This is a genomic window from Rhizobium sp. M10 (assembly GCF_002531955.1).
Classification (GTDB): Bacteria; Pseudomonadota; Alphaproteobacteria; order Rhizobiales; family Rhizobiaceae; genus Rhizobium; species Rhizobium etli_C.
Window position 1 is genome coordinate 114525 of record NZ_NWTA01000008.1, and the last position, 54844, is coordinate 169368.

Annotated in this window: 60 protein-coding genes (2 of these 60 only partly in view); 30 read left to right on the plus strand and 30 right to left on the minus strand. The window is 63.1% G+C overall.

The features are described 5' to 3' along the window. A protein-coding gene (locus tag CO671_RS15245) for an ABC transporter substrate-binding protein (protein WP_097606613.1) crosses the window boundary here: on the minus strand, window positions 1–488 show its 5' portion. It extends 1600 nt beyond the left edge of the window; 488 of the gene's 2088 nt are visible here — the first part of the coding sequence; it begins with the start codon at window positions 486–488; the stop codon falls past the left edge of the window. A 125-nt stretch (window positions 489–613) separates the two neighbouring features. Further along, window positions 614–2080: an alpha-glucosidase/alpha-galactosidase gene (locus CO671_RS15250; protein ID WP_097606614.1), complete on the minus strand. Its 1467-nt coding sequence runs from the start codon at window positions 2078–2080 to the stop codon at window positions 614–616. Between CO671_RS15250 and CO671_RS33745 the strand changes: the two genes are divergently transcribed. Together CO671_RS33745 and CO671_RS15255 are read left to right on the plus strand one after the other, a co-directional pair. Further along, window positions 2070–2288: a hypothetical protein gene (locus tag CO671_RS33745; protein WP_170964987.1), complete on the plus strand. Its 219-nt coding sequence runs from the start codon at window positions 2070–2072 to the stop codon at window positions 2286–2288. The genes CO671_RS15250 and CO671_RS33745 overlap by 11 nt on opposite strands. A 37-nt stretch (window positions 2289–2325) precedes the next feature. Next, window positions 2326–3168: an AraC family transcriptional regulator gene (locus tag CO671_RS15255; RefSeq protein ID WP_097606747.1), complete on the plus strand. Its 843-nt coding sequence runs from the start codon at window positions 2326–2328 to the stop codon at window positions 3166–3168. A gap of 22 nt (window positions 3169–3190) precedes the next feature. On the opposite strand, the gene CO671_RS15260 is transcribed toward CO671_RS15255, so the two are convergent. Continuing rightward, a complete protein-coding gene (locus tag CO671_RS15260; RefSeq protein WP_097606615.1) occupies window positions 3191–4252 on the minus strand; it encodes a methyltransferase domain-containing protein in 1062 nt (353 codons plus the stop codon). Window positions 4253–4311: 59 nt separating this feature from the next. Continuing rightward, on the minus strand, window positions 4312–4449 hold the full coding sequence (locus CO671_RS33750; protein WP_170964988.1) for a hypothetical protein: 138 nt from the start codon (window positions 4447–4449) through the stop codon (window positions 4312–4314). Here CO671_RS33750 and CO671_RS15265 point away from each other — a divergent pair. From CO671_RS15265 to CO671_RS15290, 6 genes are all read left to right on the plus strand, one after another. Beyond that, window positions 4448–4765 carry a helix-turn-helix transcriptional regulator gene (locus CO671_RS15265; RefSeq protein WP_097606616.1) on the plus strand — a complete coding sequence of 106 codons (318 nt, stop codon included), beginning with the start codon at window positions 4448–4450 and terminating at the stop codon, window positions 4763–4765. The two genes, CO671_RS33750 and CO671_RS15265, sit on opposite strands and share 2 nt — an antisense overlap. Continuing rightward, entirely contained in the window at window positions 4766–5026 is a 261-nt protein-coding gene (locus tag CO671_RS15270; RefSeq protein WP_010032482.1) for a hypothetical protein, read from the plus strand. An 11-nt stretch (window positions 5027–5037) separates the two neighbouring features. Continuing rightward, window positions 5038–5277 (plus strand): hypothetical protein, encoded by a 240-nt coding sequence (locus CO671_RS15275; protein WP_009987796.1) that lies wholly within the window; start codon window positions 5038–5040, stop codon window positions 5275–5277. A 258-nt stretch (window positions 5278–5535) separates the two neighbouring features. Beyond that, complete coding sequence (locus tag CO671_RS15280; protein ID WP_097606617.1) at window positions 5536–8097, plus strand: FAD-dependent oxidoreductase; 2562 nt, start codon at window positions 5536–5538, stop codon at window positions 8095–8097. Between the two features lie 165 nt (window positions 8098–8262). After that, window positions 8263–8646 carry a type II toxin-antitoxin system RelE/ParE family toxin gene (locus tag CO671_RS15285; RefSeq protein ID WP_097606618.1) on the plus strand — a complete coding sequence of 128 codons (384 nt, stop codon included), beginning with the start codon at window positions 8263–8265 and terminating at the stop codon, window positions 8644–8646. After that, complete coding sequence (locus CO671_RS15290) at window positions 8643–8981, plus strand: helix-turn-helix transcriptional regulator (protein WP_097606619.1); 339 nt, start codon at window positions 8643–8645, stop codon at window positions 8979–8981. Before CO671_RS15285 ends, CO671_RS15290 begins: the two co-directional genes overlap by 4 nt. A gap of 62 nt (window positions 8982–9043) precedes the next feature. Here CO671_RS15290 and CO671_RS15295 read toward each other — a convergent pair whose 3' ends face one another. Beyond that, a complete protein-coding gene (locus CO671_RS15295) occupies window positions 9044–9781 on the minus strand; it encodes a phosphatase PAP2 family protein (protein WP_097606620.1) in 738 nt (245 codons plus the stop codon). A 159-nt stretch (window positions 9782–9940) separates the two neighbouring features. Here CO671_RS15295 and CO671_RS15300 point away from each other — a divergent pair, with 159 nt between their 5' ends. Then, window positions 9941–10486, plus strand: coding sequence for a hypothetical protein (locus tag CO671_RS15300; RefSeq protein ID WP_097606621.1), 546 nt, complete (start codon window positions 9941–9943; stop codon window positions 10484–10486). Window positions 10487–10496: 10 nt separating this feature from the next. On the opposite strand, the gene hutH (CO671_RS15305) is transcribed toward CO671_RS15300, so the two are convergent. The 5 genes from hutH (CO671_RS15305) to CO671_RS15325 form a co-directional block, all read right to left on the minus strand. Beyond that, window positions 10497–11987, minus strand: coding sequence for a histidine ammonia-lyase (gene hutH / locus CO671_RS15305; RefSeq protein WP_097606622.1), 1491 nt, complete (start codon window positions 11985–11987; stop codon window positions 10497–10499). Then, complete coding sequence (locus tag CO671_RS15310) at window positions 11984–12760, minus strand: ATP-binding cassette domain-containing protein (RefSeq protein ID WP_097606623.1); 777 nt, start codon at window positions 12758–12760, stop codon at window positions 11984–11986. Before CO671_RS15310 ends, hutH (CO671_RS15305) begins: the two co-directional genes overlap by 4 nt. Window positions 12761–12785: 25 nt before the next feature. Further along, on the minus strand, window positions 12786–13490 hold the full coding sequence (locus CO671_RS15315; RefSeq protein ID WP_040111352.1) for an ABC transporter permease subunit: 705 nt from the start codon (window positions 13488–13490) through the stop codon (window positions 12786–12788). Between the two features lie 10 nt (window positions 13491–13500). Next, window positions 13501–14226: an ABC transporter permease subunit gene (locus tag CO671_RS15320; RefSeq protein WP_097606624.1), complete on the minus strand. Its 726-nt coding sequence runs from the start codon at window positions 14224–14226 to the stop codon at window positions 13501–13503. 105 nt (window positions 14227–14331) lie between these two features. Then, entirely contained in the window at window positions 14332–15174 is an 843-nt protein-coding gene (locus CO671_RS15325) for a transporter substrate-binding domain-containing protein (protein WP_097606625.1), read from the minus strand. Between the two features lie 195 nt (window positions 15175–15369). Here CO671_RS15325 and hutC (CO671_RS15330) point away from each other — a divergent pair, with 195 nt between their 5' ends. Continuing rightward, complete coding sequence (gene hutC, locus CO671_RS15330) at window positions 15370–16125, plus strand: histidine utilization repressor (protein WP_097606626.1); 756 nt, start codon at window positions 15370–15372, stop codon at window positions 16123–16125. 31 nt (window positions 16126–16156) lie between these two features. On the opposite strand, the gene hutC (CO671_RS15335) is transcribed toward hutC (CO671_RS15330), so the two are convergent. Both hutC (CO671_RS15335) and CO671_RS15340 read right to left on the minus strand, forming a co-directional pair. Beyond that, on the minus strand, window positions 16157–16879 hold the full coding sequence (hutC, locus tag CO671_RS15335) for a histidine utilization repressor (RefSeq protein ID WP_097606627.1): 723 nt from the start codon (window positions 16877–16879) through the stop codon (window positions 16157–16159). A gap of 61 nt (window positions 16880–16940) precedes the next feature. Continuing rightward, a complete protein-coding gene (locus CO671_RS15340; protein ID WP_097606628.1) occupies window positions 16941–18287 on the minus strand; it encodes a formimidoylglutamate deiminase in 1347 nt (448 codons plus the stop codon). A 122-nt stretch (window positions 18288–18409) separates the two neighbouring features. Between CO671_RS15340 and hutI the strand changes: the two genes are divergently transcribed. The 6 genes from hutI to CO671_RS15370 all read left to right on the plus strand — a co-directional run bounded on the left by hutI (window position 18410) and on the right by CO671_RS15370 (window position 25360). Next, window positions 18410–19672, plus strand: a complete 1263-nt coding sequence (gene hutI, locus CO671_RS15345; protein WP_097606629.1) for an imidazolonepropionase — start codon at window positions 18410–18412, stop codon at window positions 19670–19672. Beyond that, window positions 19669–21204 carry a histidine ammonia-lyase gene (gene hutH, locus CO671_RS15350; RefSeq protein ID WP_097606630.1) on the plus strand — a complete coding sequence of 512 codons (1536 nt, stop codon included), beginning with the start codon at window positions 19669–19671 and terminating at the stop codon, window positions 21202–21204. Before hutI ends, hutH (CO671_RS15350) begins: the two co-directional genes overlap by 4 nt. A 156-nt stretch (window positions 21205–21360) precedes the next feature. Next, complete coding sequence (gene hutG / locus CO671_RS15355; RefSeq protein ID WP_097606631.1) at window positions 21361–22188, plus strand: N-formylglutamate deformylase; 828 nt, start codon at window positions 21361–21363, stop codon at window positions 22186–22188. 113 nt (window positions 22189–22301) lie between these two features. Further along, window positions 22302–23975: a urocanate hydratase gene (gene hutU / locus CO671_RS15360; RefSeq protein ID WP_097606632.1), complete on the plus strand. Its 1674-nt coding sequence runs from the start codon at window positions 22302–22304 to the stop codon at window positions 23973–23975. Between the two features lie 5 nt (window positions 23976–23980). Continuing rightward, window positions 23981–24556: a HutD family protein gene (locus CO671_RS15365; protein ID WP_010030116.1), complete on the plus strand. Its 576-nt coding sequence runs from the start codon at window positions 23981–23983 to the stop codon at window positions 24554–24556. A gap of 174 nt (window positions 24557–24730) precedes the next feature. After that, window positions 24731–25360: a J domain-containing protein gene (locus tag CO671_RS15370; protein WP_097606633.1), complete on the plus strand. Its 630-nt coding sequence runs from the start codon at window positions 24731–24733 to the stop codon at window positions 25358–25360. 12 nt (window positions 25361–25372) lie between these two features. Here CO671_RS15370 and CO671_RS15375 read toward each other — a convergent pair whose 3' ends face one another. Both CO671_RS15375 and CO671_RS15380 read right to left on the minus strand, forming a co-directional pair. Further along, window positions 25373–26074: a DUF899 family protein gene (locus CO671_RS15375; protein WP_097606634.1), complete on the minus strand. Its 702-nt coding sequence runs from the start codon at window positions 26072–26074 to the stop codon at window positions 25373–25375. A gap of 476 nt (window positions 26075–26550) precedes the next feature. Further along, window positions 26551–26733, minus strand: a complete 183-nt coding sequence (locus CO671_RS15380; protein ID WP_010028543.1) for a hypothetical protein — start codon at window positions 26731–26733, stop codon at window positions 26551–26553. Window positions 26734–26802: 69 nt separating this feature from the next. Here CO671_RS15380 and CO671_RS15385 point away from each other — a divergent pair, with 69 nt between their 5' ends. Continuing rightward, on the plus strand, window positions 26803–27441 hold the full coding sequence (locus CO671_RS15385) for an alpha/beta family hydrolase (RefSeq protein WP_097606635.1): 639 nt from the start codon (window positions 26803–26805) through the stop codon (window positions 27439–27441). Here CO671_RS15385 and CO671_RS15390 read toward each other — a convergent pair. The 3 genes from CO671_RS15390 to pcaQ form a co-directional block, all read right to left on the minus strand. Beyond that, the gene (locus CO671_RS15390) at window positions 27438–28136 is read right to left on the minus strand and encodes an RES family NAD+ phosphorylase (protein ID WP_097606636.1); all 699 of its coding nucleotides are present in this window, start codon (window positions 28134–28136) and stop codon (window positions 27438–27440) included. The genes CO671_RS15385 and CO671_RS15390 overlap by 4 nt on opposite strands. Then, a complete protein-coding gene (locus CO671_RS15395) occupies window positions 28133–28645 on the minus strand; it encodes an MbcA/ParS/Xre antitoxin family protein (RefSeq protein ID WP_010028981.1) in 513 nt (170 codons plus the stop codon). Before CO671_RS15395 ends, CO671_RS15390 begins: the two co-directional genes overlap by 4 nt. A 71-nt stretch (window positions 28646–28716) precedes the next feature. After that, window positions 28717–29634: a pca operon transcription factor PcaQ gene (gene pcaQ, locus CO671_RS15400; protein WP_097606637.1), complete on the minus strand. Its 918-nt coding sequence runs from the start codon at window positions 29632–29634 to the stop codon at window positions 28717–28719. Between the two features lie 645 nt (window positions 29635–30279). Between pcaQ and pcaD the strand changes: the two genes are divergently transcribed. From pcaD to CO671_RS15440, 8 genes are all read left to right on the plus strand, one after another. Next, a complete protein-coding gene (pcaD, locus tag CO671_RS15405; protein ID WP_097606638.1) occupies window positions 30280–31089 on the plus strand; it encodes a 3-oxoadipate enol-lactonase in 810 nt (269 codons plus the stop codon). Continuing rightward, window positions 31086–31484 carry a 4-carboxymuconolactone decarboxylase gene (gene pcaC, locus CO671_RS15410; protein WP_016736535.1) on the plus strand — a complete coding sequence of 133 codons (399 nt, stop codon included), beginning with the start codon at window positions 31086–31088 and terminating at the stop codon, window positions 31482–31484. The genes pcaD and pcaC overlap by 4 nt, the downstream gene beginning before the upstream one ends. Window positions 31485–31493: 9 nt before the next feature. Continuing rightward, complete coding sequence (gene pcaH / locus CO671_RS15415) at window positions 31494–32243, plus strand: protocatechuate 3,4-dioxygenase subunit beta (protein WP_016736534.1); 750 nt, start codon at window positions 31494–31496, stop codon at window positions 32241–32243. Beyond that, the gene (gene pcaG / locus CO671_RS15420; protein WP_097606639.1) at window positions 32243–32854 is read left to right on the plus strand and encodes a protocatechuate 3,4-dioxygenase subunit alpha; all 612 of its coding nucleotides are present in this window, start codon (window positions 32243–32245) and stop codon (window positions 32852–32854) included. The genes pcaH and pcaG overlap by 1 nt, the downstream gene beginning before the upstream one ends. A gap of 193 nt (window positions 32855–33047) precedes the next feature. Further along, the gene (locus tag CO671_RS15425) at window positions 33048–34094 is read left to right on the plus strand and encodes a 3-carboxy-cis,cis-muconate cycloisomerase (RefSeq protein WP_097606640.1); all 1047 of its coding nucleotides are present in this window, start codon (window positions 33048–33050) and stop codon (window positions 34092–34094) included. A gap of 315 nt (window positions 34095–34409) precedes the next feature. Continuing rightward, entirely contained in the window at window positions 34410–35240 is an 831-nt protein-coding gene (locus CO671_RS15430) for an MBL fold metallo-hydrolase (protein WP_097606641.1), read from the plus strand. Window positions 35241–35389: 149 nt separating this feature from the next. Then, the gene (locus CO671_RS15435; protein WP_097606642.1) at window positions 35390–35764 is read left to right on the plus strand and encodes a GFA family protein; all 375 of its coding nucleotides are present in this window, start codon (window positions 35390–35392) and stop codon (window positions 35762–35764) included. After that, window positions 35761–36657 carry an alpha/beta hydrolase gene (locus CO671_RS15440; RefSeq protein WP_097606643.1) on the plus strand — a complete coding sequence of 299 codons (897 nt, stop codon included), beginning with the start codon at window positions 35761–35763 and terminating at the stop codon, window positions 36655–36657. Before CO671_RS15435 ends, CO671_RS15440 begins: the two co-directional genes overlap by 4 nt. Here CO671_RS15440 and CO671_RS15445 read toward each other — a convergent pair whose 3' ends face one another. Then, window positions 36658–37410 carry a polysaccharide deacetylase family protein gene (locus CO671_RS15445; RefSeq protein WP_097606644.1) on the minus strand — a complete coding sequence of 251 codons (753 nt, stop codon included), beginning with the start codon at window positions 37408–37410 and terminating at the stop codon, window positions 36658–36660. Further along, window positions 37407–38498 (minus strand): glycosyltransferase family 4 protein, encoded by a 1092-nt coding sequence (locus tag CO671_RS15450; protein ID WP_097606645.1) that lies wholly within the window; start codon window positions 38496–38498, stop codon window positions 37407–37409. The genes CO671_RS15445 and CO671_RS15450 overlap by 4 nt, the downstream gene beginning before the upstream one ends. A 183-nt stretch (window positions 38499–38681) precedes the next feature. Between CO671_RS15450 and CO671_RS15455 the strand changes: the two genes are divergently transcribed. Together CO671_RS15455 and CO671_RS15460 are read left to right on the plus strand one after the other, a co-directional pair. Then, complete coding sequence (locus tag CO671_RS15455; RefSeq protein ID WP_097606646.1) at window positions 38682–40394, plus strand: adenylate/guanylate cyclase domain-containing protein; 1713 nt, start codon at window positions 38682–38684, stop codon at window positions 40392–40394. Then, on the plus strand, window positions 40394–41272 hold the full coding sequence (locus CO671_RS15460; protein WP_097606647.1) for an FkbM family methyltransferase: 879 nt from the start codon (window positions 40394–40396) through the stop codon (window positions 41270–41272). The genes CO671_RS15455 and CO671_RS15460 overlap by 1 nt, the downstream gene beginning before the upstream one ends. 101 nt (window positions 41273–41373) lie before the next feature. Here CO671_RS15460 and gcvA read toward each other — a convergent pair whose 3' ends face one another. Beyond that, on the minus strand, window positions 41374–42291 hold the full coding sequence (gene gcvA / locus CO671_RS15465) for a transcriptional regulator GcvA (protein ID WP_097606748.1): 918 nt from the start codon (window positions 42289–42291) through the stop codon (window positions 41374–41376). Window positions 42292–42488: 197 nt separating this feature from the next. Between gcvA and CO671_RS15470 the strand changes: the two genes are divergently transcribed. Then, window positions 42489–43370: a DMT family transporter gene (locus tag CO671_RS15470; RefSeq protein ID WP_097606749.1), complete on the plus strand. Its 882-nt coding sequence runs from the start codon at window positions 42489–42491 to the stop codon at window positions 43368–43370. 140 nt (window positions 43371–43510) lie between these two features. Here the strand turns inward: CO671_RS15470 and CO671_RS15475 are convergent, their stop codons facing one another. The 9 genes from CO671_RS15475 to CO671_RS15515 form a co-directional block, all read right to left on the minus strand. Further along, complete coding sequence (locus tag CO671_RS15475; protein WP_097606648.1) at window positions 43511–43837, minus strand: hypothetical protein; 327 nt, start codon at window positions 43835–43837, stop codon at window positions 43511–43513. 96 nt (window positions 43838–43933) lie between these two features. After that, window positions 43934–44833, minus strand: a complete 900-nt coding sequence (locus tag CO671_RS15480) for an RDD family protein (RefSeq protein WP_097606649.1) — start codon at window positions 44831–44833, stop codon at window positions 43934–43936. Beyond that, window positions 44830–45906, minus strand: coding sequence for a stage II sporulation protein M (locus tag CO671_RS15485; protein WP_097606650.1), 1077 nt, complete (start codon window positions 45904–45906; stop codon window positions 44830–44832). The genes CO671_RS15480 and CO671_RS15485 overlap by 4 nt, the downstream gene beginning before the upstream one ends. Then, window positions 45903–47222 carry a DUF58 domain-containing protein gene (locus CO671_RS15490; RefSeq protein WP_097606651.1) on the minus strand — a complete coding sequence of 440 codons (1320 nt, stop codon included), beginning with the start codon at window positions 47220–47222 and terminating at the stop codon, window positions 45903–45905. The genes CO671_RS15485 and CO671_RS15490 overlap by 4 nt, the downstream gene beginning before the upstream one ends. Beyond that, on the minus strand, window positions 47222–48178 hold the full coding sequence (locus CO671_RS15495; RefSeq protein WP_097606652.1) for a MoxR family ATPase: 957 nt from the start codon (window positions 48176–48178) through the stop codon (window positions 47222–47224). The genes CO671_RS15490 and CO671_RS15495 overlap by 1 nt, the downstream gene beginning before the upstream one ends. Next, window positions 48165–49436 (minus strand): hypothetical protein, encoded by a 1272-nt coding sequence (locus CO671_RS15500; protein ID WP_097606653.1) that lies wholly within the window; start codon window positions 49434–49436, stop codon window positions 48165–48167. Before CO671_RS15500 ends, CO671_RS15495 begins: the two co-directional genes overlap by 14 nt. Then, window positions 49429–50169: a hypothetical protein gene (locus CO671_RS15505; RefSeq protein ID WP_097606654.1), complete on the minus strand. Its 741-nt coding sequence runs from the start codon at window positions 50167–50169 to the stop codon at window positions 49429–49431. The genes CO671_RS15500 and CO671_RS15505 overlap by 8 nt, the downstream gene beginning before the upstream one ends. A gap of 3 nt (window positions 50170–50172) precedes the next feature. Continuing rightward, window positions 50173–50616: a DUF805 domain-containing protein gene (locus CO671_RS15510; protein ID WP_097606750.1), complete on the minus strand. Its 444-nt coding sequence runs from the start codon at window positions 50614–50616 to the stop codon at window positions 50173–50175. A gap of 243 nt (window positions 50617–50859) precedes the next feature. Further along, a complete protein-coding gene (locus CO671_RS15515) occupies window positions 50860–51306 on the minus strand; it encodes a DUF805 domain-containing protein (protein ID WP_097606655.1) in 447 nt (148 codons plus the stop codon). A 292-nt stretch (window positions 51307–51598) separates the two neighbouring features. Here CO671_RS15515 and CO671_RS15520 point away from each other — a divergent pair, with 292 nt between their 5' ends. Then, on the plus strand, window positions 51599–53512 hold the full coding sequence (locus tag CO671_RS15520; RefSeq protein WP_097606656.1) for an adenylate/guanylate cyclase domain-containing protein: 1914 nt from the start codon (window positions 51599–51601) through the stop codon (window positions 53510–53512). An 84-nt stretch (window positions 53513–53596) separates the two neighbouring features. Here CO671_RS15520 and CO671_RS15525 read toward each other — a convergent pair whose 3' ends face one another. Next, entirely contained in the window at window positions 53597–54502 is a 906-nt protein-coding gene (locus tag CO671_RS15525; RefSeq protein ID WP_097606657.1) for an NAD(P)/FAD-dependent oxidoreductase, read from the minus strand. Window positions 54503–54635: 133 nt separating this feature from the next. On the opposite strand from CO671_RS15525, the gene CO671_RS15530 reads away from it, so the two are divergent. Continuing rightward, on the plus strand, window positions 54636–54844 hold the start of the coding sequence (locus CO671_RS15530) for an Rrf2 family transcriptional regulator (protein ID WP_097606658.1). It continues 247 nt past the right edge of the window; only the first 209 of its 456 coding nucleotides appear in the window; its start codon is at window positions 54636–54638; its stop codon lies off the right edge, out of view.

A 54844-nucleotide genomic window follows, 5' to 3' on the forward strand; every position in this document is an offset into this window, starting at 1 on the left:
CAGCTCTTGGCGAGGTTCGGCAGCGGCTCGGTGTCCTGGGCCTTCACCTGGAACAGCGGCGCGGTGCGCGTCAGGCATTCGGACAGGCCGATATCGATGCCGCCCCAGCCCTGCGTCTGGCCGGCGCCGTAGTTCCAGCCTTCCGGCCGGCCGCCGATGACGTGGCGCATCGTATCGCCGTAGACGCCGGTGCCGTCGGGCATATTGCCCGTCTTGAAGACCAGCGGCTCCTTCGGCAGGCGATCCTTGACCGGCGGCAGCTTGCCGGCGGAAACGAAATTCTTCGTCACCCAGTCGGGCTCGTGATATTCGGGCAGCGCCTTGAACTCCAGAATGGAGTCGCGCGCGACATAATTAATCTTGCCTTCGGCCGGAAATTCCGGCGGCACCGGCGGCACGGTCGGTTCGGAAGCATGGGCATGCAGCGCCAAGACCGAGACGCCGAGCGCCAGTCCGGCCAGAATGCCTGCTTTGCGGAAATTCATCATCGTTTCTCCCTCTTGTTCCGGAGCGCGGGCGTCACCGGGCTCCTTTCTCCTCGAACGGCGTGACGGCGGGTCGATGTCATGGATTTCCCTCCCGGAAACCCATGACGACCCGTCCTTCACGAAAATCAGCCGGCCTGTTTCAGCGCCGCCTTTTCCGCGCGCAGCTCCTCGATCGAGCGGACGTTGCGGCGTGCGGCGCCGGCCCAATCGCGGGTCTGCACCTTCGATTTCGACAGCCGCTCCTTGGCGGCCGGCACGGCATCGGCATATTGCGGCAGCCAGCGCGCCTGGGCAACGACCATCTCATCGACCATCTGCCAGACCTCCTCGGGCGTCGAGACGGCGCCGACCAGCGGATCGTGCAGCACGGCGAGCTTCAGAAGGTCGATGTCGCCCGAGATCGCCGCATGCACCGACATGCGCTGGACGTTGATCGAGGAAATGCAGGTGGCGGCACAGGCTTCCGGCAGGGTGACGCCGGAGACCATGTTGATGCCGAAGCGATCGACGAAGCCGGGCGATTCGATGATCGCATCGGTCGGCAGGTTGGTGATGACGCCGTTGTTCTTGACGTTGAAATGGCCGCGATAGACCCGGTTGGTCTCCAGCGCCTCGAGAATATGGCTCGCATGTTCGTTCGAACGCTTGGCCGGATCGATCGGCTTGCCGGCGGATTCCAGGAATTGCGGGAATTCGGTCTCGAACCAGTTGCGGGTCTCGGTGGAATAGCGGAGGTAACCGCCGGTCTCGCCGTGGATCCAGTCGGACATGTCGATCCAGCGGGTAATTTCCTCCGGCCGCTTGCGGTACCACGGCAGATATTCCGAAAGGTGGCCGTTGCTCTCCGTCGAATAGACGCCGAAACGCTTCAGCACGTCGATGCGCAATTTCTCCTGCTGCGAATAGACGGGATGCGCCTCGAAGGCGGCGATGAGCTCGTCCTTGCCGATCTTGCGGCCGTTGAGGCGCAGGTCGATGAACCAGGTCTGGTGGTTGATGCCGGAGCAGACATAGTCGAGTTCATCAAGCGATTTGGCGCCGAGCACCTCGGCGATCTGTTCGGCGCCGTGCTGGACGCCGTGGCAGAGGCCGACGGTATCGACCTTGCCGTATTCGATCGCCGCCCAGGTGTTCATCGCCATCGGATTGGCATAGTTGAGGAATTTCGCGCCCGGCTCGGCGACCTCCCTTATATCCTTGCAGAAATCGAGAATGACGGGGATGTTGCGCTGGCCGTAGAGAATGCCGCCGGCGCAGATCGTATCGCCGACGCACTGGTCGATGCCGTATTTCAGCGGAATTCTGATGTCGTCGGCATAGGCCTCGAGCCCGCCGACGCGCACGCAGCTGATGATGTAGCGCGCGCCGGAAAGCGCCTGGCGCCGGTCGGTCGTCGCCGTCACCTTGGTCGGCAGCCCGTTCGACTCGACGATCCGGTCGAGGATCGCCTTGATCATTTCGAGATTGTGTTCGCTGAGATCGGTCAGCGCGAATTCGACGTCGCGGAACTCCGGCACGCACAATATGTCGGTGAACAGCTTCTTGGTGAAACCGACGCTGCCCGCACCGATGATAGCGATTTTGAAACTCATGATCTTCACCTCGACCCAATGGAATGCTAGAGAAAAGATGGTTGTGGAGGATCAGGCCGCATGCCGGGCGCATGTGGTTGAAAAAGCCGTAAAACCTGCCTGTTTTCCTCCCGGCCGCCGTATCGGCCGCGTTCTCCTCTTTTTGTTGAGCGGGATTATGCCCGAATCCGGCGGGCCGACCAGAGAAGGATTATGCTTTCAGGGGTAATTTTGTGCTGCAGGATTTGATCGCCAACGGACAGTCGATGAGGACGGTTTCGCTGCCCCGCGGCCGCCAGCGTCTGCACGCCATGCCGACCAGCGCCGGCTATGAAGTGCGGGAGAACGAAACCTATGACTGGGACGGCCGTCGGCGCGGCCAGACGCCCTTCACGGTGCTGCAGCACACGATCAGCGGCAGCGGCCGGCTGCGCTACCTCAATCGCAATTATCGACTTCAGGGCGGCGATACGCTGCTGGTGCTCGTGCCGCACAATCACCGCTACTGGCTGGAGAAGGGCGAGCGCTGGGAGTATTTCTGGATCTCGATGAACGGCGAGGAAACCCTGCGCATCCACCAGCTGGTGCTGTCCACCGCCGGCCCGGTCCTGAAGCTGCAGCCTTCGACCATCGATCACCTCGCCGATTGCAGCCTGCGCCTCGTCAAGGGCGCGACCTCGCCGGGTGCGGCCTCGGCGATCGCCTATGAAGCGGCGATGGCGCTTTATGACGACGTCTTCAACTCGCCGGCCTTTGCCGCCGAACTCAGCCCGATGCAGCCGGTGATCGACCATATCAACGCCAATCTCGACAAGCCGCTGCCGGTCAACGAACTCGCCGCCATTGTCGGCCTCAGCCGCGCCCATTTCTCCCGCAGCTTCGCCGAGAGCGAAGGCGTGCCGCCGGCCGAATTCGTGCTGCAGCAGCGGCTGCAGCGCGCCGTCAAGCTGCTGACCAAGGCGGACTTCCTGCCGGTCAAGGAAGTCGCCATCATGTGCGGCTTCGAGGACGCCAACTATTTCTCGAAAGTCTTCCGCCGCGTCTACGGCACCAATCCCACCGAATTCCGCACGACCGGCATGTATGCCAGCATCGGCCGGCCGAAATAGCGCCGGCCGCCGCGCAGCCGGCTCAGGCCCGGACTTCGAATACCATGTTGAACGGCGTTTCGGTCGCCCGGCGGAAATGCTTGAAGCCGGCGTCGAGCGCCACCTTGCGCAGCTTCATTTCCCCCGCCTGGGCGCCAAGCCCAAGCCCCACCTCCTGGGAGAGCGATGCCGGCGTGCAGATCATCGTCGAGGCGCCGTAATAGACACGCCCGACCGGATTGAGGTTGTCCTTCAGATGATCATGGGCAAAGGGCTCGACGATCAGCCAGGTGCCGTTCGGCGCCAGCGTCTCCTTGACGTGCCGGCCGGCGCCGACCGGATCGCCCATGTCGTGCAGGCAGTCGAACATGGCGACCATGTCATAGTCGCGCCCCGGAAATTCCGCCGCCTTGCCCTGCTCGAAGGTGACACGGTCGGCGACGCCGGCCTCCTTGGCGGCGGCCTTCGCTCTTTCGATCGACGGGCCGTGATAGTCGAAGCCGGTAAAATGCGAGGCGGGATAGGCCTGCGCCATCAGGATGGTCGAGGCGCCGTGACCGCAGCCGACATCGGCGACATTGGCGCCGGCCTTGAGCTTTTCGTCCATGCCGGCGAGCGCCGGAATCCATTCGTTGACGAGATGGCTGTTGTAGCCCGGGCGGAAGAAGCGCTCGGTGCCACGGAAGAGGCAGGTGCTGTGTTCATGCCAGCCGAGACCCTTGCCGGTGCGGAAGGCTTCGGCGATCTTCGGTTCGTCCATCCACATGGATTGCACCACCTCGAAGGCGCCGACGAAGAAGGCCGGGCTGTTTTCCTCGGCAAAGACCATCGCCTGTTCCGCCGTCAGGCTGAAACGATCGGTCTTCTCATCGTAAACGATATAATCCGCAGCCGCCTGGGCGCTCAGCCATTCCCTGACATAGCGCTCCTTGATCCCGGTTTTGGCGGCAAGCTCTTCAACGCTCACCGGCTTCCCGTCGGCCATCGCCTTGAACAGCCCCACCTTGTCGCCAAGCACGACCAAGGCCCCTGACATGGCAGCGCCGACATCGCCGACAAGACGGCCGACAAGCGCATCGAGTTTCTGCATATCTGGCTCACGCATCGTTACCTCCCGGGCGTGATAAAGGAGCCCTAAATTAGGCTTTAATGATATTCAGTCAATCAACCCTCTCTATCGCCCAATGAGGCTAGATATCGAAGTCGCAGCAATTTCATCGGCTTGCTTTCTTCGGACGCGCTCACATCTTCATAGGGCTGCCCCAGAGCCAGATCAGAGTTCAATGCCAGGTGGATATTCATGCTGTCTCCAGCCCAGTGCCGTGCCGCGCGTGCTCTCATCGCCTGGTCCAAGCGGGATCTGTCGGCAGCCTCCGAGATCACCAAAGCAACGATTGCCGCTTTCGAGGCCGGAAAACTTTCCCCTGGCGAGCGAACGCTGCGGCATATCAAGCGCGCCCTGGAAGACGCCGGCGTGCTTTTCATCGCGGAGAATGGCGGCGGCGCCGGCGTTCGCTTGGCAAAACCGGCCTCGGCTTCTATAGACACGAACGAGACCGAGACGGTCCAATATGAAGAATATCTCAAAAACGACGCCCCTCCCGGCGCTGGCGGCTGAATGACGAAGAAGCAGAAGTTTGAGCACTCCGAACTGGCCGGAGAATTCACCGATGACGGCATCACCGTGCTCGTCGATATCTTTCGAACCGCCGGCAGCAACGAGGACTGGACGATGGAAGTCGTCACCCAGTCTGAAGACCTGATCCGCTGGGACGAGCCCTTTGCGACCGACCGGGAGGCTTTCGACGAATTCCTCGCGGTGGTGGCGCGCGACGGCATCCGGTCCCTGCTCGAAGACGAAGAGCCTTCCGTGCATTGAGGGATAGCCCCGTGAAAAGCATCAATGATCTCGTCGCTTCGGCGAAAACCGTCTGCGACCGATACCGCGCCGGGCGGATGGAGCGCGAAACCGTGCGCGAATGGGTGCTCGGACTGGGCGCCTATCCATCGCCACATGGCGACCGTGTGCGCGAAGCGGCCGAATGGTTCCGCCTGCACAATCGTGAGCCTGTGTCGGAAGACATCGTGCTCGTCGATATCGACCGGCTCAAGGCGATTTCAGCGCCGTGACGAGGAAGCGCTTTGCTTCAGCGGCGATCCGGACTAGCGCAATTGCGCCGTTACTCGGCGGCGTAGGACCAATGACGATCATGAGCCTTAGGCATAATGCCCTCATCTCAGCTTCCATGCGAAGAGGCCTGGGGGTTGCAGCTTCGGTAAACGTGACACGCTTACGAGGCTGACATGGCTCCTGGATCTCATGCGTGAAGCGCAAACCAAGCGCGGCTAGGTTATTTTAATTCGTGCCATAAGTAGAAGGAACAGCACGTGGCAGCATTTCCGGAAAAGGCAAAGGTCGTCATCATCGGGCTCGGCGGCATCGTCGGCGCCTCCATCGCGCATCATCTCGTCGAGCGCGGATGGGACGATATCGTCGGCATCGACAAGTCGGGCATCCCGACCGATATCGGCTCGACGGCCCACGCCTCGGACTTCTGTTACACCACCAGCCACGACTATCTCTCGGTCTGGACCACACAATATTCGATCGATTTCTACGAGAAGATGGGCCACTACGCCCGCATCGGCGGCCTCGAAGTGGCGCGCACCGGCGACGACGCCTGGATGGAGGAAATCAAGCGCAAGCTGTCCTCGGCCCGCGCGTTCGGCACCCGCGCCCATTATGTCAGCCCTTCCGAGATCAAGGAAAAGTTTCCGCTGATCGAGGAAGATCAGGTGATGGGCGGCCTGTTCGATCCGGATGCCGGCCTCGTCATCCCGCGCTCGCAGACCGTCGCCGGCAAGCTGGTCGATGCCGCCGAAAAGGCCGGCAAGCTGCAGGTGTTCGGCAACACGCCGGCCAAATCGCTGATCGTCGAAGGCGGCCGCATCAAGGGCGTCGTCACCCATCGCGGCACGATCATGGCCGACCACGTCATCGTCTGCGCCGGCCTCTGGGGACGCCTGATCGCCGAGATGGTCGGCGAAGACCTGCCGGTCATGCCGGTCGATCACCCGCTCACCTTCTTCGGCCCCTATAACGAGTTCGAAGGCACCGGCAAGGAAATCGGCTTCCCGCTGCTGCGCGACCAGGGCAACTCCGCCTATATGCGCGATACCGGCGACCCGGCGACGACCGAGGGCGGCCAGATCGAGTGGGGCTATTACGAAGCCACCAATCCGCGCATGTGCCATCCGCGCGAGCTTCTCGAAAAACACGAGGCACGGCTTTCGCCCTCGCAGCGTGACCTCGAGATGGAACAGATCCTCGAGCCGCTCGAGCGCGCCATGGAACTGACGCCGATCCTCGGCGAACTCGGCTATAACGAAGGTCATTCCTTCAACGGCCTGCTGCAGGTTTCCGCCGGCGGCGGCGCATCCTGCGGCGAGAGCCAGAAGGTGCGCGGTCTTTGGTACTGCGTTGCCATCTGGGTCAAGGACGGCCCGGGTTACGGCAAGTTGATCGCCGACTGGATGACCGATGGCCGCACCGAAATCGATCACAACAGCATCGACTACGCCCGCTTCTATCCGCATCAGCTGACGGAAGAATTCATCGAGGGCCGCTGCTACGAAGCCGCGCAGAAGATCTATTTCCCCGCCGTTCACACCCGCGAACCCTATCTATCCGGCCGCAACGCCAAGCGCTCGCCCTTCTACGAGCGCGAAAAGGAGCTGGGCGGTTACTTCATGGAGCTCGGCGGCTGGGAGCGTGCGCACGGCTACGCCGCCAACGAGCACCTTCTGGAGAAATACGGCGACCGCGTCCCGGTTCGCGAGAACGAATGGGACAGCCGCCATTTCTGGCGCGTGTCCAATGCCGAGCATCTGGCGATGAGCGAGGATTGCGGCATCGTCAATCTCAGCCATTTCCACATGGTCGATATCGAGGGACCTGACCATGTCGAGCTGATGGAGTGGCTGTGCGCCGCCAAGGTCGGCGGCGATGCCAATATCGGCAAGGGCGTCTACACCCACTTCCTCGACGACGAAGGCATGGTGCGCGCCGACTTCACCGTCTTCCGCATGGCCGACCGCTGCCGCCTCGTCAACGGCGCCGATGCCGGCCCGCGCGACCTGCACTATATGAAGCGCGTCGCCCAGGACCGCGGCCTCGACGTGACCATCACCGACGTTTCGGAGAAATTCGTGACGGTCGGCATCTGGGGACCGAATGCGCGCGACACGCTGAAGAAGGTCGTGGCCGATCCGGCCGGGCTCGATCAGGAAAACTTCGCCTTTGCGGCGATCAAGCCGATCGAAATCGCCGGCAAAACGGTCACCGCCTTCCGCATCTCCTATGTCGGCGAGCAGGGCTGGGAACTGCACATGAAGTACGAAGACGGCCTCGCCGTCTGGGATGCGCTGCGCTCGACCGGCGTGATGGCCTTCGGTGTGGAAACCTATGCAAACTCGCGCCGCATGGAAAAGAGCCTGCGCCTGCAGAACGCCGACCTGCTGACCCAGTACAACCTGATCGAAGCCGATCTCGCCCGTCCGAAGGTCAAGGAAGCCGATTTCCGCGGCAAGGCAAAACATCTGGAATACAAGGCGCGCGAGCACCAGCCGGCCATGCTCTGCACGCTCGTGATGACCGAGAATACCGACAAGTCGGGCGTCAAGCGTTACCCGCTCGGCAACCTGCCGGTCGTCGATCCCGCCACCGGCGAGGTCCTGGTCGACGAGCTCGGCCGCCGCTCCTACACGACCTCAATCGCCTACGGCCCGACGGTCGGCAAGAACATTGCGCTCGCCTACCTGCCCTGGTCCCATTGCCAGGTCGGACGCAAGCTGACTGTCGAATACTTTGCCGAGACCTATCCGGTGGAAGTCGTCGGCGTCGGCTACAAGCCGATCTATGACCCGGAAAACCTGAAGCCGCGCACCTAAGCGCTCAAGCACTTGTGGCGCCGCAGGGATGGGGCGCCACAAACATTGACCCGCTTTTTCCTCAGATGAAAGCGGTATCGAAGAGGCGAGAAAGCTCCCACACTCAATGTCCTGCCAGCGAATGCGGCTTGACACATTATGAGTCTTTACTCATAATTGCATCAGATGGAAAATCTACCCCGCCCTACCCGGCCGCTCCTTTGGATAGCGTCGAGCCGCAAAGACTATGCGGAGTTTCCGCCCAAAGTGCAGGAAGCTTTTGGCTTTGAGCTGTTTCTGGCACAGACGGGGCAACACCCTCCATCGGCAAAGATGCTCAAGGGACTCGGCAATGGTATAGTGGAACTGGTCGAAGACCACGACAGCGATACCTACCGCGCCGTTTATACGGTTCGTTTTGAAACGGCCGTTTATGTGCTGCACTGCTTCAAGAAGAAGTCCAAGCGCGGCATCAAAACCCCTCAGAGCGATATCGAGCTGATCAAGCACCGGTTCCGCGACGCGGAAGCCCATTATGCAGCCAAACAAAATGAGGAGCGCAAGCGATGAAAACCGAACATGTCGAGGTTCATGCCGGCCACCCCAACATCTTTGCGGAGCTGGGGCTACCGGACGCCGAAAACCACTTCTTGAAAGCGCAGATTGTGGCGGCCCTGCACCGCCTCGTCAACGAGCGCAAACTCAACCAGGCCAAGGCCGGAACCATTATGGGCATCACTCAGCCGGAAGTGTCCCGCCTCTTCCGGGGGCATTTCCGGGAATACTCCGTTGAACGGCTCATGAGCTTCCTGACAGCTTTCAACCAGGACGTTGAAATTGTCGTAAGGCCTCATGCCAAGGCCGGAGAAGCCGGCAACATAACCTTCAATGCCGTCACGGCTTAACGAGAACGGCCCCGGCCGAGATACTCATTATTCGTTGGCAGGCGGCGTCGAATGTAGAGGCGCTACCGCCTGTCGCCATTTCCGGCTTCAGCGGCATCATCGGGGGCTCGGCTCGGAACGAAGCGTTTCGAGATCAGCCAGCAGCCGAGCGCCCAGAGCGCGCCCGCACACCATCCGGCGAAGACGTCGGTGGGATAGTGGACGCCGAGATAGATCCGGCTCAAACCGATGATGACGGCGAGGAAAACGCCTGCCGCCATCACGAAAATCCGCGTCGAGCGGTAACGTTGCGTGCGTGCGACCAGCGCGCCGAGCGTCAGATAGGTCACCGCCGAGACCATGGCGTGACCGGAGGGAAAGCTGAGGTCGCTGACTTCGACGAGATGCGGCACGATATCGGGGCGCGGTCGCGCAATGAGGATCTTCAGCGTCGTGCTCGCCAGCCATCCTGTCAGCACCGAGGAAAAGATGAAGAGCGCGATCGGCCAGCGCCGATCGAGCAAGAGATAGACGGTGATGAGAACCGTCAGCAGCGAGAGAACGGTGACGCCGCCGAGGCTGGTAATATCGTCGAAGGCATGCGTCAGCCAGCCGGGGCCGACCGGCACGGCTAGATCGTCGGCCCGTCGCAGCGCCAGCAGGATCGCCTCGTCGAAGCGGAATGTCTCGCCCTCGAGAACCTCGCTCGTCAGCCGCTGCAGCAGGAACAGCCCGCCGGCGATGGATGCCATGGTGATCAATGTCAGCGGCTCATATGCGCTGAGTCTCGCCAAAAATCCGCGTCGTTGAACCTCGCTCATACCTGCCGTCGAACTCCCTTCTGATCACGCCTATACCCGCCAGATCGGCAAGGCGAGCCGCAAATTCAAGACCTTGCAGCATTTGCAGGCATCCCGGTAGCAAAAGCTCAACCTTCTTTTGCTATGGCTGGAGCCGGTTATCCTCGAGAGGTTTCGGCGATGAAAATTCTGACCGCGATGGTTCTGATGGCAGCCGCCCTGCCGCCGGTCTCCGCCTTCGCAGAGACCGAATGGATGGGCGGCGCGAGACAATGGTCGGTCGGCTTTGCCAATGAAAGCCCGCATCCTTATTGCCGGCTGCTGTGGAACAGCGAGATCGGCAAAACCATGGAATTCCGCCAGAGCGCCACCGAGACCTTCTGGCTGGTGACGAAAAACACCTGGGACATTCCCGCCGGCACCAAGACCGAGGTGACGCTGACCGATCGCGACGTGACGAAAGTGGTCGCCGCCGAATTCTTCGACAAGACCACGCTTCGCCTCTGGCCGATGGGCAGCAAGGGAAGCGCCGGCCTGAGAAAGATCATCAAGAATTCCTTTGCCGGAACGCCTGACGTGCAATTGACCTTTGCCGGCGACGAAGGCGACTGGACGCTGCCGCTCTCGCGGGTGGATCAGCTCTATCCCACTTTCGCCCAGTGCCTCAAACGGCTCGAGGCCGGCGAGCCGGCCAAGCAGGATTCGGCGACCAGCAAACCTTTCTGACAGCTCTCGCCTAGACAGCCGGCGGCGCGGTCTCGCGGATCAGGCTGCGCACGGCCTCGATATCACCATTCAGCGGCCGCTCGTCGCCATAATGCGAGATGCACTGCCGCACCGCCTGGTAGACGAGATCCGTGCCCGGCGCCCGCGGCGCCGTCGCCATCAGGAAATCATGCGCCTGGGCAGCCGCCATCAGTTCGATCGCCAGGATATATTCGGCATTGTCGATGACGGCGAGCAGCTTGCCGGCGGCGGCTGTCGGATGGGCGAGGAAATCCTCCTGCAGGCCGGAGGTCAGGCCGCCGTCCAGGGCCGCGGGCGCGGCAAGGCGGCGGTTGTCGTTGCTGAGGGCTGCTGCGGTATATTGGGCGATCATGAAGCCGGAATGGCTGCCGGCATCGCTCGCCAGAAACGGCGGCAGGCCGCTGACCAGCGGATTGACCAGCCGGTCCATGCGCCTTTCGCTGATCGCGCCGATCTGCGCCAGCGCGATGGCGAGACTGTCGGCCGCCTGCCCGAGCGCCGGCGCCACGGCATGCGCCTCTGAGGAGACGATCGGATTTTCGGGCGTGCCCGAGACGGCGGGATTATCCGTCACCGAGGCAAGCTCCTGATCGGCGATACGGGCTGAATTGTCGAAAACATCGCGGGCGGCGCCATGGGCATGCGGCACCGAGCGCAGGCTCAGCGCATCCTGGGTGCGCCGGCCGAAGGCGGCGGCGACGAGGCCGCTGCCCTGGAGGCGGGCGCGCAAGGTGGCGCCGACTTTCGCGATCCCGGCCGACGGGCGCAGTGCCAGCACCGCCTCGTCGAAGGCGGCGATCTGGCAGCCTGCCGCTTCCAGCGTCAGTGCCGCGATGGCATCGGCCCAGTCGAGCAGCCGTTCGGCGCGCAAAAGTGCTGCGGCGGTGAGCCCGGTGGCGCAGGCCGTACCGTTGACAAGGCTCAAGCCCTCCTTGGCGCCGAGCACCAACGGCTGAAGGCCGATCGCCGCCAGCGCCTCACGGCCGCTCATGCGCCGGCCGGTGAGCGTGGCGCTGCCTTCGCCGATCAGAACGAGGGCGGTATGGGCATTGTGGGTGAGGTAGCCGGCCGAGCCTTTCGACGGCACGTCGGGAATGCAGTCATGCTCCAGCAGGGCTGCGAGATGCTGGACGATCTCGCGCCGCACGCCGGAATGGCCATGGGCGAAATTGGCGATCTGGACGGCGATGATGGCGCGCACGTCGCGTCCGGCCAGCAGCGGCCCGACGCCGCAGGCATGGCTGAGCACGATGCTGCGCGACAGCAGGCTCTGCGAGGCCCGGTCGACGACCGTATCGGCGAGCGCCCCGACGCCGGTGTTGACGCCGTAGGCGCGCACGCCGGTCTCGACGATACGCTCGACGATGCGGCTTGCCTGCTCAACCCGCGCCCAGGCGGCCGGCGACAGCGCAAGCGCCTCCCCTGCCCCGACGCGCGCGACGTCGCGCCAGGTCAGCACTCTATCGATGGTGATCGTCATTGACCGCTTCCGAAATGGCCGATGAACTGGCGGAAGGCGGGTGTGGCGCCTGTTGTGAACATTTCATCCGGCTTGCCGCTGCTTTCGATCAGCCCCTCGCGCATGAAGACGACACGGTTCGAGACGTTGCGGGCAAAGCTCATCTCATGGGTGACGACGAGCATGGTCATGCCTTCCTCGGCAAGCGCCCGCATGACCCGCAGCACCTCGCCGACAAGTTCCGGATCGAGCGCCGAGGTCGGCTCGTCGAAAAGCATCACCTTCGGTTTCATCGCCAAAGCGCGGGCGATTGCAGCCCGCTGCTGCTGGCCGCCGGAAAGATGGGCGGGATAGGCATGGCGTTTATCAGCGATGCCGACCTTTTCGAGCAGCGCTTCGGCCTCGGCGATGCAGTCGGCGCGCGGCCGCTTCAGCACATGGATCGGGCCTTCGATGACGTTCTGCAGGATGGTCATATGGGACCAGAGATTGAAGGACTGGAACACCATGCCGAGCTCGGAACGGATATGGTCGACCTGCTTCTGGCTCGCCGGTTTGCTGCGCCCGTTCTTGTGCACCATCTCGATGTGCTCGCCATCGACCCAGATCTCGCCGTCGCTGGCGGTTTCGAGCAGGTTGATACAGCGCAGAAAGGTCGATTTGCCGGAGCCGGAGGCGCCGAGCAGCGAAATCACGTCGCCATCCTCGGCATCGAGGGAAATGCCGCGCAGCACCTCGTGCGTGCCGAAGCTCTTGCGGATATTGCGGACCGAAAGTCGGGTTACGCCTGGCATGGTTGCTCCAATCAGGTCAAATCGCTTACGCCTTCAGCGGCTGCGGGGCCGCGCGGCGGTGTCGGGACAGCGAATATTCGAGCAGGGCCATGCCCTGCAGGATGATGAAGTTCAAAACGAGATAGATGATCGCCGCACAGAGGAAGACTTCCATCGTCCGGTAGGTCTGCGAGATCAGCCGCTGGGCGACGCCGGTGACCTCCCAGACGGTGACGAGGCTGGCGAGCGCCGTCGATTTCATCATCAGCACGATCTCGGTGGAATAGGCCGGCAGCGCGTGGCGGAAGGCGATCGGCGCCAGGATGCGGCGCACCATCAGGAAGCCGGACATGCCGATCGAGCGCGCCGCCTCGATCTCCTTCGGCGAAACGGCGCGAATGCCGCCGCGAAAAATTTCCGCCGTGTAGCCTGCCGTGCAGAGCGCCAGCGACAGCACGGCGCAGACCATCGGCTCACGCAGGAAGGGCCAGAGGAAGGAATAGCGGATGACGCCGAACTGGCCGAGGCCGTAGAACACCAGGAACATCTGGATCAACAGCGGCGAGCCGCGGAAGACGAAGATATAGCCCTTGGCGAAACCCGACAGATAGCGGTTGCCGCTGACCCGCATCGTGACGATGACCAGCGCCAGCAGGCCGCCGAAGAAGATCGACAGTGAAAACAGGATCAGCGTCGTCGGCACGGCCTTCAGCAGCGTCACCATGGTCGAGGCGAGAAAGGTGAAATCCATCATCGCCTCCTTATGCCTGGCCCATGGCGGAGGCCGGCATGCTGCGATTGGCGCGGCGCTCGGCACCGTTGAAGATGCGGTCGGAAAGGCTGGTCAGGATCAGGTAGAGGCAGCCACCGGCGATGAAGAACAGAAAATATTGCCTGGTCGAACCCGCCGCCACCTGGCTGGTGCGCATCAGCTCGGCAAGACCGGTGACCGAGATCAACGCGGAATCCTTGAGGCTGAGCTGCCAGACATTGCCGAGGCCGGGAATGGCGAAGCGAAGCACCTGCGGGATGATGATGCGGCGGAAGCGCATGCCGCGATGCATGCCGATCGCCGAAGCGGCTTCGAGCTCGCCCTTGGAAATGGCGAGGAAAGCGCCGCGGAACACCTCCGCCTGATAGGCGCCGGAGATGATGCCGACGGCAAGCGCGCCGGCGGCAAAGGAGGGCAGGCCGAGAAAACCCTCATAGCCCATCGCCTTGCCGATCGAGGTGACGGCCGAGGAGCCGCCGAAATAGATGAGATAGATGATCAGCAGTTCCGGCACGCCGCGAAACACGGTCGTATAGACATTGCCGAGCGCCACGAAGAAGGGATTGCCGGAGAGCTTCGCACCCGCCACGATCGCGCCCAGCACCGCGCCGATCGCAAGCGCCGTCGCGGTGACGGCCAGCGTCATCAAGGCGGCGAAAATAAGCAGCGCGCCCCATCCCGTCGAGCCAAAGCCAAGCAGTTCCAAACTTGCCATATCGTCCGTTCCCCGTCCGCGGCAGTGTTTTGTGGATTGACAATAACACGCAGTCCCCGGCGATAAAGCCGGAGACCCGTGTCTGCGGCCGAAGGGCCGAAATGCTTACTGCTGCGGGCTGACGTCCATCTTGAACCACTTCATCGAGAGGTTCTTGACCGTGCCGTCGGCAAGCGCCGACTTGATCGCCACGTTGAGCTTGTCACGCAGGTCCGTATCGGCCTTGCGCAGTCCGAGGCCTTCACCCTCGCCCCAGATCGGACCGGCGATCTCGGGACCGGTGAAGTCGAGCGCGCCGTTGGCGGCCTGGAAGGCATTGGCGAAATAGACGGCGTCATCGAAGCCGAGGTCGATGCGGCCGTTCTGCAGGTCGAGGTCGCGGTCGGCGCCGGTCTTGTATTCGCGGATCTCGGCAATGTCGCCGAAATTGTCATAGACGAATTTGGCGTACACGGTCGCCGCCTGAATGCCGATCGTCTTGCCCTTGAAGAGTTCCTTCAGAGCGTCGATCTCCTTCACGCCGGTCTGGCCGGGTGTCATCTTGATCGTGGCGCCGGTGCCGGCGGCTTTTGCCAGCGGGCCGTCCTTGGCGGTGGCGAAGGCGGCGGGCGTCGCGGCATAGGGAACGGTGAAATCGATGACCTGCTTGCGCTCCTCGGTGATCGACAGCGCATCCATGATGACGTCGAACTTGCCGGCATTCAGCGCCGGGATCATGCCGTCCCAGTCGGAGGCGACCAGCGTGCATTCGATCTTGGCGCGTTCGCAAAGCACCTTGGCAAGCTCCGGCTCGAAGCCGCCGAGCGTGCCGTCGGCATTGGTGAGGTTCCACGGCGCATACGCGCCTTCAAGCGTGATGGTCGCCTTCGTCCAGTCCTTGGCAAAGGCGGGAGCGGCAAAGGTGGAAAGAGCGGCGACGCCGCAAAACAGGATTGCGCTGAATTTCATTGATGAATTCTCCTCTGGAGTTGAAACAGACCTTGCGGCGTCTTCCGCCGATCTTCGCCGGCTTGCCCTTTCCGTCCTATTTTCGTCTCAAGGACCGATTGGGAGGTTGTATATGGTACCATATGAGATATTTTGTGATATGCAAGTGGAAAGTCGATTATGTGGCAAATTGAATCCGTGCATAAGGAATAGGCAATGAAGGGGTCTGGCGAGATGAAGCGCGACCTGGCGGGAAATGACAGCACGCCGCTCTATGCCGGCGTCAAGCAGGTGATCCTCGATCGCATCCACAGCGGCGAATGGCCGCCGAAATACCGCGTGCCGTCGGAAAACGAGCTGGTCGTCGAGCTCGGCGTCAGCAAGATGACAGCCAACAGGGCGCTGCGCGAACTCGCCAATGAGGGCGAGCTCGTCCGCATCCAGGGCGTCGGCTCCTTCGTCGCCGAGCGCAAGGGCTATTCGGCGCTGTTCGAGGTGCGCAACATCGCCGAGGAAATCGCCGAACGCGGCCATCTCCACGAGGCTTCCGTCGTCATTCTCGCCCGGGAAACCGCCTCTCCCGAGATTGCCGACGCCTTGGAACTGGCAATCGGCGCCGCCGTTTTCCACTCGCTGATCGTGCACAGCGAAAACGGCGTTCCGGTGCAGATCGAGGACCGGTTCGTCCATCCGGAAGCCGCGCCCGAATATCTCGAGCAGGATTTCACGACGCTCACGCCGAACGCCTATCTGACGGCCGCCGCCCCGCTCAGCGGCTCCGAGCACGTCGTCGAGGCGGCAATGCCGCAGGCCTGGGAATGCAAGCTCCTGACCATCCTGAAGAGCGAGCCCTGCCTGACGATCCGCCGGCGCACATGGTCGGCAAAACAGGTGGTCTCGACCGCCCGCCTCGTCTATCCCGGCTATCGCTATCGGTTGGAGGCGCGTAGCGGCAAGCTGTTCGAGGACTAAAACACCCGATATCTTGTATATGGAACCTTGTCTATTGTGACGCCGGCGTGAACCGCGCCACCAGCGCATGACGATCGCCGGGATAGGTGAAGCGCACATGGGTCACCGGGCCGGCGCCACTCCAGGTGCGGCGCTCGACCACCAGGCAGGCGGCGTTGCGGGGGATGTCGAGGGCGGCGGCCACCTCGGCATTGGCGGAAACGGCGTGAATCCGGTGCTCGGCGGCGCTCCACGGCACCTGGTTGAGCAGCCACGGCCCCGGCGCCACCGTCAGGAAATCGGCATCGGCGGCCTCCGGCACGGTCGCAAGGCTGATCAGCCGCTCCTCCAGGCAGAAGGGCCGTGCGCCGGCATTGTGGATGCAGACCACCTCGACGACCGAGGACGCCACAGGCAGTTCCAGCCGGCGACTGTCTTCCGCCTTGGCCTTGCGGCTCGCCTTCTTCGCAACCGCATAGGAATAGGGCAGGTTCAGCGACTGCACCTCGGCCTTGATGTCGTGGATTTCGAGAACCGCCGATTGCGCCTGCGGCTGGGTGACGAAGCTGCCGGATTTTTTGCGGCGCTCGATCAGGCCGGCCTTGGCGAGCTGGGTCAGCACCTTGTTCACCGTCATCCGCGAGACGTCATACTGGGTGGCGAGATCGACCTCGAAGGGAATGCGATGACCCGGCGGCCATTCGCCCGAGACGATACGGCCCTCGATGTCGCTCAGGATGCGCTGATGCAAGGTGGGGTCCCTGCTTTGATTCATCGCCACGTTCCGATTGGTTTCCCGATCTAGTCCGAATGCCCCGCTCATGAAAAGCGCTTTTTCAGCCGGCCAGCAATTCGCCCATCGCGGCGAGGAAACGCCGGTCGATGGCGTCGCGCTTGAAATGACGCCCGCCTTCCACCTGCTTGCGGCCGCGCGCCCAGACGCAATCGACGGAAACGCCGCCGGCAAACAGCCAGTGATCGAGAATCTGGTCGCCGGAGAGATAGGGAACGGCCGACGTATCGAGCGAAACGAGATCGGCGTGATGGCCCTCGGCGAGACCGGCCGGGGCTTTGAGCGCCGCGCCGCCGCCGGCGAGCGCCTGGCTGAACAGCGCAAGCGCCGTCGAACCGCCGGGTGCGGCAATGACGTTGCGGGCGCGAAGCGCCAGACGCTGCGAATATTCGAGCTGGCGCAGCTCCTCCGGCAGCGAGATCCGCACGTTGGAATCCGAGCCGATGCCGTAGCGCCCGCCCTCTTCGAGGAAAAGCGGCGCGGCAAAGGCGCCGTCGCCGAGATTGGCTTCGGTGATCGGGCAGAGACCGGCAATCGCGCCGCTTTTCGCCATCCGCCGTGTCTCGTCCTCGGTCATATGCGTCGCATGGATCAGGCACCAGCGCTCATCCACAGGCATATGATCCAGCAGCCATTGCACGGGCCGCGCTCCCGACCAGGCGACGCAGTCCTCGACCTCCTTCACCTGCTCGGCGACATGGATATGGATCGGGCCGTCGCCCGCCATCGGCACGAGCATCGCCAATTCCTCTGGCGTTGCGGCGCGCAGGCTGTGCGGCGCAAGCCCGAGCTCGGCGCCGTCGAGCCGGCCGGTCACGCCACGGCATCCCTCCATCAGCCTTTCGAAGCTTTCGAGCGAGTTGATGAAGCGCCGCTGGCCGTCGATCGGCTGAGCGCCGCCGAAGCCGGAATGGGCATAGAAAACCGGTAGAAGCGTCAGACCGATGCCGGTCTCCTGGCTCGCCGCCCCGATACGTTCGGCAAGCTCGGCGATATTGGCATAGGCCGCGCCATCCCTGTCGTGATGGAGATAATGGAACTCGCCGACGCGGGAAAAGCCTGCCTCCAGCATCTCCGCATAAAGCTTGGCCGCAACCGCCTCGACATGCTCCGGCGTCATCGCCAGCGCGAATTTGTACATGACGGTGCGCCAGCTCCAAAAGCTGTCGTTGGCCGGACCGCGCACTTCGGCAAGACCGGCCATCGCCCTTTGGAAGGCATGGCTGTGCAGATTGCCCATGGCCGGAACGATCAGAGCATGGCGCTCATCGCCGGGCGCGGCGGCAACGCCGGCCTCGACCCGGGCGATGCGCCCGCCTTCCAGCGTCAGCCGCACGTCCTTCTGCCAGCCTTGCGGCGTCAGCGCCGTGCCTGCGTGAACTGTGGTCATGGCCTTTTCTCCACTTCTGCCGCGCCGCCGATCTTTCTTTTCCAGAAGAGCGCGCAAAATTTCTCTTGTCACCTGCTTATTATGTATATACATGTTTCGGCATAAGGAAAGGCGCAAAGCTGATGACTGGGAACAATTTTTCTGAAGGAACCCCATCCGCTGACGTCAGGCCGGTGCTGTGGCGCAACGCACGGCTGGCGACGCTCGCGCCTGATAGTCCGGGGCTCGGCATCGTCGAAAAGGGTGCCGTGCTCACCGAAAATGGCCGCATCGCCTTTGCCGGCGCCGAAAGCGAACTGCCGGCATCAGCCATCGAGCGCTCCGAAATCGTCGATCTCGAAGGCCGCTGGATGACACCCGGCCTCGTCGACTGCCACACCCATATCGTTCACGGCGGCAATCGCGCCCGCGAGTTCGAGATGCGGCTTGAAGGCGCGACCTATGAGGAGATCGCGCGGGCCAGCGGCGGCATCGTCTCCTCGGTTCAGGCGACCAATGCGCTGTCGGTCGAAGAACTTGTCGCCACGGCGCTGCCGCGGCTCGATACGCTGCTTGCCGAAGGCGTGACGACGATCGAGATCAAATCCGGCTATGGCCTCAACCGGAGCGGCGAAGTGAAGATGCTGCAGAGCGCCCGCCTGCTCGGCCATGTCAGGCCGGTGCGCGTCGCCACCAGCTATCTCGGCGCCCATGCGACGCCGGTGGAATATAAGGGCCGCAACGGCGACTATCTCGACGATGTCGTGCTGCCCGGCCTCGACGACATGTACAATCTCGGCCTTGCCGATGCCGTCGACGGCTTCTGCGAGGGCATCGCCTTTTCGACAGCCGAGATCGCCCGCGTGTTCGACAAGGCCAAGACACTCGGCCTGCCGGTCAAGCTGCATGCCGAACAGCTCTCCAATCTCGGCGGCGCCAAGCTGGCGGCCGCCTATGGCGCGCTTTCGGCCGATCACCTCGAATATCTCGACGAGGACGGCGTTGCCGCAATGGCCGCTGCCGGCACCGTCGCCGTGCTGCTGCCCGGCGCCTTCTACGCCATACACGAAAAGCAGAAACCGCCGGTGGAGGCGCTGCGCCGGGCCGGCGTACCGATCGCGATCGCCACCGATTGCAATCCCGGCACCTCGCCGCTCACTTCGATGCTGCTGACGATGAACATGTCGGCGACGCTGTTCGGCCTCACCGTCGAGGAGTGCATCGCCGGCGCCACCCGTGAAGGCGCGCGCGCGCTCGGCCTGCTGACGGAAACGGGAACGCTCGAAGCCGGCAAGTCGGCCGATCTTGCAGTCTGGAATGTCGAAAGCCTCGCCGAGCTCGTCTACCGCATCGGCTTCAATCCGCTTCATACACGCGTCTTCAAAGGCGAAAGGAACGGTCGATGACCATCACGCTCCACCCGGGCTCCGTCTCGCTCAGCGATCTCGAGACCATCTATTGGACCGGCGCGCCGGCAAGGCTCGATCCCGCCTTCGATGCCGGCATCGCCAAGGCCGCCGGCCGCATCGCCGAGATCGCCGCCGGCAATGCGCCGGTTTACGGCATCAATACCGGCTTCGGCAAACTCGCCTCGATCAAGATCGACAGCGCCGACGTCGCCACGCTGCAGCGCAATCTCATCCTGTCGCATTGCTGCGGCATCGGCGCGCCGCTGCCGGAAAATATCGTCCGGCTGATCATGGCGCTGAAGCTGGTTTCGCTCGGCCGCGGCGCCTCCGGCGTGCGGCTGGAACTGGTGCGGCTGATCGAAGCCATGCTGGATAAGGGCGTCATTCCGCTGATCCCGGAAAAGGGCTCGGTCGGCGCCTCCGGTGATCTCGCGCCGCTCGCCCATATGGCGGCCGTGATGATGGGCGAGGCCGAAGCCTTCTTCGCCGGCGAACGCCTGCCCGGCGCCACAGCGCTCGAAAGGGCCGGACTGAAACCTATCGTGCTTGCCGCCAAGGAAGGCCTGGCGCTGATCAACGGCACGCAGACCTCGACGGCGCTGGCGCTCGCCGGCCTCTTCCGCGCCCATCGCGCCGCGCAATCGGCACTGATCACCGGCGCCATGTCGACCGATGCCGCCATGGGCTCTTCGGCGCCGTTCCATCCGGATATTCACACGTTGCGCGGCCATAAGGGCCAGATCGATACCGCAGCCGCGCTGCGCGGCCTGCTCGAAAACTCCGTCATCCGCCAGAGCCATATCGAGGGCGACGAGCGTGTGCAGGATCCTTACTGCATCCGCTGCCAGCCGCAGGTCGACGGCGCCTGCCTCGATCTCTTGCGCTCGGTCGCCCGCACGCTGGAAATCGAGGCCAATGCGGTGACCGACAATCCGTTGGTTCTGTCGGACAATTCGGTTGTGTCAGGTGGCAACTTCCACGCCGAACCGGTCGCCTTCGCCGCCGACCAGATCGCCCTTGCCGTCTGCGAGATCGGCGCGATCTCGCAGCGCCGCATCGCGCTGCTGGTCGACCCGGTGCTCTCCTACGGCCTGCCGGCCTTCCTCGCCAAGAAGCCGGGCCTGAATTCCGGCCTGATGATCGCCGAGGTCACCTCGGCGGCGCTGATGTCTGAGAACAAGCAGATGTCGCACCCGGCCTCGGTCGATTCGACGCCGACTTCGGCCAACCAGGAAGACCATGTCTCGATGGCCTGCCACGGCGCCCGCCGTCTGCTCGGCATGACCGAGAACCTGTTCGGCATCATCGGCATCGAGGCGCTGACCGCAGCCCAAGGCGTCGAACTGCGCGCGCCGCTTTCGACGAGCCCGGAGCTTTTGAAGGCAATCGCCGCGATCCGCAGCCAGGTGCCGAGCCTCGAGAGCGACCGTTACATGGCGGGCGATCTCGCCGCCGCAGCTGAGCTGGTCGCGACGGGGGCGCTGAACGCCACCGTTTCGAATGGCATTCTGCCGGTCTTGGAGGGTTGAAATGATAGTGAACAAGAAAGTCCCCTCCCCAACCCCTCCCCACAAGGGGGAGGGGCTAACCTCGCGGCTCCCGTTGCATTCAATTTTGAACGCAGAGCACGCGGCTAGTTCTAGCCCCTCCCCCTTGTGGGGAGGGGTTGGGGAGGGGTTTTTGCCATGACCACACCATACGAAATCCGTCAGGGCACCTCCCCCGTCATCCTCGCCTTCCCCCATACCGGCACCGACGTGCCGCCTGACATCGCCGATCGCCTCAACGACAATGGCCGGATCCTCGCCGATACCGACTGGCACATCCACCGGCTCTATGACGGCCTGCTGTCCGACGCGACGACGGTGCGCGCCACCTTCCACCGTTATGTGATCGACGCCAACCGCGATCCCCAGGGTGTCAGCCTCTATCCCGGCCAGAACACCACCGGCCTCGTTCCGGAAACGGACTTCGACGGCAAGCCGATCTGGAAGGATGGGCAGGCGCCTGACGAGGCCGATATCGCCGCGCGGCTCAGAGATTTTCATGCGCCCTATCACGCCGCTCTTGCCGCCGAGATCGAGCGCGTCAGAGCAATGCATGGTGTCGCCATCCTCTATGATTGCCACTCGATCCGCTCGCACATTCCCTTCCTCTTCGAAGGCAAGCTGCCGGATTTCAATATCGGCACCGATATGGGCAAGACCTGCGACGGCGCCATCGAGCAGGCGACCCTCACCGTCGTCGAGGCCGCCGAAGGCTATGACAGCGTGCTCAACGGCCGCTTCAAGGGCGGCTGGACGACCCGCCATTACGGCCGGCCGGAAACCGGCGTGCATGCGATCCAGATGGAGCTCGCGCAATCGACCCATCTGCAGACGGAAGCGCCGCCCTTTGCCTACGACACCGCTAGAGCGGACCGGCTTCGCGGCCATCTCAAAGACATTCTGGTGCGCATCGAGCAGATCGCACTAGAACAGGATGATTTTAGGCCGGTTCGGCCGAAAATCTGAATCCTGTTCTAAATTAAATAGTTAGAGCATGATGCTGTCCGAAAACCGCTGACACTTTTCGGCATCATGCTCTGGGCCTGAAACGATAACGATCACTCGACAGGGGAACCGCCATGAGCAATCCACGCCATAACATCCGCGAAATCCGCGCACCCCGCGGCAATGAGCTCAATGCCAAGAGCTGGATGACCGAAGCGCCGCTGCGCATGCTGATGAACAATCTCGATCCCGATGTCGCGGAAAATCCGAACGAACTCGTCGTCTATGGCGGCATCGGCCGCGCCGCCCGCACCTGGGAGGATTTCGACCGCATCGTCGCGACGCTGAAGACGCTGACGGAAGAAGAAACGCTGCTGGTGCAGTCCGGCAAGCCGGTCGGCGTCTTCCGCACCCACAAGGATGCGCCGCGGGTACTGATCGCCAATTCCAACCTGGTGCCGCACTGGGCGACCTGGGATCATTTCAACGAGCTGGATAAGAAGGGCCTTGCCATGTACGGCCAGATGACGGCCGGCTCGTGGATCTATATCGGCACGCAGGGCATCGTGCAGGGCACCTACGAGACCTTCGTCGAGGCCGGCCGCCAGCATTATGGCGGCAATCTCAAGGGCAAATGGATCCTGACCGGCGGTCTCGGCGGCATGGGCGGCGCCCAGCCGCTCGCCGCCGTCATGGCCGGCGCCTGCTGCCTCGCCGTCGAATGCAATCCGGACTCGATCGATTTCCGCCTGCGCACCCGCTATCTCGACGCCAAGGCCGAGACACTCGACGAAGCGCTCGAGATGATCGACCGCTGGACCAAGGCCGGTGAAGCCAAATCCGTCGGCCTGCTCGGCAATGCCGCCGAAATCCTGCCGGAAATGGTCCGCCGCGGCATCCGCCCCGATATCGTCACCGACCAGACCTCGGCGCATGACCCGATCAACGGCTACCTGCCGAAGGGCTGGACGATGGCCGAATGGAAGGCCAAGCGCGAGAGCGATCCGAAGGCGGTGGAAAAGGCGGCGCGCGCCTCGATGCGCGAGCATGTCGAGGCGATGATCGCCTTCTGGGATGCCGGCATTCCGACCCTCGACTATGGCAACAATATCCGCCAGGTCGCCAAGGACGAAGGCCTCGAAAACGCCTTCGCCTTCCCGGGCTTCGTGCCGGCCTATATCCGGCCGCTGTTCTGCCGCGGCATCGGTCCCTTCCGCTGGGCGGCCCTGTCGGGCAATCCCGAGGATATCTACAAGACCGACGCCAAGGTGAAGGAACTGCTGCCCGACAACAAGCACCTGCACAACTGGCTCGACATGGCCAGGGAGCGCATCGCCTTCCAGGGCCTGCCGGCGCGCATCTGCTGGGTCGGCCTCGGCGACCGTCACCGCCTGGCTCTGGCCTTCAATGAAATGGTCAGGAATGGCGAGCTTTCGGCCCCGATCGTCATCGGCCGCGATCATCTCGACTCCGGTTCGGTCGCCTCGCCGAACCGCGAAACCGAGGCGATGAAGGACGGCTCGGACGCCGTCTCCGACTGGCCGCTGCTGAACGCCCTGCTCAACACCGCGTCGGGCGCCACCTGGGTATCGCTGCATCACGGCGGCGGCGTCGGCATGGGCTTTTCCCAGCATTCGGGCGTCGTCATCTGCGCCGATGGCACGGATGATGCGGCCAAGCGCCTCGAGCGGGTGCTCTGGAACGACCCGGCGACCGGCGTCATGCGTCACGCCGATGCCGGCTACGACATCGCCCTCGACTGCGCCAGGGACAAGGGCCTGCGCCTGCCCGGCATTCTGGGGAACTGAGTCTCGTGCGGATCCTGCGCGCCGCCGATCATAAGCGCATGCCGTGGAAAAACGGCGGCGGCGAAACGGTGGAGATCGCCGTTTCGCCCGAAGAGGCCGGCCTTGCCGGTTTCGACTGGCGCGTCAGCATGGCGACCGTCGCAGCCGACGGGCCGTTCTCGATCTTTCCCGGCATCGACCGCACCCTGGCGATCCTCGACGGCAACGGCATGGTGCTCGACATCGAAGGCGGCACACCGGTGCTGCTGACGGTGGCGAGCGACCCGCTGGCCTTCTCGGCGGATATCCCGGTCACGGCCAGGCTCCAGGATGGCGCGATCACCGATCTCAACGTCATGACCCGCCGCGACGGGATTGCCCATAGGCTCGTCCGCATCGAAATCGCTGGCGGCAAGACCGTGCCGCTGACGTCGCCGACATGCCTGCTGCTCTGCCACCGCGGCACCCTGTCGTTCCGGCAGGGCGCCGAGACCGGCGCGCTCGCGGCCGGCGATGCGCTGCTGATCGAGAATGCTGGGGAAAGCGTGCTTGAAATCGACGGTGAAGCCAAATGTTATCTCGTCTCGATCGCTACAGCCTGATCCTATCGCAACGGCTTGGAAAGATTTGATAATCACGGAATGGTCCAGGCGTTCGCATCGGCTATTTCGATGTCGGGCCATGGACGTCATTCGTGCTTTCGGTCTAAACTTCGCCTTTCTGATGCAGAAGAAGACCTAGACTGCCCGCGAGACCAGGGCAGCAGGGGAGCAGGCGTGACGGATCCATACGATATTCTCGGCGTTGAACGCGATGCGGACGAAGCGCAATTGAAGGCAGCCTATCGCAAGCTCGCGAAGGTCGCCCACCCGGATTCGGGCGGCGATTCGCAAGCCTTCGACAATCTGCAGAAGGCCTATGCGCTGCTCCTCGATCCGGTCCGCCGCAAGGTTTACGACGATACCGGCTACGACGTCGAATTCGCCGACGCCGCCGAATTGCAGGCGCTTGTCATGATCGAGAAGCTCGTCACCGATGCAGTGCTCGACGAGCGCGCGCCGGGAAGTTTCGATCCCGTCGCCGTCATGCAGGACAGCCTCTCGGAGGAACTGCGGAAAGCCCGGTTCAGCAAGAGCGAACTGGAACGCCATGCCTCGCGAATCGGGCTGCATCTGGAGCGGCTCGCCAAAGAGTCGGGCCGCGATGTGCTCGCACACATGTTCCGCGCCCGCATCGAGGCGATCGCCAAGGCGGTGGCCGAAACCGAAGCGAAGATCAAGGCGACGGAACGCGCCGCCGACATGCTGAGCGGCTATATCTACGATATCGACCCGACGCCGCTGCCGGAGGTCACGGTCACCAACATCGAATGGGCCGAGGCACCGAGAAACCGCTCCATCGGCTGACGGCCTGCAGCCTCAATAGGACAGCTTCGGATACCAGTCCGGCGCCCGGCCTTCGGGCGTGGCATCGAGCACGGTCCAGAGCGGCATCGGATCGGGCGCGCCGCGCGGATCTTCGCCGGGATCGGCCGTCACCTCGCCCATTTCCTCGCTCCAGAAATGACGAATGGTGCCGTCGCGCCGCGTGAAGACGTTGAAGGCGGCGCCATCGCTGCCATCCCTGCCGATCGCGTGATAATCGCGGCTGTATTCATCGGTCATATCCGAATAGAGCGGCAGGTGATGCCAACCGCGCTCCTTCTTGAAAGCGAGCAGCCTTTCGATCGGCGAGCGGGCGACGACGGCAAGCGCCACGCGTTGCTGCATATCGGGCACTTCGCCATCCCAGGCCGACAGCAGCGAGGTGCACATCGGACACGGGCGCTCGCGTTCACGCCCGTACATGTAACTGTAGACGACCAGCGTGTCCTTGTCGGCGAAGAGCTCGCTGAATGAGACCGGCCCATTGCTGCCTTCGAAGCGGTAGTCTTTCGTCACCGCGCCGCCCGGCGGCAGCGCCCGGCGCTGTCTCGCCACGCGCTCGATGTGGCGGCGCAATTCGATCTCTTCGGCGAGCAGCGCATCGCGGGCGATGCGATATTCCTCGCTCTCGTTGGGGAAATGGACGCCGTTCTTTGCCGCAAGCACGGCGGCGGGTACGAGATTCTGATTGTTCATGGTCATATCTCCTACAATTGCCTGAGAACGTGCTGACCTGCAGCACATCGTTAAGATGACGATCGGCGGATGCGAAAATCGACAGCACCGCGCAAAAAGCACCGCAAGAAAAAAACCCACTTCGGAATCCCGAAATTCGCCCGCTTCGGGATTCCGAAATGCGCGGGCTTTTTTGCCCCGCCGGCGCGGAAAAATATGCAATGATTTCAGTCCCGCAGCCAATTTCGGGATTCCGAAGTGCTATATAGATTTTGGTGGGAGTTCCTCAAGATCGCCCAGCTTCGATAGCGAAGCCCCGAGGATGTCCGAAAGCAAAAAGGGCGCTCGACCCTTGCGGGGAGCGCCCTTATCCTGTCGGACAGCAAAGGGTTCGACGACGTCGATACCCCGAGCATCCGTTTTTCAGGCAGGGCTGGTATATGCGCCCTTTGCGTCGCGGTTTCAAGGGCCGATCTGCATCATAGTTCTGTGATCCCCTAAAAGGCGACGCCGGTCACGGGGTTGGCCACGGGCCGTTCGCTTTTGTCCCCCTCCCCGGCCGGCTGCACGGCCGGCGGCGCCATCGAACCTGAGTCAGCGGGCTCAGCTTTCCCAGGGACGGCGGCGACGTCCTTGGGACGGCGCTGCTCCGGCTTTACGTTTTCGTCGTTCGTTGACATTGTCTGTCTCCTTTCCAGGAACAAGTCACGGCCGTCGACATGGTTCCGATGGCGGATGGAGGATTGCCGATGCTTGACAGGTTTCTGCTGCAAGGCCCCGAGGATGCCCGCTTCACCATCCTGCTTGCGCATGGCGCCGGCGCGCCGATGGATTCGGCGTCGATGACGGCCGCGGCGGAAGCGCTTGCCGATGTCGGTTTCCGCGTTGCCCGTTTTGAATTCGCCTATATGGCTGCCCGCCGCACCGGAATCCGCAAGCCGCCGCCGCGCGCCGAAACGCTCAATCCCGAATATGAGGCGGCGATTGCCGCGCTCGGCGCAGAGGGCTCCCTCATCATCGGCGGCAAGTCGATGGGCGGCCGGGTCGCCAGCATGGTCGCCGACGATCTCCGCGACAAGGGGAAGATCGCCGGCCTCCTCTGCCTCGGTTATCCCTTCCATCCGCCCGGCCAGCCGGACAAGCTGCGCACCGGCCATCTCAAGGGGCTCGCGACGCCCGCGCTGATCTGTCAGGGCACGCGCGACGAATTCGGCACGCGGGACGAGGTGCCGGGCTACGATCTCTCCGACCGGATCGAAATCCTCTGGCTCGAGGACGGCGACCACGACCTGAAGCCGCGCAAGAAAATCTCCGGCTTCTCGGCTGCCGATCACCTCGCCGCGATGGCGCAGGCGGCCAAGGCTTGGGCCGAGCGGTTGCCGGTTTAAGCGCCGGCTTTCGGCTGCCGTCGTCGGCTTGCAAGCTTCCTGACGTCGATGCGCCGATCGGCCGCGAAAACGGTGATTTCGAAATGATCGGCCTGCAGCACATCGCGAATGTTGCGCGGCCGATGCGCGGCGATATTCACCCCGCCTCTCAGCCGCACACTGTTATAAAGAATGCCGGCGCCGCCGCTCGAACGCACCTCTTCGCCCAGCACCTGCGACGCCGCATAGCTCGCGCCGTCGTAGACATCGGGCCGCAATGTCTGCTCGCCGCGAATGTCGAGATAGTCGCCGATCAGAGTGGCCTTGTAGCTTCGATAGGTGCGCGCCATCGTCGTCACCCCGCGCGCGACAGTCTCGCGCCGGAGGTGATGGCCGACCTCGGCGGCGGCTGTCTTCAGATTGTCGGCGGCATACCAGGCGCCGAGATCGGGGCCGTTGAAACGCATGCCGCCCGGCGCGACATGCAGGAACGCCGCCATCACGATGCTGGCATTCGGACTGCCGTAAACCCATTCATCCCTCGCAAGCCGCTGGATGCGGTCGGCGACAAGGCGATCATTGGTCCAGCCGACCAGTTCCATCACGGCCTCGAGATCGGCCGCCCGCGTCACCGTGTCGAATAGCCCGATCGGCGGAAATTGCGATGGGATCAGCCGGTAGGACGGCCGCGGCGCCTCGGCAAAACGCTCGCTCACCGGAAGACGATGTCCGCGTCTTCGTACGGCGTGAAGGCCTCGTCGAGCCTGTTCGGCGGCATGTAGAGGCCTCCGCGAGCGCCATCGAGGAACCGGCGCACGGTCATCAACCCGTCCTGGGTTCCGTTGGTGACGATATCGAGCGGCGGATGGCCGCCGAACACCGGCGCCTGGTGCGGCGTGCGCAGCCAGGCGACGCCGGCGTGTTCGTCGGAAAACAGCACGCCAAGCGCCTGATGAATGCCGAATACGGCGGAGATCCGGGTCAGCGTATCGACATCGAGCGTGAAAGCCCCGTGCTCGCGCGCCTGTTTGGCCCAGCTGTGATAGGTCGAGCGGGAGGGATAGCCGAGCACGAGCAGCCGCTGCTCTTCGTTCAAGCCCCAGAGATCGGCAATCGCCAAAAAGGTCCGCAAGGCCGGCGGGCTCAGCCGCCGTCGGTTTGCCGGCGCAAACCGCTCCGTTTCCAGCCGTTCCGGCTCCTGCTCCCTGCGTCGTGCCTGCTGCATGATGCTCTCCTGTCCTGAACTAGATTTAGTCCAAATCTGGGCATTCAGCAAGCAAATTTGAAGAGCTGAGCTCAGGAAAGCTCCCGCGCCGCCTCGCGGATCGTCTGCATCAGGATCGATTGCGCCGCCGACGGCACGGCATCGGTGCGCATCGTCAGCCCGACCGGCCCCTTGGTCTCGCCGGTATCGACCGGCAGAAGCGCCAGCCGCCCATCGGCGACATCGCCGGCCACCACGCCGTTGGAAATGATCCAGATCGCATCGCTTGCCCTGAGGAAGGCGCGGCCGAAGGCATCCGACACCGTCTCGATCTGGTTCGGCAGGCTGGAGACGCCGTTGGCGATCAGGAAATTTTCGACAACCGGCCGGATGATCGAACCGCGCGTCGGCATCAGCACCGTATAGTCCCCGAAGGCTGCAAACAGCGACTGCCGACCGTCAAGCAGCGGATGACCGGCGCGCACGGCAAACACCACCTGTTCGGAATAAAGGTGCTCGAAGGAAAAGCCCGCCATCTTTTCGGCGCCGGCCAGGCGCCCGACGACCAGATCGAGGTCGCCGACGCGCAGCTCTTCCAACAGCACCGCGTTCTCGCCGGTGACGATCTTCACCCGGCTCCACGTCTTCTCCTGAAGAAAGAGCTCCATCGCCCGCGGCATGATGCGCGACGAGACCGTCGGCAGGGCGCCGATGCGGATCGGCGGCGCTTCGGCGAACTGTTCCTGCGATACGGAATCGAGACCCTGGCGCAGCGCCGTCAGCGCCGCCCCGGCATGCCGCAGGAAAACCTCGCCGTAGCGGGTGATCTTGATACCGCGGCCGTCGCGCTCGAAGACATCGACGCCCAGCACCTGCTCCAGTTCACGGATCGTCTTTGTCACCGCCGGCTGGCTGACATGCAGCAATTCGGCCGCCTTCATCACGCTCTTTTGCCGCGCCACCTCGACAAAGGTCTGCAGATGGCGAAACTTGATGCGGCTATCGATCATTGTTCCCATAACTCCTGGGTTATCGAAAAGCCAGAAAATATCATTTTACTTAACCGGATCAACCGGTCAGTTTTATTATTAGGAGTGGGTGCCGTTGGATTGGTTCCCCACGGCGGGTTTGTCGAGAAAGCCAACCCCACTTTCCGTCATCCTCGGGGCTTGACCCGAGGATCCATGCCCGCTGGGTGCCGTGTGGATGCTCGGCTCAAGGCCGAGCATGACGGAGGGTGGGTAGGCGGATGGAGCCATTCGCGACGTTGTCGCCCATGTCGGAATGCGCTTGCCAGGTGAACTGACTTGATGAGGAAGTGACGTGCAATTTGTGAGGGGCAGCCACCCCGCTCTCCGTCATCCTCGGGCTTGACCCGAGGATCCATGGCGCGGCTATTGGTGGATGCCGCGTGGATGCTCGGCTCAAGGCCGAGCATGACGGAAGCGCCAATGGCCGCCCCTCACCCTAGCCCTCTCCCCGCAGGCGGGGCGAGGGGACGTGCCAAACGGAGCGTCGAGGTTGAGGGAGACGGTGCGGCATATCTCCTTCTCCCCGCTGGCGGGGTCTGAAGACGGGTCGAGACGCGTGGCTCGACCCAGGCAAGGTGGCGGCAGCCGGATGAGGGGCTGCCCGGCTGATTTGAGGAGAGTGACGTGCAATTCGCCCGCATAAACGACGTAACGATCCATTATCAGGTCATCGGCGCTCCCGCCGACCGGCCGGTGATCGTCTTCATCAATTCGCTCGGAACGGATTTCCGCATCTGGCGCGATGTCGTGGTGCGGCTTGCCGGCGACTTCGCCATTCTGCTTTACGACAAGCGCGGCCACGGCCTTTCCGATGTCGGCCAGCTCCCCGCATCGATCGAGGACCATGCGACGGATCTCGCCGGCCTGCTCGATCTGCTCTCGGTCAAGGACGCCGTCATCTTGGGCCTCTCCGTCGGCGGCCTCATCGCCCAGTCGCTCTATCAGCGCCGGCCGGATCTCGTCGGCGCCCTGATCCTCAGCGACACCGCCCACAAGATCGGCACGGCGGAAAGCTGGAATGCCCGCATCGCCGCGGTCGAGAAAAACGGCATCGGCAGCATCGTCGACGCCATCATGGAGCGCTGGTTCACGCCTGCCTTCCGCCGGCCCGAAAACACGGCCTATTCAGGCTATTGCAACATGCTGACGCGCCAACCGGTCGAAGGTTATATCGCCGCCTGCGAAGCGATCCGCGATGCAGATTTCACCGAAGCGGCCAAGAGGATCGCAGTGCCGACGATCTGCATCGTCGGCGACCAGGACGGCTCGACGCCGCCCGATCTCGTGCTTGCGACCGCGAAGCTGATCCCGGGCGCCCGTTACGAGGTCATCCCGGACTGCGCCCATATCCCCTGCGTCGAGCAGCCGGAAGCGCTGACGGCGATCATCCGCGCCTTCCTCACATCGATTTCGCCTGGAGAAAGCAGCCCATGAACGAGACACCCTCCGAACGCTACCGGCAGGGCATGGCGACCCGCCGCGCCGTGCTCGGCGATGCCCATGTCGACCGTGCCGCCGCGACCGCCACGGAGTTCGACCGCCCCTTTCAGGAGCTGATCACCGAAGCGGCCTGGGGCCATGTCTGGTCGCGGCCTGTCCTGACCAAGCGCGAGCGCTCGATCGTCACCATCGCGCTGCTGGCGGCGCTCGGCCAGGACGATGAGGTCGCCATGCATGTGCGCGCCACCGCCAATACCGGCGCCACCCGCGAGGATATCTGCGAGGCGCTCCTGCATGTGGCGATCTATGCCGGCGTTCCCGCCGCCAACCATGCGATCAAGATCGCCAAGCAGACCTTTGCACAAATGGACGCCGAAAAGGCGGCCTGAGGGGGAAACATGTCCGAATTGGTCAATCGCAAGCCGGAGACCGGCGCCTTCTTCGCCCGCGACCGCGCCTGGCACGCGCCGGCGCTGACGCCCGGCTACAAGACGTCGGTGCTGCGCGCGCCGCAGCGCGCCCTGCTGTCGCTCGACGGCACGATCTCCGAGACGACAGGTCCGGTCTTCGGCCATTCGATGATCGGCGAGCTCGACAACGACCTGATCCTGAATTATGCGCGGCCCGGCGAAAGCGCCATCGGCGAACGCATCATCGTCCACGGCCGCGTGCTCGACGAGCGGGCAAAGCCGGTTGCCGGCGCGCTGGTCGAGTTCTGGCAGGCCAATGCCGGCGGGCGCTATCGCCACAAGAAGGAAAGCTATCTGGCGGCGATCGACCCGAATTTCGGCGGCTGCGGCCGCGCCATCACCGATGAGGAAGGCCGCTATCATTTCCGCACGGTGCGGCCCGGCGCCTATCCCTGGCCGAACGGCGTCAACGACTGGCGTCCCGCCCATATCCATTTCTCGATCTTCGGCCACGGTTTTGCCCAGCGGCTGATCACCCAGATGTATTTCGAGGGCGATCCGATGATCTGGAAATGTCCGATCGTCGGCACCATCCCGGACAAGGCGGCGATCGAGCAGTTGATCGCGCCGCTCGACTGGGGCAACACCATTCCGATGGATTCACGCGCTTATAAATTCGATATCGTGCTGCGCGGCCGCCGCTCGACGATGTTCGAAAACAGGCTGGAGGGCAATTGATGCAGCAGCTCGGCTATCTCAAGGAAACCCCGTCGCAGACGGCCGGTCCCTATGTCCATATCGGCCTGACACCGAATTTCTGCGACATAACAGGCGTCTACGACAGCGATCTCGGCGTGGCGATGGTCAACAACAAGACGCTCGGCGAACGCATCACCGTCACCGGCCGCATCTTTGACGGCGCCGGCGCCCTGGTGCGCGACGCCGTCGTCGAGATCTGGCAGGCCGACAGCGCCGGCCTCTACAACAGCCCCTCGGAAATGCGCGGCGCCGCCGACCCGAATTTCACCGGCTGGGGCCGCTGCCCGACCCGCGCCGAGGACGGCGTCTACAGCTTCGAGACCATCAAGCCCGGCCGCGTCCCGTTCAAGGACGGCCGCAGACAAGCCCCGCACATCACCGTCTGGATCGTCGCCCGCGGCATCAACATCGGCCTGCAGACGCGCATGTACTTCCCGGAGGAGGCTGAGGCCAACGCCGCCGACCCGCTGCTATCGCGCATCGAACATCGCGAACGCGTCGCAACGATGGTCGCCACCCGCGACGGTGCGACGTGTTATTTCGACATCCGTTTGCAGGGTCCTGACGAAACGGTGTTTTTGGATATTTGAGGGGCTGGCCGGTGGCTTCGATGGAAAGCCCGTTGCCCGAAGCCCCCTCACCCTACCCTCTCCCCAGGGGAGAGGGGATGTGCCATACGAGATGACATGCCCATAGGCGCCTGCGCTGCCTCACACACCTTCTCCCCTCGGGGAGAAGGTGGCGGCAGCCGGATGAGGGGGCCGCAGCCACAAAGAGCAGACCATGAGCGCATCGCCCTTCGACCACCCCTTCCTCTCCGGCCTACTCGGCGACGATGAGATCGCCCCTTATTTCTCGGCTGAAGCCGATCTCCGCGGCATGCTCTCTTTCGAGGCCGCGCTCGCCAAGGCCGAAGCCGATCACGCCGTCATCCCCGCGGAAGCGGCAAGACAGATCGCCGAAGCCTGCGCCGGCTTTTCCCCCGATCTCGCCAGTCTTCGCGCGGCAACGGCGCGCGATGGCGTCGTCGTCCCCGATTTCATCAAGCAGCTGCGCGCCGCGGTCGGCGAGGAAGCGGCCAAAAGCCTGCATCTCGGCGCCACCAGCCAGGATGTCATCGACACCAGCCTGATGATCCGGCTAAAAGCGGTGGTTTTCCTGTTTGCCGGCCGGCTGTCCGCCATCGTCTCAGGCCTCGATGCGCTCGAGCGCCGGTTCGGGGGCAATAGTCTGATGGGCCATACCCGCATGCAGGCGGCGATCCCGATCACCGCCGCCGACCGTCTCGCTGCCTGGCGCGCGCCGCTAACGACCTATCGCGACCGCCTGACCGAGCAGAATTTCCCCGTTCAGTTCGGCGGCGCGGCCGGTACCCTCGACAAGCTCGGGCCGCAGGCCGCAGCCGTGCGCGCCTCGCTCGCCCAGGAGCTCGGCCTCACCGACATCGGCCAATGGCAGAGCACGCGCCTTGTGATCGCCGATATATCAGGCCTGTTCGCCTCGATCTCGGGCAGCCTCGGCAAGATCGGCCAGGATATCGCCCTGCTCGCCCAGATGGGCCGCGAGATCGAAATTTCAGGCGGTGGCACTTCTTCGGCCATGGCCCACAAGCAGAATCCCGTCGCCGCCGAAGTCCTGGTCTCGCTGGCCCGCTTCAACGCCACGGCGCTCTCCGGCATCCACCAATCCCTTGTCCATGAACAGGAACGCTCGGGGGCCGCCTGGACGCTCGAATGGCTGCTGCTGCCGCAAATGGCCATGGCAACGGCCGCCTCGCTGCGGCTCGCCGGAGAACTCATAGGAAATATCAAGAGGCTCGGAACTGCGTGACGCGGCATCGGCAGCAGTCAGCATAGGGCGAGCATTCTGTCGCCCGGCGCGGCAATTGTTTTTTCGATCGCGCGCAACCATCTAATAGGCATGACTTGCAGAAAACGCCCGCCTCGAGCAGCCCATTTACCGAAAACCAACCATACTGGGTTGCTTTCCGACGCGAAAGCCGATTGCTTAGGAGAATATACTTCTTCTTCCGCTAGCGGTTAGGAGAGTGAAAGGGGGCGCAGGCAAACCCGTGGAATTCTGCTGCTTCGCATCGGGATAAACTATGAGTACGATGGCGAAGCGGGAAGGCCGGTTTGAAAAACGATGACGACAGAACAGTTTCAGATAAAATTTTGGGGCGTCCGCGGCAGCATTCCCGTATCGGGCCCCGAATTCGACCGCTACGGCGGTAACACGTCCTGCATCGAAATTCGCTGCGGAAACCATCGGATGCTTTTCGACGCGGGTTCCGGCCTGCGCGAGGCCGGGCTGTCGTTGCTCGCCGACGGCGTCAGCGACGTCGATCTCTTCTTCAGCCACTGCCATTACGACCACATCATCGGCCTGCCCTTCTTCAAGGCGATCTACTATCCCTCGATCAACGTCAACATCTGGTCGGGCCATCTCGACGGCAAGATGAGCACACGGGAAATGGTCGAGCAGTTCATCAGCCCACCCTGGTTCCCCGTCAAGACCGACATCTGTCAGGCGACGATGAACTTCCGCGATTTCCATGCCGGTCAGGTTCTGACCCCGCATGAGGGCATCGAGATCAGAACCTTCACGCTGAACCATCCGGGCGGCGCCATCGGCTACCGCATCGAGTGGCAGGGCCGTTCGATCGCTCTGATCTACGACATCGAGCATATCCCCGGCACATACGATCCGGTCTCGCTGGAAATGATGCGCGACGCCGATCTCGTCGTCTACGACTGCACCTACAATGAAGACGAGATGCAGCGCTTCAAGGGCTTCGGCCATTCGACCTGGCAACACGGCACCGAACTTGCGAAAATGGCCGGCGCCAAGCGCTTCGCCCTGTTCCACCACGCTCCCTCCCGCACGGACGAGCAGCTGGCACAGATGGAAGCGCAGGCCGAGGCCGCCTTCCCCGGCGCCTTCGCTGCCCGCGACAATCAGACCGTGGTGATCTGACCGCTGCCGAACCGCTCCTTTGTCGGCGCAAGGCAAGGTGAAGACGCCTTGGTCCTTCGCAGCCCGCGCGCCTGCGCTTTCCTGACGGAACAGTAGCCGGGCCCGACCGTTTCCCCGGCAGCGCAAGATCGATGAAGCGGGGATCAGCCATGACCGTGTTATCAGGACAATGCCTTTGCGGGCAGGTGCAGCTTTCTGTTCGAGGCGAACCCTTGCGCGTCGGCATTTGTCATTGCACCGATTGCAGGAAGGAGAGCGGCTCGGCCTTCACCTTCTATGGAATCTGGCCCGCCGCCCAGTTCGAATATTCCGGAGAAACCGGCGAGTTCCAAGGCCGGCGTTTTTGCACCGGCTGCGGCTCGCGGCTGTTTTCCGCCGATGACGAAGAGGCGGAAATCAAGCTCGGCATCCTGTCCGAAGCCCCGACGCCGCTCGTGCCGCGTTACGAACTCTGGATCAAGCGCCGCGAACCGTGGCTGCGGCCGGTCGAGGGCGCCGAGCAGCACGAGGAAGATCGCAGGTGAACGGCCGCCCCGAAAACCCTCCCGTCGCCGCGCTCGTCCGGCATCACCGCATCACCGTTGCCGGCATCGAGACTTTCTATCGCGAGGCCGGTCCGCCGGACGCGCCTGTCCTGCTGCTGCCGCACGGCTATCCCTGCTCCTCCTATGAGTTTCGCAATCTGATGCCGCGCCTTGCCGATCGCTGGCGCCTGATCGCTCCGGATTTCCCGGGCGCAGGCTACAGCGGCACGCCTGATGATTTCGACTACAGTTTCGATGGCTACGCCGCCTGGCTGGAGTCCTTCGTCGGCGCGGTCGATGTCGGCCGCTTCGCCCTCTATCTGCATGATTTCGGCTCGCCGATCGGTGCGCGGCTGGCGATCAGAGCGCCGCGGCGCGTCGTGGCGCTCATCATCCAGAACGGCGACATTCCCTACGAGGATGCGCTCGGGCCGAAATATGCGGATATCGAGGCAACGTGGAGCCTGCCGCCCGCAGAGATGAGGAAGGCGCTGGCGGGAGCGATCAGCGAGAAGACGTTCAAGGAGGAATTCCTCAACGACCTGCCGCCGCCTCTTGCCGAGACTATCCCGCCGGACCTCTGGACGCTGCACTGGTCATTGATGACGCCACAGCGCAAGCAAATCGCCATCGATCTGATCGCCGGCCTCAGGGAAAACCGCGCCTGGTTTCCCGAGCACCGCAAATATCTCAGGGACTTCCAGCCGCCGACCCTGATCGTCTGGGGGCCGAACGACCATTACATGCCGGAAAAGTCGGCACGCGCCTATCTCCGCGATCTGCCGGACGCCGAACTGCATCTGCTCGGCGGCGGGCACTGGTTGCTCGAGACCCACCTCGACGAGGTCGCCGCCCTTATGCGGGACTTTCTCGGACGGGTTCACGCCGCCTGATTACGCTCGCAGAAGTGCAGGCGCCGGCGACCAGCGGACGGCGGGGTGTCGGCCCGTCTGCTCGAATAGGGCCGACAGGAAATCCCAGGCGGCGGCGTCATGCACGAGATGATGGGTGAGAACACCGATCGGCTCGTCGCTGCCGGCAAACCGGTCGCCGAGCTCGGCCACCAGTTCGGCAACCAGTTCCTCTTCGCTGCGGCCGCCACGTGTGCCATGCCAGTCGATAATGTCGACATGGGTGTTGAGAAGCGGCATCGGCCCGTTCCGCTTTGCCCGCCCGTAGACCGAAAGCGCTGCAAAGCCGAGATCGGGCAAAGCAGGGATGAGGGCGGCGTCGATCCGGTTCCACGGTGGCACCAGGATCGGCACAAAGCGGGCGGGATGCAGCCGCTGCAGCAGCCGAAACCCGTCGCGCAATTCAGCGAGAACGATGTCCGCCGACCGCTCGCTGCCGAGTTCCTGCTTCTTGCGCTCACGCCCGGCATGATTGGTGTGAGACCAGCCATGCACCGCAACGGCGACGGACGCCTCCTCCGCCAGCCGCGCGGCCAATGCTTCGCCGGTCAGAGCGGGAATGACGGCGAGCGTCAACGGAATGTCGTACCGGCCGGTCAGCGCCAGCAGCGTCTCCAGATCAGGCGTCGGCTCGACGGCATCGTCATCGCGCAGCCAGAACCGCGCCGCGCGGCCGGCGGCCTGCCAACGGTCAAGCTCGCGGCGCAGCGGCTCCCAGCTCTTGCCTTCGCTCATTCTCCTGCTCCTGTTCCGACGCTGTCACGCAAAATCCCGTCCAAGGCGCGCGCAGCCGTCGCAAGCGAACGCCGATCGAGCACGAAGCGCCGTGCCGCCTGCCCCATCACCTCACGCTTTTCACCGTCGTCGAGCAGGGCGGCCACCGCCGCGGCATAAGCGGCAACGTCTCCATCCGGCGTCAAAAGACCGGTGACGCCAGCCTCGACGACGGCGGGCACGCCTGCCGTTGCCTGCGCGACCACAGGCAGGCCGGCCGCCTGCGCCTCCAGATAGGCAAGCCCGTAAGCCTCACCGCAACCGGGCCAGACATAGAGCCCGCCGCGCCCCAGCAATCCGGCAATCTCGGCAGCACCCAGGGCGCCCAACCATTCGACGCGCGAGGAAAAATCGGCAAACAGCGCCTGTACCTCATGCCGCATCGGCCCATCGCCGATGATGGAAAGGCTCCATGGCCTGTCTTCGATCAGCCGCAATGCCTTTGCAAGCATCGCATAACTCTCCATCTTGTCGCCCGCCCGCATCATCGCCACCGTCACCAGCCGGCGCGGATCCGGCGTGGCCGACAGCGCTTCGAAGAGCGCCGGATCGATGAAGGGTTTCAGGCCGGCGAGCCGCGCCGCCGGAAAGGCGGCCGAAAGTCCGGCCCGGTCGCGCTCGGTGAAGCAGATATTGACCGCCGCCTGCAGGACCGCCTCGCCCACACGCTTCTGCTGCGCCGCCCAGCCGGTCCCGTCGCGCTTTGCCGCATAGGAGGCCTCGGCGGTGACATAGGGAATGGCGAATTCGGCTGAGATCGCAGGCCCAAAGGGATCGGGCGATTTGTAATAGGGGTGGTAGCAGAACCAGAGCTCGGGGCGCGGCGCGGATTGCCATTTCAGCCGCAGCCGCTCATCTTCGGCGCGGATGGCGGGCTCGAGCGCGGCTGCCGCCTCCGGGGTTGCGGCATAGCTGCGGAATTCGGAGACGACCTCAACCGCGTGCCCGGCAAGCTCCAGCGCCCGGATCAGCAGCCGCGCCATCAGCCGATCGCCCGACGGCACCGGATGGTTCGGCGATTTCATCGGCGCGTAGAAAGCCACCCGCATGCGGCATCCCTCATAAGACAGACTGTTTCCAAATCGGCACTCGCGGCCGGGCGAAAAATTCCGCTATTGTCCCATTCCCTAAAACTTGCGCATAAGCATATGGAATGTGATCGCGCTCGAAGCAATTCCGCCTTTTTCGCAATCTCTAAGAGCCTGCGGTTCCATCGACAAGAACGGGAATGAATGACGACGGCCTCAGCCACAGGGATTTTTTCGGAGCGCGCGATCAGACGGGCGAGGCTTGGTTCGGGCCTCGTCATTTTCATTTTCGTCCTGCTGCATTTGTCGAACCATGCGCTCGGGCTGGTTTCGCTCGCCGCCGCCGACAAGGCCCGCCACCTTTTCCTCGCCATCTGGCGCAATCCCGCCGGCACGGCAGTGTTTTACGCCTCGGTGCTGATCCATATGGGGCTGGTGCTGCGCGCCATCTACATGCGCCGCAGCCTGGTCATGCCGAAAGGGGAAACGGCGCAGATCGTGCTCGGCCTGCTGATCCCGCTGCTTCTCATGGATCATGTCATCGGCACGCGCATCGCCCATGAACTCTATGGCTATATCGACGACTACGAGACGGTCGTCGAGCAGCTCTGGATCAAGAACCCGGCGAATGGCGCCCGCCAGGTGCTGGGCGTCATCGCCGTCTGGTTCCATGGCTGCATCGGCCTCCATTTCTGGCTGCGCTACCGACCGTGGTATGCGGGCGCCGCGCCGCTGCTGCTGGCGCTGGCGATCCTCGTGCCGGTGCTCTCGATCCTCGGTTTCGTCCAGATGGGCCGCACCCTTGCCGATCCCTCCTATCAGCTGACGACCAATCCCTACGAGGTCAACCTCAACGCCCACTATCTCCACGACCCCGAGGTTCGCGCCCGGATCGCCACGGTCCGCGCCGGGCTCTACGGCGCTTTCTCGGCCTCGCTGCTCCTCGTCGTCGTCGCCCGCGCCCGGCGCCGGCTGAAGGAGCGCCTCGACCAGGTGGCGGTGCATTATCCCGGCGGCGAGGTGATCCGCGTGCCGCGCGGCTTCACGGTGCTGGAAGCAAGCCGGCTCGGCGGCCTGCCGCATTACTCCGTCTGCGGCGGCAAGGGCCAATGCTCCACCTGCCGCGTGCAGATCCTCGGCGACTATGAAAGTCTGCCCGCGCCCGACAAGATGGAACAGACGACGCTCAAGCGCATCAATGCCGGCCCCGACGTTCGGCTCGCCTGCCAGCTGCGCCCGGACCGCGACGTGGCGGTCGCGCCGCTTCTGGTGCCGGCGGTCGAAACCGCCCTTCCCGCCAACAGCCAGGAGACCAGCCCGGGGCGCGAACGTGAGATCGCCGTGCTCTTCGTCGATATCCGCCATTTCACCACGCTGACGGAAACGCGCCTGCCCTTCGACGTCGTCTTCCTGCTGAACCGCTATTTCGCCATCATCGGCAAGGCGGTGGAGCAGGCGGGCGGGAGGCTCGACAAGTTCATCGGCGACGGCGCCATGGCGCTCTTCGGCCTCGGCACCGCGCCGGAGGAAGCCTGCCGCCAGGCGCTTAACGCCGCTGCGGCGATCGTCGGCGAGATCGAGAAACTCGCCGCCGAACTCGCCGAGGAGCTGGCGCTGCCGCTGCGCATCGCGATCGGCATCCACACCGGCCCGGCCGTCGTCGGTACGATGGGCTACGGCCGGGTGCGCAGCATGACGGCGATCGGCGATACCGTGAACGTCGCAAGCCGGCTGGAAAGTGCCGCCAAGGAGTTCGAAGCGGCAATCGTCATCTCCGAGCCGGTGGCGAAGCTCGCCGGCGCCGACCTTTCCGGCATCGAAAGCCGTGAAATCAGCGTGCGCGGCCGGGCGCTACCCTTGAAAGTCTATGTCATTCCGAGAGAGAAAGCGGCAGAACCGCTCGAAGGAAAAGACTGATGCCCGGCAAGCCCTGGCTCACCGCCAAATATTGGAGCCGCCGCCTGCGCAAGGCGCGCAATGCCGCCGCCTCGCGCTTTTTCGACACCCGCTTCGGCCGCCGGCTGCTGATCGAAAATATCGGCCCGCGCGTCGTCTCGATGACGGTCGATGCCGGCGATCATCTGATGACCTTTTCGCCGGCCGACTATATCGGCCGCAAGGTCTTCCGGAAGGGTCATTTCGAGCGCGACGCCGTCGACCGGCTGATCGTCATCCTGCGCGAGCGCGGCCTGCTTCGAAAGGAGGCGACGCTGCTCGAGATCGGCGGCAATATCGGCACCCAGACCGTCTATTTCGCCCTGAGCAGCACTTACATCAGGATCGTCAGCATCGAGCCCGACCCGCGCAATTTCCCGCTCCTTGCCCTCAACATCCGCCAGAACCGGCTGGAAGAGAAAGTGCGGCTGGTCAATTGCGCCGCCGGCGAGCGCCAAGGCGAGATCGACTTTTTCCTCAATCGCAACAATCACGGCAAGAGCAGCGCCATCCGCCAAAGTGCGACCGACACGAAGATCAGCGTGCCGGTGAAGCCGGTATCCGAAATCCTTGCCGACCTGGCGATCGACCCGGCCGCCATCGGCCTCGTCTGGATGGATATCGAGGGTTACGAGCCGGTCGCCTGCCGCTCGATGCAGCCGCTGCTTGCCCGCCGCGTGCCGCTCCACATGGAGTTCACGCCGCTGTTCTATGGACCTGAGGGCACGAGAGCCTTCATCTCAATGCTTGCCGGTTATTATGAGGATTGCCTCGTCCTCTTCGAGGACCGCGAGGAGGAGATGAAGGTGCGGGATCTGCCGGGGGACATCGATCAGTACAATGTCCTGTTCCTGCCGTAGAGGCGGGCCTTTTATTAACCGAACCAGGACGCGCCCACCCCACCCGTTCGCAGCGAGCGTGGCATTGTGCACAGCGCCGGCAGCTTCATGGCAACACCTGGTCAATCCAAAAAATTGGCGGCGGTGAACTCCCGCACCTCGTCGGCGATCCAGTTCCGCAAGGCCCGCACCTTCGGGTGATCCTGATTGCCCATGCGGTAGACAAGATCATAGCCCCATTCCACGTCCATTTTGGCTCGGGGAAAGAGCGCCACAAGTCGGCCGGCGCTCAGATCCTCGGCGACCAGCACGCTGCGGCCGAGCGCCACCCCCTCGCCTCGGATCGCCGCCTCGATCGACATGCTTCCGTGACTGAAACCCGCCCCGCGCATCTTCGGGCATGGCACATCCATTGTCGCAAACCACCGCTCCCAGGTCGTCGTCATGCCGATCTCGTGGATGAGTTGGCAGGTGGTGAGATCCCGTGGCGCTGAAAGCCCGCCCATGCGCTCCCGATATGCCGGCGAACAGACCGGTGAAACCGTCTCGTTCATAATCCGCTCGGCCGTCGCTGCCGGATATTGGCCGGCCCCATAGCGCAGCGCGACATCGATCTTGCCTGTCGTGAAATCCACGGGCGCGTCCGTGACTTCGAGCTGGACGTCGAAATCCGGGTAGCGCGCCATCAGCCTGTGCAGACGGGCCGTGAGCCATTTGGTTGCGAAGGAAACGCCCGAGCTGACGACAAGGCGGGCATCGGTTTCGTTCCGGCGACGAATGCCGTCCGCCTCTCGCGCAAGCTCGGACAGCAGCCGGGTGACGGTGCTGAAGAAGGAACCGCCGGCGTCGGTGAGCTCGATCTTCCGGGTCAACCGGCGAAAGAGCTGGACCCCAAGATGATCCTCCAGCGCTTTTACCTGGCGGCTAACCGCTCCGTGGGTCAAATGCAGTTCTTCCGCCGCCAGCGTCATGCTCAGCCGTCGCGCCGTTGCCTCGAAGGCGCGAAGGGTCTGCAGCGGCGGGAGTTGAGGGTCTGCCATGATACTCATGTGTGAGCCATGCTCACGCATCCTGTGACAACAAATGGTTTGTCGGCTGCTATATCATGGATGAAGATGTGACGCAGCTGCACTTATCGGCCAACCCATTCGACGAAGTTCCCATGACGCACCATGTGACCGATCCCGCCGTCCTGACCGCTCCCGCGTCTTCACATGCCATGAAGAGCGTCGGCGCCATGCTTCTGCTCGCCGTCATGTGGGGACTGTCGATTCCGATCACCAAGCTCGGCCTTGCAACAGTCCCGCCATTGATGTTCACGGCGGTGCGTTTCCTCGTGGCTGTCCCCCTCTTGCTGCTCCTGTCGCGGGGTCAGCTTCGGGTGCCGTTGAAAGCCGTTCCGAGCGTCATCGCCCTTGGTGTCATGGGTATCACGCTCGGCAACGTCGCGCAGTCATTCGGCGTGCAAGGCACCTCGGCGTCGGTCGGAACCATCATTTCCGCAACCATCCCGATCTTCATCGTCATCTTCGCTGCGATCCGCCTGGGGCAGTCCGTGGCCGGTCGGCATTGGGTCGGCCTGCTGGCGGCCTTCGGCGGCATTGCGCTCGTCGCCGTGGGAAGCGGCTCAGGGGTGGACGACCTCTCCAAAACCACGATGACCGGTGTGGTCTGGATGCTGATTTCGGCGGTCGCCATTGCCTTCTATTACATCTGGAGCGCGGAACTCGCGGACAAATACGGCACCCTGCCCGTCGCCGCATGGAATGCATGTGCCGGGCTTGTCGCAATCCTGCCTCTGGCCGGCTGGGAGATGGCGCACCTGCCTTTCCAGATCACCGCGCAGGTGCTCTGGACGGCGGCCTATCTCGGCGTGCTGGTGACGGTCGCCGGCCTGTTGCTCTGGCTTCACATTCTGCGGGCGGTGCCGGCGCGGGTCGCCGCAAGCGTCCAATATCTGCAGCCGGTCTTCGGGATCGCCGCCGCATCGTTTCTTTTCGGCGATCATCTTGGCCCGACATTTGCCGCGGGCGTGATCCTGATCCTGGCCGGACTGGCGATGGCGGTTTCCAACAAGCGCCGGTCCCCGAAGCTGTCGGAACACATGAATAAGGCGTGACCGCCAAGCTTCCCCACCGCTCTGTGGTTCCCGGAGCGGATTGGCCCGTCCCTCAGGGGACGGGCCTTTTTCATTCCCGAGCCAGGCGCAAGTGCCGGCGAAATCACATCAAACGATGTTTCCTGCTGAGAGGCACATCATCATTGCCACCACTTGGCTCTTTCAAGGGTGACTTTGCGCGTCACGTTGCGGTTGTCGGGAACGCGGATCTCAATGGTTTGGCTTTTGTTTCCATTTATTACCTCTTGGCAAACGGCAAGCATCGCCGGAATCAATGGCTCGCGAAGATCCGACATTCCAAGAGTGGTTGCAGCCCTCAATGCTGATGCTGGCGTCATGTTGAAACCGCAAGCTCCTTTCGTGATAGTACGAAAGGAGCTTGCTATTCCGGCTGTGCGATCGTCAGCCTGAGCATGACCCGCCGTAGCAAGAACAAGCGCGATAGCGCCGAAATTACGCAACTTCATTATACTACCCCTAAATTACAATTTCTGAGCGCAATACAACTTCGCGCATTTCCGTGTTCGATCGGCAGAAGCGCTATGACAGCCGCGCGGCATGCCTCAAACAAGTTTCTTCGCCTCTGTCCTGGAATGGTCGTGATATTTGTTCTCCCGCAGCGTTCCGAAAAGCTTCAAGCTCTCCAGATGCTCGCGCTGAGCGCGATAGAAGTCGTTGAGGAAAACCAGTTCCTGGCCGGTCTTGACGGGATCCGGATAGCGGATCCTTCTGGTGATGGTGCGTACGATTTTGGCGATCTCTTCATTGCCCGGGTTCTTCGTCGAGTCGCGGAGCACGTCCTCCAGTGTCTGCAGCTCATATTTGCCGTAGACGTCGAGATGTTCGGGCTGGAAATCGAAGGCCGGCTGCGACGATGCCGTAGCGGGCGCGGACACAGCGAGATCGGCGAGCAGCACCGAGCGCGGATTGTCGACCACCAGGGTACCGGCGATGATGTCGCCAAGTCGTTGCCGGCGCCGGTTGGCGAGCGGAACGATGACGACGGCCAGGAGCCAGAAGCCGGTCAGACCGTTCATCCAGGCGGACTGAGAGTCGAGCGTCGACAAAAGGCCGATGGGAGCGAATATCTCCACCTCCTTCATCAGGTTGCGCGCGGTCACCTGGTGCGGCGTCAGCCGCCGTCCATTGGCGTTGATGACGCGAATGCCGGTTATTCTTTTTCCGAGCGTGCGGCCGTTCCAGATGAGCTCCGAGAGAATGTAATAGGGGGTTCGCAGCAAAAAGCCGAGCAAGGCGCCGAGCATCAGATCGGCGCTCGCGGGCAGGAGCCCGGTGAAGATGACGACGGCGGTACAAATGAAGATGACGAGGGCGGTCAAAAGGATGTCGAGGAATTGCGCGCCGAAACGAGTTCCGAGCGAGGCGATCGCGAAATTGATCGGCACGCCCTCGGGCGGAAGGAACTGCTCGGTGCGCTTGCCGTCCGTCACTGACTGGCTCATCGCCGGGCTCCCGGCAAGACTTTGCTTTCGCGGCCGCCAAGCAGCAGCCAGCTCGCCCAGAAGACACCCATCCCCCAGCCGATGGTAAGACGCCATACCGGATCCTGGATCAGCTGGCGCAGAAACCCTTCGATGAAGGCGGCCGCGACAAGCATCAGTGCCGCAAGGATGGCGAGCTTGACGGCGTCATGGGCCTGGTGGCGCAAGGCCTCCCTGCGCGTGCGCGCGCCCGGCAGCAGAACGGCCAGGCCGAGCCTTGCACCGCCGGCACAGGCAATGGCGATGGCCGCAAGTTCCGTGACGCCGTGAATCGACAGCCAGGCGAACACGTCGTAGCCCAACCCCTTGCCGGAAAACATCGCAAAAAACGCACCCAGGATCAGGCCATTGTAGAAGGTCAGGATAAAGCTCGGCACCGATACGAAAACACCGAGGGCAAAGGTCAGGACGATGATGCTCGTATTGTGGGAAAAGAGAAATGCGGAAAATGCGGCGAGCTTGTCGCTCTCATGCCCTTCATTGCCATAGATCGTCGAGCGGAGATAATCGGCCGATGCGCCGGGGGTGCGCTGATCGGCCATTTCGGGCGGCACGAACGTATAGAACCAGCTCGGGTCGTGGGTGAAGAGCTTATATCCGGCGGCAGCCCCCAGAATGAGCGCCAGGAAGCCGATGAACAGGGGCAGCGCCGATCGGCGCACCGCCTGCGGAATGCCGTGGACCAGCAGGCGGCTGATCAGGCCGCCGAGGCTTTCCTGCGGCGCGTAGACGACGAGATAGGCCCGGGCGCAGAGGCTTTCGAGATAGGCGATCAGCGCGCGATCCAGGGAAATGTCGCGCGCCACGCTCAGCGAATTCATCGCCTGCCTGTAGCCGCCGGCGAGGTTGCGCACCTCATCATAGCCGAGCGTCGCCGCGCCGCCCTTCTCCGCCCGCGTCACGAGTTCGTCCAGCTGCCGCCAATGCGCCTCGCGCTCCATGCGAAAGCGTGCCGAGCGCAGCATATCGGTCTGGATGGCGCCGTTTGCCGGCGCGCCCGTCTCTGTCCTGCCGTCGATACCGATATCGCTCATATCATCTCACGGGATTTGATTTCGATGTAGCGGGCAATAAGATCCGAGGTCAGCGCCTCGGGTGTGCTGTCGAGGCAGAGCACGCCGAGACGCGCCAGTTTCTCCATGACGGTGCGCCTCTCGTTGAGGATCTGGCGCGCCGCCACGGAGCGGGCCACAGCGTCCAAGCTCATCTCCTCGGGTTCCGTCAGCTTTGCCAGCACCGGATCGCGCAAGGCGACGTAGACGATGAAGTGATGCCGGGCGAGCACCTGAATGTTCTCGATCATCAGCTCCGCCGTGACGCTGTCGACGAAATCGGAGAATATCACGATCAGCGAACGTCGCTTCAAGCGTGCCGACAGATGCATCAGTCCGAGCGTATGATTGCTTTCCTGGGTTTCGTAACGCAAATCGGCGCAAACCGTCTGCAGCCGCGGAAAGGCGGCTCTTCCGGGCAAGGCCGGCACGAACAGGCGCGGGCGGCTGTCGAAGCTGTAAAAGCCCACGAGATCGCCGGCAAGTCCTGCGGCCCAGCACATGGCCAGAGCGGCGTTGATGGCGCGATCGAGCTTGGCGAAGCCGCCGAGCTGCTCGGCCATCAGCCGTCCGGAATCGACGCACAATATGATCTGGTGGTTTCGTTCGGCCCTCATCTCGCGCACGACGAGATTGCGCATCCGCGCCGACCGCTTCCAGTCGATGCTGCGCGGGTCCATGCCGCTGGCAAATTCGCGCAGCTGATGGAATTCCGATCCTTCGCCGCGCAGCCGCAAATCCTTCTGGCCGGCTTCCAGCGGCAGGATCTGGGTTCTGATCGCTCCCGACAGCACCGGCGATACATCGGGCAGGACGGCGATCTCTTTTCCCACGGGCATGCGCGCGATAATGTCGAGCAGCCTCAGCCGCGATGGCCATTTCAGCCACAGCTCATGGACCGCGTATCGTCCCCGTCGCGTCAGGCGAAGATCGAAAGCGGCCCGGAAAACTTTCTCGCCGGCGGGCGACGCGGGGCTCGCCGATCTGCCTTCGCCGATGACAAGCTCGGGAGCGCAATCGAGCCGGATTCCGATATTATCCGGCACCACCCCCTTCTGCGGTCGAACCCCCACCGTAAACTCGGCGGTGTGGCCGACAAAGCCTTGCGGCGGCAGCTCGAATTCCACCGTCATTCGGCCTGAGAAGGCCGACATCGCCAGATCGCCTGCCGTCAATGCCGCAAGCGCGACCCACAGCAAGAGCAGCGGGTAACCCATATCGCGCCACCATACGCTGACGAAGACCGTCACCGCAGCCAGGATCAGAACGAGCGCGATCAGATATCGGGATGGCCGCATTAACGAGGCGCATCCACGCGGTTCTTGATATTGGCCAGCACCTCGTCCGGGATGCGGCCGTCAATTTCCGCCGAAGGCGAGAGGATGATGCGATGGCGAAGCGCAGGCACCAGCAACGCCTGAACATCATCCGGCAAGCCGTAATCCCGGCCTTCGAAGGCGGCGCGCACTCTGACCGCTGCGGCAAGAGCGTCGGCCGCGCGCGTGGATGCGCCATAGAGAATATCGGGATCGGAGCGCGTAGCGCGCACCAGATCGACAACATAGGTCAGGATCGTCTTGTCGAGATGGATCGCATCGATCAATGCGCGGCCCGCGGCGAGCGCCGCACTCGTCACCAGCGGGCGGATGCCGGCATTACGCACATCCGCTTTCAGGGCCTGATCCGCATGCCTGGACAGAATGGCAATTTCCGTATCGCGGTCGGGAAAATCGACGACAAGCTTGAACAGAAAGCGATCGAGCTGCGCTTCGGGCAGAGGATAGGTGCCCTGCTGTTCGATCGGGTTCTGCGTGGCGAGCACGAAGAAATCCGACCCCAGGGAATAATCGGTCCCGTCGATCGTGACCATCCGCTCGTTCATCGCCTGGAGAAGCGCGGACTGCGTTTTCGGCGGCGCGCGATTGATCTCGTCGGCCAACAGAATGTCGGTAAAGACCGGACCCTTGGTCAGGTGGAACTGATTGGTCTGGAAGTTGAAGAGATTGACGCCGAGCACATCGCCCGGCATCAGGTCGGGCGTGAACTGGATGCGGCGATAATCCAGCGCCATGGCAGCGGAGACCGACCGGGCCAGCAGGGTTTTGGCCGTGCCGGGCGGGCCTTCGACCAGGCAGTGCCCGCCGGCAAAGATCGAAATCAGAACGAGATCGATGATGGCGTCCTGCCCCTGTACCACCTTGCCGATTTCGCCACGAACCGTAGCGATGAGATCGCGAAATTCACTGAGATCCAAACTCAAAACTCCCTAGCAATTTTCTGAATGTCTCGAGATTGCGGTGCAGGTCCGACCGCGTCATCAAATGCCCGCGTTCGATCAGCGCCTCGGCCGTGGCGTGCAATGCCTGCGCCTTCGCCTTGTCGTGCCGCGCCAGGCGTTGAAACAGCCGCGCGATGCCTGCCTGATTTCCGGCGCCGGAACCGAAAAGCAGCTGCGCCTTGTCGGCAAGCAGATGCAGCACGAACTGGCCCGTCATCCGGCCGTCATTGCCCGACAGGCGCAGGAGCCGCGCCGTGGCTTCGATCGCGGCGGTCTTCGACAGTTCGATATTTGCCGAAGCCTCGCGCAAAGGCGGCCCGAAGCGATAGGCGCCGCGCCAGAAAGAGATCGCCGCGACAACGAGCACGGTTCCCCAGATGACCGACAAGGGATAGACGAAAAACCGCTTCAGATCGGCGGTGGAGCGCTCATAGGACTGCCCTTCGTCAACCGTCGCCTCGTCATCCAGGGGCCGCCCGGCCGTATCCAGGTAGACCGGCCGCGTCTCACCGGCGCCGCGGAGAGACTGGACCAATGAGACGGCAAAGGCGGCGTTATCGGCCAAAGCCAGCCCGTGATTGTTCAACAGGTCGGGATCCGAGAGCAGATAGACCTCAGGGGTATCGTCGCACCGCAACAGCAGCGCCCCCAGCGGCATGCCGGCAATCTCCTCGCAGCCTTCCGGGAGGCTCGACCGCTCGAAGGTTTGCGGCTGGTAGAGAGCGATCTTGATCGGCTGGCCCGGCTGCAGGTGCGGCTGTGCCTCTTCAAAACCCGTCTCGCTGCGGGCGAAACCGAAATCCGAGTAGCCGATCTTGTCGAGTTCGTTGCTGATATCGCTGAAATCAACCAGCCCCGATTTGCCGGCGACACCCTCCGTCGATACGCTGTTGCGCCACTTCGGCAATGCGATCAGCGTCGGCAGCGCGTATCGGCCTGCCTCCTCAGCCGGGTTTTCCGGGCTCAGGTCATCCGTTTCATCGCCCGGCTGGGATGCGACCTCGCCTTGGCGTATCGACAGAGGAACAATGCGCAGCGAGACTTCGGAACGTGCCTGGACGACATGCGGGTCGGATCGGAGGACGGGGATCCCCTTGGCCTGCAGCCACAATTCCAATCCCTTGTTGCCGAGGGGCGAGCGGTCGTAATCGCTGCCCCGCGACAAGGCGAAGATTGCCAGCGCCGCCAGCACCAGCAACAGGCCCAGCGCCAGCATCGGGGCCGAGCTACGCATGGGCTAATCTGCCGGTCGACAGCAGGTCGCGGGCCGTCGCGAGAAGGACGCCGAAATGCCTTTCCGCAACGGCACGCCCACCGTAATGAGCAAGTTCCACCGCGGTCAGCAGATTTGCCAGCCGCTCGCGGTCGGGCATCGAGTTCGGCAGACGGGCAAACACGGCGCGCTCCGTATCGGAGCGGAAAAGCCGCGTTCCCGTAATATCGGCGGCGTGCAGCAGGCAATGCCTCAAGAGCAGGATGAGCGCCTGCTGTCGATCCGCCATGGCCGCGATGCGTTGCAAGACGTCGTTCGGCTCCTCCTCAGCCGCGCCGGCGCCGGTGCGCCAGCTCGCCGGCGCCTCCCCCTGCCGCTGCTTGATGTCACGTGGAGCTGACGACAACAGCACGCCGCCATTGCCGAAGCGCATCCATAGGCCGATCGCCACCGCCAGGCCGACAAGCACCATGCCGACCGCCAGAGGCCCGTCGATGACCGGCTCGCGAATGGCAAAGGACGGCTTGCGTTGTGATGACCGCTTGTCCTGTGTCGTGCCCGAGGCTGCATTGGCCTTCTCCGACGCATCGCCGTAGACAAGCTTGCAGTGCACGCCGTTCAGCAGGCACTGCGAGGCGTATTCAGTGCCGACCGCGCTGATCGGACGATCGCTGTCCTGCGCCCGCGCAGGCGGAAATGAAGCCGAGGCGGCCAGGAACAGAGCCGCCAGCAGACCGGCGTTGCGGATGGCCATGCTCTAGGCAAAAACCTCTGCACGCGCTTCGGGACGCAGCGGATCCGGCCCGAACTTGTTCGGACCTTCGGTGCCCGGAAGGACGGAAATAACAAAGATCGCAAGGCCAGTGACCACACCGACATAGGGAATAATGCCCACGATGACGAGCGCGAGATACCACCAACCGGAAATATTGCGATCATGGAAACGGCGAACGGTCAGAGATATCAGCGGCAAAAAAATTGCGAGGATGGCCAACCCGCAGATGACCACAGCGTAGCTAACTGGTGACGCGGCTCCGCTCCCACTGGTAACGAAGGAGAGCACACCGGCCAGAAACCCAAGTACGAACAGTGTCAGAAAATAAAACAACATGAACCACCAATATTCCGAGCGGGATGCCCTGCCGGAAAAGGTTGCGTACTTCTGCTTCAGAACAGTCCGAACAGCTTCAGTAAACCCCATTTGAAATGCCCCCATTTCTGTTTGCAGGCGCGGCAGCCAACGATTTCATCAGCATACTGCGTGCGATAGTAACTTCAGATAAAAACAGCTACAATTCAAACGCAGAAATTGCAATAAGCCGGTTGTTTCGAGCCGGCGCTGGCGCAGTTCTGCGCCAATGCCGGCCCGGCTTTTTAAGAGACGAGCCTGCAGCGCAGGCCCCATTCATCACTTGGAGCGGGCCGACGCTGTACAGGTCACGCTCTAGGCGAAGACCTCGACTCTTACTTCGGGACGCAGCGGATCCGGCCCGAACTTGTTCGAGCCTTCGGTGCCCCTCAGCACGCTGATCACGAGGATCGTGATACCCGCAATGATCCCGATATATGGCGTCATGCACAGGATAAACAGCGCGAGATACCACCAACCGGAAATGTTGCGATCATGGAAGCGACGAACCTGGACGGCTACCGCTGGCAAAAAACCTGCAAGAACAAGTAACCCACCGATGATGGTGACAGCGATCATCAGTGACGTGGATCCACCTCCCAAAATGAACGCGGCAAAGATCCCATTCATTGCAATCACAAAAATGAGCAGAGCCAGAAAATAGAAGAGATAGGACCACCAATATTCCGAGCGGGAAGCCCGACCGGAGAAAGTCGCGTACTTCTTCTTAAAAACTGTTCGAATAGCTTCACCAAACCCCATTTGAAATGCCCCAATTTCCACCTGATGCAAGCATCGCAAGCTCTGACGCCGTCTTGACTCAAATAGTCATTCCGGTGGAAACGCTTACAATTCGAACGTAATGCGTGCAAGAAGTCTGCATGCTTCAGGCAGCGCTTTGCTTACATCAACGCCCACGTGTTGACATCGACGCCTTGTGCAAGCCCGAAAAAAGCAGTTAGCTGGCATCGTTGGGGACGCTCATTTCGCACGGGTGGACGAGCATCGGGACGATAGGTGCGCTGAGACGTATCCGCATTTTGAGGGGAATCTCGTGCGCTGGTCCAAACCGCTCAGAGTGCATCTCGGCGTCCTGGTCGTCGCGTCGCTGCTTTGCACGTCGATGCCCATCATCTGGATGGCATTCTGGCAGGGAAGCGCGGCTGCGGTGAACGCCGGCGCGCAGCAGATGCGCGAGATGAGCTTGCGGCTGATCGAGGGATACAAAAGTGCGCTTCAGGGCGGCACCGAGGCGGTGGCGCTGGCATCGACCCTGCCGCAGCTCATTTCCCCGCCGTCTCAGGATATCAAGGCAAAACAGGAAGTCTTTCTCGAGGTTCTGCGAAACGTCCCCGAGGCGACGAGCGTTTACACCGGCTATCCCGATGGCTCCTATCTGCAGGTCATCAACACGGCCAGAAAGGATGTGCGTCAGGCGCTGGCGGCGCCCGATGGCACGGCTTTCGCGATCCGAACGATCGCGGAGAGACAAGGCGCGAATGTCATATCGACGCTTCGCTTTCTCGACAGCCGGGCAAGTCCGATCGGCGAGCGGGATATCGACTACGCATCCTTCGATCCGCGGCAACGTCCCTGGTACCAATCCGTCGTCCAGGACGGTGTGCCGGTTTCCGTCGGGCCTTATGTGACCGGAACGCTCAATATACCGACGCTGACGATCGCGGCGCCGATGAAGGATGACGGCCGGGTGGTCGTCGGCATCAACATTCACCTGCAGACGATCGGCCGCCTGCTGAATGCGCAGGGGATTTCTCCGCATGCGCGAGCCTACATCATCGATGGCGGCGGCAACCTCGTCGCCCATTCCGACGCCCAGATCATGAGCAGGGTCATCGGATTATGGGCGAGAACATCAGGCGCCTTCGCCGCGACGGCAAACAGTTTCGACACGAGCCTGGAAGCCGTGGCCAGGCTCAGGCGAGATCCCGCCTTCGCAAGCGGCGGCTTGGCGCGGCTCGATATCGACGACGAAAGCCACCTGGCGCAAATCGCCCCTGTCAGTGTCTCAGGCCTGTTTAAGGACAGCACGGCCGTGATCGTCGTGCCGCTCGCAGACCTCGTGGAGGAAGCCCATCGGCTGCTCGTGCGCAATCTGCTGATTGCCGGCGCTCTGTTGATCGCCGGAGTCGGCGCATCGGTGCTGCTTTCCCGCATGGTCAGCCGCTCTCTCTATCGGCTCGCCGACGAGGCGCGGCGGATCGGCGATCTCGATCTCGGCGAGACGCCCGTCTCGCATTCCTGGATAACGGAGATCAACACACTGGCCGGCGCGCTCTCGGCAAGCCGGCATGCCATCAGCCAGTTTGCCCTCTACGTTCCGCGTGAAGTGGTTCGGCGCATCATCAGCCCCGAGGGGCGAGCGGTCGTCAAAGCCAAACGGCAGGATGTGACCGTGCTGTTCACCGATATCAGGGACTTCACGACCATATCTGAGCTCAATTCTCCGGAAAACGTCGTCGATACGCTATCGGCCTATTTCGAGCTGCTGAACATCATCGCCGAGCGCCACGGCGGGACGGTCGTGCAATATCTCGGCGATTCCATTTTCGTCATGTGGAACGCCCCCGTTGCGGATGCCAGACATGCCGAAAACGGCTGCCGCTGCGCGCTCGCGATGAAGGCGGCAACCGACGGCCTTAACGAGGAGAACAGAGTGAACGGCCGTCCTGTCCTCATCACGCGATTTGGCCTGCACACAGGCCCGGCCGTCGTCGGCAGTTTCGGGGCGATTACGCGCCAGCAATACACCGCCATGGGCGATACGATCAATGTCGCCTCGCGCCTGGAGGGATTGAACAAGGAATTCGGTACGTCGATCCTGGCCAGCGCCGCCATCCATAACGCCGTCGGCGATCGTTTCGTGTTTCGGTCGCTCGGCCTGGCGCAGGTGAAGGGCCGGGCGGAGAAGGTGGATATATGGGAATTGGTTGGGGAGAGCGACGGCTAAATATCTGATCGCGAAAACTTGCGATATTCGTTTTCGCAAAATGCCCCATCACCTCTCGTGAAGCCCTTCTCAACGCCTTATTACCTATCCGGCAGGCTGCATCACCAGCGACTGATGGCAATGCACGCCGGCGAGCACCCCTGCGGCCGAGGCAAGCGTGCCGCTGTGCATGGAGCTTGCGGCATCGCCGGCGGCGAAGACGCCCTTGACGCTGGTCTCCTTGTTTTCGCCGGTGCGGATGACCGGCCCGAACATACCGTCGTCGAAGGCGCAGCCGAGTTGTTCGGCAATGGGGCTTGCCATCGCCGTTTTCGGCGCGACGAAGATGGCGTCGAGCGGCGCGATGCGGCCATCGGCGAGGCGCACCGCCTCGAGTTTCGGACTATCGCCCAGCAATTCGACGATCGGGCTGCGTTCGATGCGGACGCCGCGGGCGCGCAGCTTCGCGAGCTGCTCTTCGTCAGGCTCGAACCGCGCCTGGGTGAAAAAGGTGGTCGCGCCCCAGTCCGGGATCATCACGTCCGAATGCGCCGAGTGGGGATGGTTTGCAAGGACGCCAAGCTCGCCGCCGCTCACCTCATAACCATGGCAATAGGGGCAGTGCAGCACCGAGCGGCCCCAGCGGTCTCCGAGGCCGGCAATCTCGGGCAGCGTGTCGCTGACGCCGGTTGCGAGAATGAGTCGGCGAGCGCGTTCTTCGCCGCCGCCATCGATGCCGACGATGAATTGGTCATCCTGCTTCTGCGCGTGGACGACCTTGCCGTCGCGCAGCGTGATGTTCGGATAAAGCGAAAGCTGTCTCTTCCCCTCCTCCATGATCGCCGCCGGTGCCCGGCCGTCCTGACCGAGAAAACCGTGCGCGGCCTGCGAAAATCGGTTTCGCGGCATGCCCGCATCGACGAGCAGAACCCGCCGCCGCGCCCGGGCAAGCTGCATGGCAGCCGACAGGCCGGCAAAATTGCCGCCGATGACGATGACTTCGTAAGACATGCTGTCACTCCTCCGGTGCTTCATTTTCATGAATCAACATAAGTTACATGAAATAGCCCAGTCAAGCGTCATGTCACTTGTGTTGTTACAGATGGCCTGCGATAATCACCCGCTCGTTCGACAGGATGGAACAATGCGCAACGACAGCCGCCTTTCCCGCATGCTGCACGTGCTGATCCACATGGATCGGCACGAGCATTCGGCGACCTCCGACATGATTGCAAAGATGTTGAACACCAATCCCGTCGTCGTCCGCCGCACCATGGCCGGCCTTCGCGAACGGGGTTATGTCAGCTCCGAAAAGGGCCACGGCGGCGGCTGGACCTTGGTGCGTCCCTTGTC

Excerpts from the sequence above, each read along its gene's own strand:
- CO671_RS15250 (WP_097606614.1), bottom strand. The coding sequence starts at position 2,080 with ATGAGTTTCAAAATCGCTATCATCGGTGCGGGCAGCGTCGGTTTCACC.
- CO671_RS15255 (WP_097606747.1), top strand. The coding sequence starts at position 2,326 with ATGAGGACGGTTTCGCTGCCCCGCGGCCGCCAGCGTCTGCACGCCATG.
- CO671_RS15260 (WP_097606615.1), bottom strand. The coding sequence starts at position 4,252 with ATGCGTGAGCCAGATATGCAGAAACTCGATGCGCTTGTCGGCCGTCTT.
- CO671_RS15265 (WP_097606616.1), top strand. The coding sequence starts at position 4,448 with ATGCTGTCTCCAGCCCAGTGCCGTGCCGCGCGTGCTCTCATCGCCTGG.
- CO671_RS33750 (WP_170964988.1), bottom strand. The coding sequence starts at position 4,449 with ATGAATATCCACCTGGCATTGAACTCTGATCTGGCTCTGGGGCAGCCC.
- CO671_RS15270 (WP_010032482.1), top strand. The coding sequence starts at position 4,766 with ATGACGAAGAAGCAGAAGTTTGAGCACTCCGAACTGGCCGGAGAATTC.
- CO671_RS15285 (WP_097606618.1), top strand. The coding sequence starts at position 8,263 with ATGGAAAATCTACCCCGCCCTACCCGGCCGCTCCTTTGGATAGCGTCG.
- CO671_RS15290 (WP_097606619.1), top strand. The coding sequence starts at position 8,643 with ATGAAAACCGAACATGTCGAGGTTCATGCCGGCCACCCCAACATCTTT.
- CO671_RS15295 (WP_097606620.1), bottom strand. The coding sequence starts at position 9,781 with ATGAGCGAGGTTCAACGACGCGGATTTTTGGCGAGACTCAGCGCATAT.
- CO671_RS15300 (WP_097606621.1), top strand. The coding sequence starts at position 9,941 with ATGAAAATTCTGACCGCGATGGTTCTGATGGCAGCCGCCCTGCCGCCG.
- hutH (WP_097606622.1), bottom strand. The coding sequence starts at position 11,987 with ATGACGATCACCATCGATAGAGTGCTGACCTGGCGCGACGTCGCGCGC.
- CO671_RS15310 (WP_097606623.1), bottom strand. The coding sequence starts at position 12,760 with ATGCCAGGCGTAACCCGACTTTCGGTCCGCAATATCCGCAAGAGCTTC.
- CO671_RS15315 (WP_040111352.1), bottom strand. The coding sequence starts at position 13,490 with ATGGATTTCACCTTTCTCGCCTCGACCATGGTGACGCTGCTGAAGGCC.
- CO671_RS15320 (WP_097606624.1), bottom strand. The coding sequence starts at position 14,226 with ATGGCAAGTTTGGAACTGCTTGGCTTTGGCTCGACGGGATGGGGCGCG.
- CO671_RS15325 (WP_097606625.1), bottom strand. The coding sequence starts at position 15,174 with ATGAAATTCAGCGCAATCCTGTTTTGCGGCGTCGCCGCTCTTTCCACC.
- hutC (WP_097606626.1), top strand. The coding sequence starts at position 15,370 with ATGAAGGGGTCTGGCGAGATGAAGCGCGACCTGGCGGGAAATGACAGC.
- hutC (WP_097606627.1), bottom strand. The coding sequence starts at position 16,879 with ATGAATCAAAGCAGGGACCCCACCTTGCATCAGCGCATCCTGAGCGAC.
- CO671_RS15340 (WP_097606628.1), bottom strand. The coding sequence starts at position 18,287 with ATGACCACAGTTCACGCAGGCACGGCGCTGACGCCGCAAGGCTGGCAG.
- hutI (WP_097606629.1), top strand. The coding sequence starts at position 18,410 with ATGACTGGGAACAATTTTTCTGAAGGAACCCCATCCGCTGACGTCAGG.
- hutH (WP_097606630.1), top strand. The coding sequence starts at position 19,669 with ATGACCATCACGCTCCACCCGGGCTCCGTCTCGCTCAGCGATCTCGAG.
- hutG (WP_097606631.1), top strand. The coding sequence starts at position 21,361 with ATGACCACACCATACGAAATCCGTCAGGGCACCTCCCCCGTCATCCTC.
- hutU (WP_097606632.1), top strand. The coding sequence starts at position 22,302 with ATGAGCAATCCACGCCATAACATCCGCGAAATCCGCGCACCCCGCGGC.
- CO671_RS15375 (WP_097606634.1), bottom strand. The coding sequence starts at position 26,074 with ATGAACAATCAGAATCTCGTACCCGCCGCCGTGCTTGCGGCAAAGAAC.
- CO671_RS15380 (WP_010028543.1), bottom strand. The coding sequence starts at position 26,733 with ATGTCAACGAACGACGAAAACGTAAAGCCGGAGCAGCGCCGTCCCAAG.
- CO671_RS15385 (WP_097606635.1), top strand. The coding sequence starts at position 26,803 with ATGCTTGACAGGTTTCTGCTGCAAGGCCCCGAGGATGCCCGCTTCACC.
- CO671_RS15395 (WP_010028981.1), bottom strand. The coding sequence starts at position 28,645 with ATGCAGCAGGCACGACGCAGGGAGCAGGAGCCGGAACGGCTGGAAACG.
- pcaQ (WP_097606637.1), bottom strand. The coding sequence starts at position 29,634 with ATGATCGATAGCCGCATCAAGTTTCGCCATCTGCAGACCTTTGTCGAG.
- pcaC (WP_016736535.1), top strand. The coding sequence starts at position 31,086 with ATGAACGAGACACCCTCCGAACGCTACCGGCAGGGCATGGCGACCCGC.
- pcaH (WP_016736534.1), top strand. The coding sequence starts at position 31,494 with ATGTCCGAATTGGTCAATCGCAAGCCGGAGACCGGCGCCTTCTTCGCC.
- pcaG (WP_097606639.1), top strand. The coding sequence starts at position 32,243 with ATGCAGCAGCTCGGCTATCTCAAGGAAACCCCGTCGCAGACGGCCGGT.
- CO671_RS15425 (WP_097606640.1), top strand. The coding sequence starts at position 33,048 with ATGAGCGCATCGCCCTTCGACCACCCCTTCCTCTCCGGCCTACTCGGC.
- CO671_RS15430 (WP_097606641.1), top strand. The coding sequence starts at position 34,410 with ATGACGACAGAACAGTTTCAGATAAAATTTTGGGGCGTCCGCGGCAGC.
- CO671_RS15435 (WP_097606642.1), top strand. The coding sequence starts at position 35,390 with ATGACCGTGTTATCAGGACAATGCCTTTGCGGGCAGGTGCAGCTTTCT.
- CO671_RS15445 (WP_097606644.1), bottom strand. The coding sequence starts at position 37,410 with ATGAGCGAAGGCAAGAGCTGGGAGCCGCTGCGCCGCGAGCTTGACCGT.
- CO671_RS15450 (WP_097606645.1), bottom strand. The coding sequence starts at position 38,498 with ATGCGGGTGGCTTTCTACGCGCCGATGAAATCGCCGAACCATCCGGTG.
- CO671_RS15455 (WP_097606646.1), top strand. The coding sequence starts at position 38,682 with ATGACGACGGCCTCAGCCACAGGGATTTTTTCGGAGCGCGCGATCAGA.
- CO671_RS15460 (WP_097606647.1), top strand. The coding sequence starts at position 40,394 with ATGCCCGGCAAGCCCTGGCTCACCGCCAAATATTGGAGCCGCCGCCTG.
- gcvA (WP_097606748.1), bottom strand. The coding sequence starts at position 42,291 with ATGGCAGACCCTCAACTCCCGCCGCTGCAGACCCTTCGCGCCTTCGAG.
- CO671_RS15470 (WP_097606749.1), top strand. The coding sequence starts at position 42,489 with ATGCTTCTGCTCGCCGTCATGTGGGGACTGTCGATTCCGATCACCAAG.
- CO671_RS15475 (WP_097606648.1), bottom strand. The coding sequence starts at position 43,837 with ATGAAGTTGCGTAATTTCGGCGCTATCGCGCTTGTTCTTGCTACGGCG.
- CO671_RS15480 (WP_097606649.1), bottom strand. The coding sequence starts at position 44,833 with ATGAGCCAGTCAGTGACGGACGGCAAGCGCACCGAGCAGTTCCTTCCG.
- CO671_RS15485 (WP_097606650.1), bottom strand. The coding sequence starts at position 45,906 with ATGAGCGATATCGGTATCGACGGCAGGACAGAGACGGGCGCGCCGGCA.
- CO671_RS15490 (WP_097606651.1), bottom strand. The coding sequence starts at position 47,222 with ATGCGGCCATCCCGATATCTGATCGCGCTCGTTCTGATCCTGGCTGCG.
- CO671_RS15500 (WP_097606653.1), bottom strand. The coding sequence starts at position 49,436 with ATGCGTAGCTCGGCCCCGATGCTGGCGCTGGGCCTGTTGCTGGTGCTG.
- CO671_RS15505 (WP_097606654.1), bottom strand. The coding sequence starts at position 50,169 with ATGGCCATCCGCAACGCCGGTCTGCTGGCGGCTCTGTTCCTGGCCGCC.
- CO671_RS15510 (WP_097606750.1), bottom strand. The coding sequence starts at position 50,616 with ATGGGGTTTACTGAAGCTGTTCGGACTGTTCTGAAGCAGAAGTACGCA.
- CO671_RS15515 (WP_097606655.1), bottom strand. The coding sequence starts at position 51,306 with ATGGGGTTTGGTGAAGCTATTCGAACAGTTTTTAAGAAGAAGTACGCG.
- CO671_RS15525 (WP_097606657.1), bottom strand. The coding sequence starts at position 54,502 with ATGTCTTACGAAGTCATCGTCATCGGCGGCAATTTTGCCGGCCTGTCG.